The organism is Lysobacter sp. DMC104 (assembly GCF_056313665.1).
Genome location: NZ_JBQUZW010000002.1, coordinates 390520 through 445352 on the forward strand (window position 1 = coordinate 390520; position 54833 = coordinate 445352).

Genomic DNA, 54833 nt, shown 5'->3' on the forward strand with positions numbered 1-54833 from the left:
CACCACCCTCGGCCTCAGCGAGGGCGACTCGCTCGGCCTGCTCTGCGACCACAAGCCGGGGCTGGGCAGCGCGCTCAGCAGCCTGGCTACCAACTGCGTCCTGGCCTCCGTGCCCGCCCGCCGCACCGGCGCGGCCGCCGTGTTCCAGCGCAACGGCACCCAGCTCGGCATCAGCGCCGGCAGCAGCCGCACCGCCGTCCCGACGTGGATGAACCCCGGCAACGGCATCAACGGCCGCATCGACCTCAACGACATCACCATCTTCAGCCAGAAGGCGCTGCCCCGCGAAGGCTACGTCTCCATCGCCGGCACCGTCGCCAAGGCGCGCCTGCAGAGCCCGTCGGAAATCCCGGGCTTCAGCGACCGCTGGACCTCGCGCCAGCTCAACCTGGGCGGCGGCTTCGGCGCCTTCGGCGTCAACATCATCGGCGAAGTCGTCGACACCCCCGGCCGCGACCGGTTCGGCAGCCTCGGCCTCGGCCTGAGCTGGCGCACCCCCTGGAGCGGCCAGCTCACCGTCGGCGCCGACAATCTGGTGACCCGCGGCAAGAACCCGTTCGCACCGCCGGCCACCGGCACCGAGGACGAAGGCGCCGTGCCCTACGTCCGCTACGAACAGGATCTCTGACCCCCTTCGAGGGCGTCTTCCGGGCAGTCCGCCCGGCCTGTTAACGACACTTTAATTTTTCTCCGAGTGGGGCTACTATCGACCCCGGCCTGACCTGGGTGGGCGGTTCTGTTGCCGCTTCCCGACAGGTTCCCATGGGAAACCCCAAGACTCACTTGGAGAGAGAGATGACTTTGAAGACCAACAAGCTTCGCGACGCGATTTCCTTCGCGCTCGTGGGCACCACCGCTTTCGCGGCGACGGGCGTCGCCTTCGCTGAAGACAAGAAGGATTCCGATCAGCTCGACACGGTCGTCGTCACCGGTTCGCGCATCCCGCGCGCCGCCGAGGTCGAAGGCACCTCCCCGGTGCTGTCGATCGACCGCGCCGCGATCGAGGCCACCGGCCTGACCTCGGTCGGCGACGTGCTGTTCAACATCACCGCCAGTGACGGCGGCGCGCTGCGCAACGTCACCACCAGCACCAACGGCAGCGACGGCACGCAGAACGTCTCGCTCCGCGGCCTCGGCGCCACCCGCACGCTCGTGCTGGTCAATGGCCGCCGCTGGGTCACCGCCGGCATCACCGGCAGCGCCCTGGTCGACCTGAACACCATCCCGATCTCCGTCGTCGAACGCATCGAAGTGCTGAAGGACGGCGCCTCGGCGATCTACGGTTCCGACGCGATCGCGGGCGTGATCAACGTGATCACGAAGAAGAACTTCGACGGCGCGGCGATGAACGCCTACGTCGGTTCCTACACCAAGGGCGACGGTTCCGCGCAGGCTTACGACTTCACCGTCGGCGCGAACAACGACCGCTGGAACGCCGTCCTCAGCCTGAGCTACTCGCAGAACGACCCGGTCTACATGGGCGACCGCGAGCTCTCGTCGGTGCCGGTCTCCGGCGGCGGCGACATCGCCTCGGGCGGCCTGTTCGGTTCGGGCAGCACCCTGCGCGGCAACTTCACCCGTTGCGCCGGCGCGACCAGCCCGACCGCCAGCGGCTTCCAGACCTGTACGCCCGTCGCCGGCGGTCCGTACACGCTGATCGAAGGCCGTTCGGGCACCTCGGCGAGCGACTTCCGCCGCTTCATCAGCTACAGCACCGACGGCTCGGGTCATTCCGACCGCTACAACTTCGCGCCGATCAACTACCTGCTGCAGCCGATCGAGCGTTTCAACGTCTACGGCCAGGCCAGCCTGCGCCTGACCGACAACATCAACGCCAATGCGATGGCGACCTACGTCACCCGCACTTCGAACCAGCAGCTGGCCGAAGTGCCGATCACCATGGACATCCGTGGTACGCAGGGTCCGCAGTGGGCGTTCGCGCCGACCGCCGGCAACGTGTTCAACCCGTTCGGCCAGAACCTCCGCGGCGGCAACTTCCGCATGGCGGCCGTCGGCCCGCGCAAGAACTACTACAACAACGACAACACCGCCGTCACCCTGTGGCTGGACGGCCAGTTCGACCTGGGCGGCCGCGACATGTACTGGGACGCCGGCTACTCGTACCTGGACGCCCGCTTCACCCTGCGCGGCCAGAACTACATCAACCTGTTCAACCTGCAGCGCGCCCTCGGCAACTCGGGTCGCAACGCAATCACCGGTGCGCTGGAATGCTATGACAGCGCCGGCGCGGTGATCCGCGGCTGCGTGCCGTACAACATCTTCGGCGGTCCGGACCTCGGCCTGGGCGCCGGCGTCATCAGCCGCGCCGAATACGACGCCATGAACGACTACGTCGGCTACACGCTGAACGAGTCGCAGCAGCTGACCACGAAGGACTACTTCGCCAACCTGTCGGGCTCGATCGTCGACCTGCCGGCCGGTCCGCTGGGCTTCGCCGTCGGCCTGGAAACCCGTCGCACGTCGTTCGTCGATTCGCCCGACTCGCTCGTCGCCGGTGGCGGTTCGTCGAACAACTTCCGCCTGCCGACCAGCGGCCAGCAGACGTCCGACGAAATCTACGCCGAGTTGAACGTGCCGATCGTCGCCGACGTCCCGGGCTTCAAGCTGGTCGAGCTCAACCTGGCGGCCCGCAAGTCCGACTACAGCACCCACGGCGTCTTCAACGGCGCGGCCGTCAGCCCGGATCTGGGCGGCGACACCTCGAAGAAGATCGGCATCAAGTGGCAGATCTTCGACGACCTGATGCTGCGCGGCACCTACTCCGAGTCGTTCCGCGCCCCGGACGTGCTCGACCTGTACGCCGGCGGTCAGGAAGGCTTCCCGTCCGCGACCGACCCCTGCAACACGCTGAACTACAACCAGGCCACCACCGACCAGGCGGCTTGCGGCACGGCCGGCGTGCCGGTGGGCGGCATCGCCCAGCCGAACAGCCAGGTCCGCTCGCTGAACGGCGGCAACCCGGCGCTGCAGCCTGAATTCGGCAAGACCAAGAGCTTCGGCATCGTCTACAGCCCGAGCTTCGTCGAAGGCCTGAACATCACGCTCGACTGGTACCAGATCAAGCTCAACGACGTGATCTCGTTCCGCGGCGCGCAGTCCATCCTGAACGGCTGCTACCAGCTGCCGTCGGCTCCGGGCGGCGTCGCCGATCCGGCCCTCCGCGCGCTGTACTGCTCGTTCGTCGAGCGCACCACTGCCGGCGAGCTGGTCACGGTCAACACCTCGAGCTTCAACCTGGCCCAGGGCAAGGTCGAAGGCTACGACATGCAGGTGGCCTACGCCCTGCCGGAAAACAGCTGGGGCAAGTTCTCGTGGCAGTGGGACAACACCTACCAGACCGAGAACGACCTGTTCGGCACCATCGGTTACTACAACGGTGCGCCGACCTGGCGCCTGCGCTCCAACCTGACCACCTCGTGGCAGAAGGGCGACTGGGACGCGACCTGGGCGATGCGCTACTACTCGGCGCTGAAGGACCCGTGCTCGGGCTCCAACTACTTCGAGTACGGCATCACCCCGACCGAAATCTGCCCGGACAACGGCGTGAACATCATGGGTTCGCGCCTGTACCACGACGTCCAGGTCGGCTTCAAGACCCCGTGGAACGGCAAGGTCGCCGTCGGTGCCCGCAACATCTTCGGCCGCGATCCGCCGGTCACCCACAACTCGTTCGCCGGCAACTTCGACGGCTCGTACGATCTGCCGGGTGGCGGCTACTGGTACCTGCAGTACAACCAGAAGTTCTGATCCGCGTCACCGCAAGCGTCGAAATGGAACGGCCCCCGAAAGGGGGCCGTTCTTTTTGTGCGGGAGGAAACCGGATGGACGAGCGAGCCGTCCTTCATGCGGGCGCGGATCAATCGCCGCGCGAGAACCAGGCGTTGAACGCCACCGTCACCCGCTGGCCGCGACCGTGGAACGGGGTCACGTAATGGCCCAGCCAGGACGGGAAGAACACCAGCTGACCCGGCTTGAGGGTCAGCACGAAGTTGCCGTGCGTGAAAGGCCAGCGCAGGACGGCGTTGGCGGGGTCGAGGAAGGTGTTGACCGCCATCTGCGGGTGCGGGAACACCAGGCAACCGTTGTTCGAATAGCCCGGGTCCGGATCGCCGTCGGACACGCAATAGACGCCGGACCAACTGGCCATTGGATGGTTGTGGTACCCGAAGTAGCCACCGTCGCGGGTGACGTGGAACCAGGTCTGGCTGGCGATGCGCAGGCCCTGGGTGCCATTGGCGAGGTTCGGATTGATGTCGCGCAGGAATTCCCCGAGCGAGCCCCAGACGAAGCTGCGCAGCGCCTGCACGCAGGGCTCTTCGCGCGCGAAGAAGTCGAACTCGCTCTCGAACAGCCCCTTCGGCTGGTGCATGACCGGCTCCGGGTTGCGGTAGGCGGCCCCCTGCGCTTCCAGGGCCAGCACCAGCGGCATCAGTGCGGCGTTGAGCGTGGCAGGGTCGGGATGGAAGACCTCGGCCATCGGCGCGGCGAAGGCGGGGAAGACGTTCACGGGCATGGCGGGCATCCGCAGGGGCACATGGGCGGGCACCTTAGCGCAGGCGCACCGCCACGGCACCCGGCCGGATCAAATCCCGCTTCGCGGCACGCCGGGCGGCGTCAGGCCACCCCGTGCGCGGCGAGACGGTCCAGCAGCGGCGCCAGATGCGGCGCATAGTCGCGCCAGAGGCCACCGCGGTTGGTGACGATGCCCTGCCGCACCTGGTGCGAGCTGGCGGTCGCGACCGCACCGGACGACCGACCGACGTCCAGCATCGCATCGCGGAAGGCGAAGCCGCAGTGATCGGCGATCCGCCGCGCCTGCGCCTCGGGCTCGCGCACCAGTGCGTCGTAGTCGACGTCGAACACCCGCCCCGGCAACACCTCGCGCCAGTGCGCCATCAGGTCGAGGTAGGCCTTGCAGTAGTCGGCCATCTCGATCTGGTCGTACGAATACGACGCCTCGTTGGTGAACAGCGTGCGCAGGTTCGAGAAACAGGTGTCGACCGGGTCGCGACGCATGTGCAGCAGTCGCGCCTGCGGCAGCGCTTTGGCGATCGGGCCGAGCAGGACGAAGTTCGGGTTCTGCTTCTCGGTCACGAACGGCCGGCCGCCGCTGCGGCTGCGCATGGCATCGAGGAAGCCACGGCCGATGGCGCCGTAGTCGAAGCACGCGGCGCGCTCGGCGATGGTGCCGTCGGCGATGACCCGGCAGAAATGGTCGGCGGCGTAGCGCAACTGCGCCGAGAAGGCGTAGGTCTCGCCCGCGTCGGCGACCTCGGGGCTGCCGGCGAGCATGCGCTCCAGCAGCGTGGTGCCGCTGCGGTGCAGACCGACGATGAAGATCGGGGTCAACGCGCCGTTGGCCGGCGCGGTGTCGAACGGCACGCCGCGACTGAAGGCGGCATCGAAGGTCGCCCGCAACGTGTCGAACATCGCCATGGTCGCTGCGTGGTCGTACGGCTGCTCCTTGCGCCGGGCACGGCAGCCGCGCTCCAGTGCCGCCCAGGCGCCTTCGAAATCGCCCAGATCATGCAATTCGTTGTGCAGGGCGTAGGCCAGGTGCGACTCGTCGCGCGTCGCCAGCCCGGGCTGGTCCAGCAGCCGGCGCAGGGTATCGACGTGGTGATGCTCCGGCGTGATGCGGTCGACCCGCGCCAGCATCGAATACACCGCGGCGTAGCCCGGGCGAATCGCCAGCGCGCGCTCGAACGCGGCGGCGGACTCCTCGCGACGACCGGCGAACATCAGCGCCAGCCCGTGCATGTTGTGGATCTCGGCCACGCCCGGACGCAGCTTCAGCGCGTGCTCGACCCACGGCAGCGTGCGCGCGTGGTCGCCGGCGCTGGCGAAGAACGACGCCAGGTCGACCAGCTTGTCGGGCGGGATGCGCCCGGCCAGGCCGGTGCGTTCGACGTAGGTCTGGAGCCGCGGCAGGTCCTCGAACCGGCGCAGCAGGCGGGCGACCACCATGCCGGCCACCGGCGGCACGCCGTCGATGCGCTCGGCGGCGAGCACCGCATGGTAAGCGTCGCGATAGGCGCCGAGCTGCTCCTTCGCGTTCGCCAGCTCCACCCACGCCGGCAGGAAATTGTGGTCGTGTTCGACGATGGCGGCGTAGGCATCGGCCGCCTGCCGCCACCAGCCTTTCTGCGAGTACCGCTGGCCCTGTTCCCAGAGCGCCTGTTGCTTGTTCGACATGGCGGCCATTGTACCGGCCAGCCCCTGCCCTCGCCCCCGGCCGCCGACGGCGGCCGGGCGATGCGGCCGATCAGCCTTCGAGCGCGGCGCGGATGCGCGCCTGCTCGTCGCGCAGGGCCTGCGGCATGCGCGGGCCGTACTCGTCGAGGAAGGCACCGATGGAGTCGAACTCGGCCCGCCAGTCGTCGCGATCGAAGCCGAACAGCAGCGCGCGGGCCTCGTCGGTCAGGCTGACACCGTCGAGGTTCAGGTCCTCGGTCCGCGGCAGCGCACCGATCGGCGTTTCCACCGCACCGACCTCGCCGTCCGCGCGGCGCAGCATCCACTCCAGCACGCGCAGGTTGTCGCCGAAGCCCGGCCACAGGAACTTGCCGTCGGCGCCCTTGCGGAACCAGTTGACGTGGAAGATCTTCGGCAGCTTCGCACCGTCGCGGTTGAAGGTCAGCCAGTGCGCGAAATAGTCGGCGAAGTTGTAGCCGCAGAACGGCTTCATCGCCATCGGGTCGCGACGCATCACGCCGACCGCGCCGGTGGCGGCGGCGGTGGTTTCCGAGCCCATCGCGGCGCCGACCAGCACGCCGTGCGTCCAGTCGCGGGCCTCGAACACCAGCGGCACCAGCGACGCGCGGCGGCCGCCGAACACGATCGCGCTGATCGGCACGCCGCCGGCATCCTCGGCGTGCACCGAATACGACGGGCACTGCGACGCGCTCACGGTGAAGCGGGCGTTGGGGTGCGCGGCCGGGCCCAGCTCCGCGGCGCGACTGCAATCGTAGTCACGACCGCGCCAATCAAAGGCGGGCACGCCGCCGTCCAGCCCCTCCCACCACGGCTGCCCGTCCGCGGTCATGCCGACGTTGGTGAAGATCGTGTTGCTGCGGATCGTCGCCAGCGCATTCGGGTTGGACTTGCTCGACGTGCCGGGCGCGACGCCGAAGAAGCCGGCTTCCGGATTGATCGCGTACAGGCGGCCGTCGGCGCCGGGACGCATCCAGCAGATGTCGTCGCCGATGGTCCAGATCTTCCAGCCGGCCTCGCGATAGCCTTCCGGCGGGATCAGCATGGCGAGATTGGTCTTGCCGCAGGCCGACGGGAACGCGGCGGCGATGTAACGCGTCTCGCCCTGCGGGTTCTCGACGCCGAGGATCAACATGTGCTCGGCCAGCCAGCCTTCGTTGCGCGCCTGGTGCGAGGCGATGCGCAGCGCGTGGCATTTCTTGCCGAGCAGCGCGTTGCCGCCGTAGCCGGAACCGAACGACTTGATCGTCAGTTCCTCGGGGAAATGCATGATGAAACGCCGCTCGGGGTCGAGTTCGCCGATCGAGTGCAGACCTTTGACGAACGTGCCTTCGCGTTCGATCCGCGCCAGCGCCGGCGCACCCATGCGGGTCATGATGCGCATGTTCGCGACCACGTACGGCGAGTCGGTGATCTCCACGCCGCAGCGCGACAGCGGCGAATCGATCGGGCCCATGCAGTACGGGATCACGTACATCGTGCGGCCGCGCATGCAGCCGTCGAACAGCGCGTCCATCTTCGCGTGCGCCTCGGCCGGCGCCATCCAGTGGTTGTTGGGGCCGGCGTCCTCGGCCTCGGTGGTACAGACGAAGGTCAGGTGTTCGACGCGGGCGACGTCGTCCGGATGCGAGCGATGCAGCCAACTGCCCGGATTCGTCGTCTCGTTCAGACGGATCAGCGTGCCGTCGGCTTCCATCTTCGCGATCAGCGCGGCGTGTTCGGCATCGCTGCCGTCGCACCAGTGCACGGCATCGGGACGGGTCAGCCGCGCCACGTCCTCGACCCAGCGTTGCAGGGCTTCGAGCGTGGTGGGCGGGTGCAGCGGGACAGCAAAGGCATTCATGCGAACACTCGGCAGGAAGGAAACGGGATGCGGTGACGACGGACGCGGCGCTCAGCGCGTGAGGGCGCCCGGCGGGATGAGCGTGGTCATCATGTGTTCGACGTAGCCCTCGAATTCGTCGTGGGCCAAGCGCGGATGCAGTTGCAGGCTCAGCTGCAGGAAACCGACGTACGCCGCGTAGGCCAGGCGCGCGCGGTGCTGCGCGTCGGTACGCTGCAGGCCTGCCTGGCGGAACGATGCGGACAGATAGTCGAGGCGACGCTGCGACACGCGGCCGATCACGGGGCCGACCGCGGGGTGATCGAACGCCTTCAGCAGTTCGCTGTAGATCTTGTGCGCCTTCACTTCGTGCGCGACCAGCTGGAACAGCGCGCGCAGGCGCTGGCGCGGGTCGTTCACCGCTTCCAGTTGCCCGAACACCGTTTCCTGTTCGACCGCTTCCCAGCGTTCCAGCGCGGCCGACAGCAGCGCGTCGCGCGACGGGAAATGCCAGTAGAAACTGCCCTTGGTCACGCCGAGCCGGCGCGCCAGCGGTTCGACCGCCACCGCCGCGACGCCCTGTTCGGCGATCAGGTCGAGGGCGGCCTGCGCCCAGTCTTCCGCACTCAGGCGGCCGTTGCGTTCGGTCTTCAGGACGGGTTCGTTCATGACACCAGTGTAACCATACGGAAGCGTTCGCAAAAGTATCGTGTGACTACGATTGCAAACCGGATTTCCGTGGTTTCACGGCACATTGACAGCGGCGAAATCGCATGTCCATACTTTGGCGTATGGAAGCGGATCGCCGGCAACGCCGTGCCGGAGCCGCCGCCGTCCGGGCCGCGACGCTGCGTCGCACCCGCCTCCCCGTCGCGCCGATGTCCGCCGGAGTTGCCATGAGTCTCGTCCTGCCCTTCCTCGCCCTGTTGCTGACCACCGCGTTCTGCGCGTACCACCGCCTGCGCATGGCGGTCTGGGCCGCGATCGCCGCCACCCTGCTGGTCGGGTGCTGGCTGCTGGGTGCGAACCACACCGCCACGCTGGTCGCCTCCGCGCTGACTGCGCTGGTCGCCCTGCCGATGCTGATCCCGCCGGTGCGCAAGGCGCTGATCACCTCGCCGCTGCTGACCTTCTACACCAAGCTGCTGCCCCCGCTGTCCGACACCGAGCGCACCGCGCTGGAGTCGGGCACGGTCGGCTTCGAGGGCGAACTGTTCTCCGGCAAGCCGGACTGGGACAAGCTGCTGTCGCTGCCCAAGCCCGAGCTGAGCGACGAGGAACGCGCCTTCCTCGACGGCCCGTGCGCCGAGCTGTGCCGCCGGGTCAACGACTGGGAGATCACCCACGTCCGCGCCGACCTGCCGCCGGAGCTGTGGGATTACATCAAGCAGAACAAGTTCTTCGGTCTGAACATCCCGAAGGAATACGGCGGCCTCGGCTTCTCGGCGCTGATGAACCACAAGGTCATCCAGAAGCTGGCGCCGGTCTCCAGCGTGGTCAGCTCCACCGTCGGCGTGCCGAATTCGCTCGGCCCGGCCGAGCTGCTGATGCACTACGGCACCGACGAGCAGAAGCGCCATTACCTGCCGCGTCTGGCCGACGGCCGTGAAGTGCCGTGCTTCGCGCTGACCGGCCCGTTCGCCGGCTCCGACGCCACGTCCATCCCCGACTACGGCATCGTCTGCGAGGGCGAGTGGAACGGCGCGAAGGTCGTCGGCATCCGCCTGACGCTCAACAAGCGCTACATCACGCTGGCGCCGGTCGCGACGCTCATCGGTGTCGCCTTCCGCATGTACGACCCCGACGGCCTACTCGGCGACAAGAAGGACATCGGCATCTCGCTGGCGCTGGTGCCGCGTGACACCGCGGGCCTGGAGATCGGCCGCCGCCACTTCCCGCTGAACTCGCCGTTCCAGAACGGCCCGATCAAGGGCAAGGACGTGTTCGTGCCGCTGAGCCAGCTGATCGGCGGCGAGGAATACGCCGGCCAGGGCTGGCGCATGCTGATGGAATGCCTGTCGATCGGCCGCTCCATCACCCTGCCGTCCACCGCCAGCGGCGGCGCCAAGATGGGCGCGCTGGTCACCGGCGCCTACGCCCGCATCCGCAAGCAGTTCGGCCTGTCGGTCGGCCGCTTCGAGGGCGTGGAGGAAGCGCTGGCCCGCATCGGCGGCCGCGCCTACGCCTGCAGCGCGCTGTCCGAAGCCACGGCGGCCGCGGTCGCCCGCGGCGAGAACCCCGCGGTGCCCTCGACCATCGCCAAGTACCACTGCACCGAGATGGGTCGTGAAGTGGCCCGCGACGTGATGGACGTGCACGGCGGCAAGGGCATCATCCTCGGCCCGCGCAACTACGCCGGCCGCAACTGGCAGTCGGTGCCGATCGCGATCACGGTCGAAGGCGCCAACATCATGACCCGCAGCCTGATGATCTTCGGCCAGGGCGCCATCCTCTGCCATCCGTGGGTGATGAAGGAGATGAAGGCGACCCAGATCGAGAATCCGAAGGAGCGCATCGCCCAGTTCGACACCGCGCTGTTCGGCCACATCAGCTACGCCATCTCCAACGCCGTGCGCGCCTGGTGGTTCGGCTTCACCGGCACCCGCATCGGCACCGCGCCGGGCGGCGAATACACCCGCCGCTGCTACCGCAAGCTCAACCGCTACTCGGCGGCGCTGGCGGTGATGGCCGACACCTCGATGCTCCTGCTCGGCGGCAAGCTGAAGTTCAAGGAATCGCTGTCGGGCCGCCTCGGCGACGTGCTCAGCCAGCTGTACATCGCCAGCGCGATGCTGAAGCGCTACGAGGACCAGGGCCGCCCGGTCGCGGACCATCCGCTGCTGGCGTGGGCCTTCCACGACGCGATCCACAAGATCGAACTCGCCCTGTCCGGCGCGCTGCGCAACTTCCCGATCCGTCCGGTCGGCTGGCTGCTGTGGGCGGTGATCTTCCCGTGGGGCCGCCGCGCCGAAGCGCCGAGCGACCGTCTGGGCCACCGCGCCGCCAGCCTGCTGATGACGCCGTGCGAAGCGCGCGACCGCCTCGGCGCCGACCTGTTCCTCGAACCGTGCGAGAACAATCCGGCGGCGCGCGTGAACAGCTACCTGGCGAAGGTGATCCTGGCCGAGCCGGTGGAGCGCAAGTTCCTCAAGGCGCTGAAGAACAGCGACATCGAGGCGCTGGAATTCCCCGCCCAGCTCGACGAGGGCGTGCGCGAGGGCTGGATCACCGCCGACGAGCGCAAGCAGTTGGAAGAACTGCGCGAGCTGACCCTGGACACGATCATGGTCGACGACTTCGAGTCGTGGGAACTGCGTTCGGCCGGCTACGTCGACGAGACCGCGCCGAAGGCGCACCGCGCCGCCGCCTGATCGGCACCTGCGCGACGACAGCATAACCACACGAACGGCGGGGTTTCCCCGCCGTTCGCGTCTCCGGGGTTTGCGCACCCGCACGCCCTTCGCATCCGCCCTCCTTCCGCGAGGTCCGCATGTCCGCGTCCCTGCTCTCGGCTGCCGCGATCGTCTTCGCCTGCGTCGGCGTGGCGCATTCGGTGATCGGCGAGTTCCTGATCTTCCGCCACGTGCGCAGCGCCGGCTGGCTGCCCACCGACAACGCCCCGCCGCTGCGCGGCCGCCACATCCGCATCCTGTGGGCGAGCTGGCACATCGCCAGCGTGTTCGGCTGGGCGCTGGCGGCGATCCTCTGGCGCCTTGCCACCGCGCCCGGGCAACCGATCGACGCCTTCGCGATCCGCGCGTTCGAATGCGCCGCGCTCGGCAGCGCCGCGCTCGTGCTCGTCGCCACCCGCGGCCGCCATCCCGGCTGGATCGGCCTCGGCGCCGCCGGCCTCCTCGCCCTGCTCGCCTGACTCCGCCACCAACGGACACGCCATGGCCAACAAGACCCTCGCCCTCTACGACCGCATGCGCCGCTGGCCCGCCGGCCAGTGGCTGTTCTCGCGCGCCATCTGCTTCAAGGCGCCCTACTTCGCCAGCATCCGGCCGCGGATCACCGTACTCGAACCCGGCCGCTGCGAGGCGACGCTGCGCCATCGCCGCGCCGTGACCAACCACCTCGGCACCGTGCATGCCATCGCGCTGTGCAACCTCGCCGAACTGGCCGGCGGGATGATGACCGAGGCCAGCCTGCCCGCCGGCATGCGCTGGATCCCCAAGGGCATGACCGTCGAATACCGCAAGAAGGCCGTCGGCACGATGCGCGGCGTGGCGACGCCGGCGATCCCGGTGGTCGTCGCCGACGCAGGCTACGAACTGCCGGTGGTCGTCGACGTGCACGACCCGGCCGGCGACATCGTTTTCAGGGCGACGATCGCGATGTGGCTGTCGCCGAAGCCGCCGCGCGGCTGAGCGCGGACGCCCGCGTGGCCGCCGATCTCGTCCTCGTGCTCTGTGCCGCGCACAGCCTCGCGCTGGCGCTGTTCCACATGGCGTTCTGGCGCCTGTTCCGCTGGCCGGCGACGCTGCGCGAGACCACGTTCGCGAACCGCGCGATCCTGCAGATCGCCAACGTCCAGCTGATCTGGGTGTTCCTCGGCATCGCCGCGCTGTGCCTGTGGTTCCCTGCCGAATTGCGCGGCACGCCACTGGGCCACGCCGTGCTCGCCGGCATGTCGGGCTTCTGGATCGTGCGCCTGCTCCAGCAGGCCGTGTTCCTGCGCGTGCACCACCCGCTGGTGCACGCACTCAGCGTCGTGTTCGCGTTGGGTGCGGCGCTGTTCGCGTGGCCGTTGCTGGATTGATGCAAGCCATCACATCGAGATCCTCGGCGTTCACCGCGACTCGATCTTGACCTTGACTGTCGGGCCCCTGGTCGCGACGGGCTTCGCGGATCAGGCCCGAAGGGCGCGCGGCAGGAGGCCGCGCGTTTTTCGATCAGCACAGGGATGTGCTGTCGAAAAACCCCGCGAAGACCGTGCACCCGACGCACAGCGTCGGGCGCGACCGACGGGGTGTGCTTTCTTTGGGTCACCCTTTCTTTGCACAAGCAAAGAAAGGTGACTCGCTCGCGGCAGCGAGCGAAATCAGAAGCGGCGCAGCAGTTCTTTCCTGGAGACTGCGCCATCAAAGGGCAGAGCAGCGCGGTATCGAATCAACCCGCCAACATCACCGCCGCGATCGCCGCGATCGCCGGCACGCCCTGCACGTAGAAGATGCGCTTGCTCACGCTGTACGCACCGTACAGCGCCGCGACCACCACGCAGCCGAGGAAGAACAGCGCGATGTCCTGCCGGCCCGAGGCGGCGGCCCAGAACAGGCCGGCGGCGAGGAAGCCGTTGTACAGGCCCTGGTTCGCGGCCAGCACGCGGGTGGTCTCGGCCTTCTCCGGCGTGTTGCGGAAGGTCTTCAGGCCCAGCGGTTTCGTCCACAGGAACATCTCGAGGACGAGGAAGTACACGTGCAGCAGGCCGACCAGCACGATCAGCGACGGAGCGAGGAACGACATCCTGTGATTCTCCTTGGGAAGGTCAGGCCGCGGGTGCGGCCGGCAGCGCCTCGGCTTCGGCCGATTCGCGTTCGATGCGTTTGGCCAGGCGCCAGCCGACGACGCCCGAGGTGATCGACGCCAGCGCGGCGATGCCGGCGAAACCGGCGACGACGACGTGCAGCTTGCGCAGCGCGTTCATGCCCAGCGCCACGCTGAGGTCGCCGAAGCGCCACACCGCGGTGTCGACGGCGTTCTTGCCCTTGTAGCGCTGGCTGCGCGGCGCCATCGCGAACAGACTCTCGCGCGCGGGGCCGACCATGCCGTAGGCGAGGCCGCGGCTGACCACCATCGCCAGTCCGACCCATGGCATCGCGACCGCGGTCTGCATCAACCCCTGCAGGAACGACAGCACCAGGCCCTCGCCGCCGCCGAAGCGCGCCGCGGCCTCGGCCGCGGCGATGCCGGTCACGGGCGCATTCGGATCGACGGCGATGCAGACCAGCAGCAGCACCAGCACGGTCGCCGCTTCCTTCATCACGATCACCGGCGCGGCGCCGTGGCGGGCCAGCAGCCAGCGGGTCAGCGTAGCCTGCACGACGATCTGCAGGCCGTTGGTCAGCAGGTCGAGGTTGGCGAAGAACCGCGTGCGTTCCGCGGCGTCGTGGAAGGTCTGGCCGGAGAAATCGGCGACCAGCGCGTAGTTGATCGTGCCGATGGCGTCGCCAAGCAGCAGCATCAGCGCCATGCCGCGTGTGAAGGGATCGGCGAACACCTGGCGCAGGCCGTCGAACATGCCGCCACCGACCGGCGCGTCGTGACCGGGGTCCTCCGCGCGATGGCCGTGCGCGGACGACCAGCGTCCCAGCCACCAGGCGCAGAGCATCGCCACGCCCAGCAGGGCCGAGGCCACGACCAGCAGCGGCGGCACGCCGATCGCGCCGACCAGCAGCGACGCCATCGCCGGGCCGAAGATCGCCCCGAACGCGCCGCCCAGGCCAATGACCGGGAACAGCCGGCGCGCCTGCCGGTCGCTCCAGATGTCGGCCATGAAGCTCCAGAACACCGCGACCACGAACAGGTTGAACACGCTGACCCACACGAAGAACACCGTGCCCAGCGCGCGCGGCGTGAGCAGGCCCTCGTGGGTGAACAGCGGCACGAAGCCCATCAGGCAGGCGATGAAGAAGAGATACACCCCGGGGACCACGATCCGGCGCGGGTAGCGGCCGATCAGCCAGGCGAACACCGGCGTGAGGGTGAGGGTCGCGAGGAACGTCGCCGCATAGAACCACGGCAACTGGGTGGACCCGACCGCACCGGACAATTGCTCGCGCACCGGGCGCAACATGTAGTACGCGGACAGGATGCTGAAGAAGTAGAGGAACGACCAGGCGACCGCACGACGCTCGCCCGCCTGCACGCGGCGTCCGTCCGGATGGCCGATCGGATGGCCGCTCTTGTCGTCGACGGTCATGGCGTGGCCCGGGCGGTCGTGGATCCAGCGCGCACGGTAGCGGATGGACACGGGCACCGCCAGCCCGCCCCGGGGCGCGTCGCGGCGGCCTCGCAGGCGCCTTTTCCGCCGAGCATTTGCTCTAGAGGGCGGGCATAGTGTCGCCCGCATACGTTTTCAGGGGTGGCGCGTGTTCGACTACATCATCATCGGCGCCGGCTCGGCGGGCTGCGTGCTCGCCCATCGGCTCAGCGAGGACCCGAACGTCAAGGTGCTGCTGCTGGAAGCCGGACCGCGCGACTGGCACCCCTTCATCCACATGCCCGCCGGCATCGCCAAGCTGGTGAACCAGAAGGGCGTGAACTGGGATTACGACACGCTCGCCGAGCCCCATCTCAACCATCGCACGCTGTGGTGGCCGCGCGGCAAGGTGCTCGGCGGTTCCAGCTCGATCAACGCGATGTGCTACATCCGCGGCGTACCCGCCGATTACGACGACTGGGCCGCGCAGGGCGCCACCGGCTGGCACTGGGACAACGTCCTGCCCTACTTCCGCAAGTCCGAAGGCAACACCCGCGGCGCCGACGCGCTGCACGGCGGCGACGGCCCGCTGAGCGTCTCCGACCTGCGCTACACCAACCCGCTGTCGCAGGTGTTCCTCGACGCCTCGCAGCAGGCCGGCCTGCCGCTCAACCGCGACTTCAACGGCCCCGAGCAGCAGGGCGTCGGCTTCTACCAGGTCACGCAGCGCGACGGCGCGCGGTGCTCCTCGGCGGTCGCCTACCTCAACCCGGTCCGCAATCGCCCGAACCTGACCGTGCACACCGGCGCGCAGGTCAGCCGGATCACCTTCGACGGCCGCCGCGCCAACGGCGTCACCTACGCCATGGGCGGCCAGGGCCTGCACCAGCCGGCCGCACGCGAAGTGCTGGTCTGCGGCGGCGCGATCAACTCGCCGCAGTTGCTGATGCTCTCGGGCATCGGCCCGGCCGACGATCTGCGCAAGCTGGGCATCGACGTGGTGGCCGACCTCGACGGCGTCGGCGGCAACCTGCAGGACCACCTCGACATCTGCACGCTGTTCCATTCGACCCAGCGGGTGACCTACGACCGCGTGGGCGACGTGAAGATCGCCTTCGACTACTACCTGCGCGGCCACCGCGGCCCGGGCAGCAGCAACGTCGCCGAAGCCGGCGGCTTCGCGCGCTCGCCGCTGGCGCCGGACGACCGCGCCGACATCCAGTTCCATTTCGTGCCGGCGATGCTGGACGACCACGGCCGCCGCCGCCTGCCCGGCGACGGCTACACCCTGCACGCCTGCTTCCTGCGCCCGCGCAGCCGCGGCCGGATCACGCTCGGCAGCAACCGCGCCGGCGACAAGCCGCGCATCCGCGCCAACTACCTCGGCGACGAGGACGGCTTCGACCTGAGGATGATGGTCGAGTGCGCGAAGCTCTCGCGCACGATCCTCGCCCAGAAGGCGTTCGACGCCTTCCGCGGCAAGCCGATCTTCCCCGCCAGCACCGACCTCGACGACGCCGGCCTGATCGAGTTCATCCGCGCCAAGGCCGAAACCGTCTACCACCCGATCGGCACCTGCCGCATGGGCAGCGACGCCGGCGCCGTGGTCGACCCGCAGCTGCGGGTCCGCGGCGTGGACGGCCTGCGCGTGGTCGACGCCTCGGTGATGCCGACGCTGATCGGCGGCAACACCAACGCGCCGACGATCATGATCGCCGAGCGCGCCGCCGACCTGATCCTCGGCCGGGCCGCCTGACGTCCCGGGACCGGGCGTCGCGAGGTCGCGACGCCCGCCCCGAACCGCTAAAATTGCCGGTCTTCGCCCGGGGTTTTCCGTCTCCCGGGCCTCTCTTTCCGCTCCAGCCCCTTTCGATCCAAGCCTTCCCGAATTCAAGGACTCCCGCTCGATGAAGATCCTCGTCGGCTACAAGCGCGTGGTGGACTACAACGTCCGCATCCAGGTCAAACCGGACGGTTCGGGCGTCGTCACCGACGGCGTCAAGCTCTCGCCCAATCCCTTCGACGACATCGCGCTGGAAGAAGCGCTGCGCCTGCGCGACAAGGGCATCGCCACCGAGGTCGTGGTCGCCACGATCGCCCCGGCCGACGCCCAGCCGCACCTGCGCAACGGCCTGGCGATGGGCGCCAACCGCGCCATCCACGTCGTCACCGACCAGGCGATCCAGCCGCTGACCGCCGCGCGCGCGCTGCTGAAGCTGGTCGAGAAGGAACAGCCGGACCTCGTGATCCTCGGCAAGCAGGCGATCGACGACGACGCCAACCAGACCGGCCAGATGCTGGCCACGCTGTGGGGCCGCCCGCAGGCGACCTTCGCCGGCAAGCTCGACATCGCCGACGGCAAGGCCACGGTGGTGCGCGAAGTCGACGCCGGCCTCGAAACGCTGGAAGTCGACCTGCCCGCCGTCGTCACCAGCGACCTGCGCCTGAACGAGCCGCGCTTCATCAAGCTGCCGGACATCATGAAGGCCAAGAGCAAGCCGCTGGAAACGCTGCAGTTGGCCGACCTCGGCGTTGCCTCGGGCGACACCCTCAAGACCACGCACTACGCACCGCCCGCGAAGCGCAGCAAGGGCGTGATGGTGAAGGACGCGGCCGAACTGGTCGCGGCGCTGAAGGCGAAGGGTCTGCTGTGATGCAGGCGTAGGGCGGGCCCCGGCCCGCCATCGCAACGCTTCGGACGAAGGTTGCGATGATCGAGTCCTCTTCGATCCGCACGCGTCACGGCACGCTCGACGCAAACCGAATTTCCGCAACGGCGGGCCAGGGCCCGCCCTACGAGGAACAACGCAATGTCCAAGGTTCTCATCGTCGCCGAACACCTCGACGGCAAGCTCAACGGCGCCACCGCGCGCTGCGTCACCGCCGCGCAGGCCATGAACCCGGCCGCCATCGACATCGTCGTGCTGGCCGCAGATCCGGCCGCCGTCGCCGCGCAGGCCGCGCAGATCACCGGCGTCGCGAAGGTGATCACGGTCGCCAACGCCGCGAACGCCCACGCCATCGCCCAGGTGCTGGCGCCGCAGATCGCGCAGGTCGCCGCCGGCTACACCCACGTGTTCGGTCCCAGCACCACCTTCGGCAAGGACCTGATGCCCTGCGTCGCCGCGCTGCTGGGCGTGTCGCAGGTGTCGGACGTGATGGCCGTCGACGGCGCGCACGTGTTCAAGCGCCCGATCTACGCCGGCAACGCCATCGTCACCGTCGAGGCCCCGGCCGACCAGACCGTCGTCGCCACCGTGCGCACGGCGTCGTGGCCGGAAACCGCCCGCGGCGGCAGCGCCACCATCGAGGCCGCGTCGGTCGACGCCGCGCTGCCGACGCACACCCGCTTCGTCGCCCTGGCCGCCGGCAAGTCGGATCGCCCGGACCTGCAGAGCGCGTCGAAGGTGGTCTCCGGCGGCCGCGGCGTGGGCTCGGCCGAGAACTTCAGGATCGTCTACGACCTCGCCGACAAGCTCGGTGCCGCCGTGGGCGCCTCGCGCGCCGCGGTCGACGCCGGCTACGTGCCGAACGAACTGCAGGTCGGCCAGACCGGCAAGATCATCGCGCCGGAGCTGTACATCGCCGTCGGCATCAGCGGCGCGATCCAGCACCTCACCGGCATCAAGGACGCCGGCACGATCGTCGCGATCAACAAGGACGGCGACGCGCCGATCTTCGAGATCGCCGACATCGGCCTGGTCGGCGATCTGTTCCAGATCCTGCCGGAGCTGCAGGCGGCGGTCTGACCGCTCGCCAGCGTCGCGCAGACGGAAAAAGAGCCGGGGAAACCCGGCTCTTTTTCGTTGGCGATGGCGGAAGCGATCAGCGTCCGGGCACGCGTGCGCACTGCACGTAGGCAATGAAGGTTTCCGCCTGATTCGATCCATTGTGGAATGCGCAGTTGGCAGGCCCCACTTCCTGAAGGTAAGTGTTAGGCAGGAAACCAGCACCGGCACAGTACACGCCCGTCTTCGCATACCCGTTGGGGCACACGGGAACCGACACGAAGCCATCGCTGCCCGCAGCGATGCTCTTGGTCGCCTGCGCGATCGTGGTGTCCAGCACCGTCGCCACCGGCGCCGCGTAATACCCCACGATGTCGATCACGTAGTCGGACGTCGCCAGCGAATAGAGGCTGAAATCCTTGTTCTGCGGCGGACTGGGGATACGCGTCACCACGGTGTTGTTGACGATGCCACCGGCACCGTAGTTCACGCTCGCGGTGGCCGGTCGCGGGTCTCCGTAGGGATAGACCGTGGCGTAGCCGGCGATGGAAGGCCCGACCGAGGTGACGTTGAGCACGACGGCGCCGGCAAGGTTGGACGTCAGCGACCCGCAATCCCCGGCGCTGCCGCCCTGCGCGGCATAACCGCCGCCGGCAGCGGCGCTCGCGTTGAACGCGCGGCTCTGCCCGGCGGCGATCGGGCCTCCCGCCACGCGGGTATCGACGATCCGGCAGGGCGTCAGCGGCGTGTAGACCAGATCGGCACCACCCGCGCCCAGGACCTTCGCCGGTTTCGTGCCACCTGAAGGCCGCGGCAGGCCGCGATCGAGATCGGCGAGCGCTGCATCGAACGTCGATGCCACCAGCGCATGCCGGAAACGTTCCGGTTCCGCATGCACGAAGGTCGGCACCATCCGCATCGCCCAGTCGGCGACCTGCACCGCATGGACGCGTTCGACGTACGCGCCCCACTTCCGCACGAAATCACCCGCCAGCACACCGCGCTGCGCCGGCGAGAGTGCAACGTCCCCGGCCGACGCAGCCCCGGCAGCGCACGCCGACATCAGGCCTGCCAGCAACAAGCACGAACGAATCTTCTTCCTTTCCATGGCGTTCACTCGTTTCGACGTGGACACACCGTCCACGCCGCATCCTATCGCCGCGCCCCCGGCCGTAGTGCCGGATGAAAAAAAGAGCCGGGGAAACCCCGGCTCTTTTTCGTTCGCGCGAGAAGAAACACTCAGCGGCCGGGCACGCGGCAGCACTGCACCCAGGCACGGGTGGACTGCGCGGTGGAGCCGAGGTTGTAGGTGAAGACCGTGCCGCCGCTATTGTTGAGCGACGAGTCCGCCATCACGACGTTCGCCGCGGCCTCGATGCCGAGGCTGGTGGTGGTGTAGCCGGTCGGGCAGGTCGCGGACACGCCGAAGCCGTAGGTGTTGGCCGGCACGCTGACGAAACTGCCGAACTGGCGGGTGCACTCCAGCGCGGTCGCCGCCGGCGGGGCGTAGGTGCCGACGATGTCGGCGACGAAGTCCGACGAGGCGAAGGTGTAGACCGTGAAGTCCTTCGTCGTGAGCGGCGTGGGCAGCTTCACCACGATCGAATTGTTGACGATCGCGCCGGCGGTGTAGTTCACGCTGGACGCGAGCGGCCGCGTCGTGCCGAAGGGATACGCCGTCGCGAAGCCCGCGCCGTTCGGCGTGACCGCGGTCAGGTTGATCACCACCGCCGCCTGCCCCGCGGCGACCACGCCGCAGTCGGTCGCGCTGCCGCCCTGACTGCTGAAGTTGCCGCCCGACCCGACCACCGCGTTGAAGTCGCGGCTGAAGCCGGCGGCCAGCGTGCCGCCGGCGACGCGGGTGTCGAGGATGCGGCAGGGCGTGACCGGGGTGTAGACCAGATCCGACGCCGCCGAGCCCAGCACCTTCGTCAGCAGCTGCGGGCGCACGCCAGCGGGCGCGAGGCTGGCGCGGGCCATGGTGTCGATCACGTCGGCGTCGGACAGGCGGCCGCCGACACCGCTCAGCGTCGCCGATGCGCCTTCGTACGTCGTGCGCGCCAGCGCCTTGCGGAAGTTGTCCGCATCCGCATGCACGAAGGTCGGCACCATGCGCTGCGCCCAGACGCCGACCGGTACCCGGTAGACCTTCTGCACATAGCCGCCCCACTTCTGCACGTAGGCGCGGGTCAGCGCGCCGCGTTCGGCGGGTGTGAGCGGTCCCGTGCGCGTTGCGTCCACCGCGGAGACGGGCGCGGCCGCGGCTGCGGGCATGGCGGAAGAAACGGCGACGACCGCGGCGAGGATCGCGGCGCTCGCGCCGGACGGATGCTTCATGACGACCTCCGGGAAGACGGGGAAAACAGGGAAGACAAGGACTTTTACGAGATTCCGGACCCGCGACGGGCGCCGGAGGGAACCGGCGCCCGCGCTGCGCGATCAGCGACCCGGCACGCGGCAGCAGATGTTGCCGCCGAAGACCGTCTGGACACTGCTGGTCGTGTTCTGCCAGGCGCAGAAGGTGGACGTGCCGGCGAGGTTGGAGTTGTAGCCGCTGCCCTGGCTGTAGACGCCCGAGGCGGCGGTCCAGCAATACGGCGTCACCGCCTTGTAGCCCGCGGGACAGGCCGGGTTGTTGAAGAAGTTGGTGCTGTTGGGATCGATGGGATTGGACGCCGGCGTACCGGTGCTGACGCAGTCGAACGGCGTCGCCTGCGGCGGCGAGAAGTAGCCGACGATGTCGACCACGTAATCCGACTGCGCGAACGTGTAGATCGTGAAGTCGGTGATCGCCAGCGGATTGGGCACGCCGACCACCACCGAGTTGTTGACGATCGCGCCGGCGGTGTAGTTCACGCTGGCCGCCAGCGGTCGGGTGTCGCCCGACCGGTAGACAGTGGCGAAACCCGCGCCCGTCGGCGTCACCGCAGTGACGTTGATGGCAATGGCGCTGGCACCGACGGCCGCGACGTTGCAGTTGGTGGCGCTGCCGCCCTGCGAGGTGAAATTGGCACCGGCGTTGATCGCCAGCCCGAGGAAGTTGCGGCTGCTGTTGGCGCCGATGGCACCGCCGGCGACGCGGGTGTCGACGATGCGGCACGGCGTGACCGCCGTGAACACGAGGTCGCCGGAGACGGAACCGAGGGTCTTGGCGCCGACCTCGGCCGCGGCCTTCGCGGTCAGGCCGCGGGTCGACGAGGCGCGCGCGAAGCGATCGACGACGTCTGCATCGGTCAGGCGATGGCCCGCGCCGTTGAGCTGTGCGAGCGCGCCCTCGAAGGTCTCGCGCTTGAGCGCCATGCGGAAGTTCGCCGGGTCCGCCGCGACGAAGGTCGGCACCATCCGCTGCGCCCACGTGGCGACCGGGGTGCCGTAGACGCGCTGGACGTAGCCGCCCCACTTCGCGACGAAGGTGCGGGTGAGATCGCCGCGGGCGGCGGGCGTCAGCGGCGCGGCATCGTTGCTGGCTCGGGATGCGACGGCCTGCCGGGTCTGCGCGTCGGCGCCATGGGTCGCGAGCAGGCCGCAGGCGAACAGCGCGGCGACGAGGGGACGGACGAGGGTCATGCGGGTCTCCTGTGTCAGGCGGGGCGATTGCGGGCGACAACGCGAACCGGCGGCGGAGCCGGCCACAAAGGGAAGGAGCCGGATTTCTCCGGCTCCTCGGATCATGCCGACAGGTGAAGCGCGTGGCGCATCAGCGACCCGGCACGCGGCAGCAGGTCCGCGACGCGCGGAGGTCCTGCGGGATGGAATCGCCGTTGCGCGCCGAGCAGGTACCGCTGTGGCTGAACACGATCGGCATCAGCCAGCTCGACGTCTCGCAGTTCGTCGCGGTCTGGGTGTAGCCGGTCGGACAGGCCGGTGCGGTCGCGTTCGCGGTGCCGCCCGCGGCGATGCCGGCGACGGTGGTGTTCGCGGTGTCCTGGCACTGCAGCGCGGTCGCCACCGGCGGCGCGAAGTAGCCGACGATGTCCGCGACGTAGTGCGACTGGGCGAAGGTGTAGACGGTGAAGTCGAACGACGACAGCGGATTGGGGATCTGCACGATCAGCGCGTTGTTGACGATGGCGCCGGCCGTGTAGTTGACGCTGGCGGCCACCGGCTGGGCGGTGCCGAACGGATAGGCGGTGGCATAGCCGGCACCGGAGGGCGTGACCGCGGTCAGGTTGATCGCCACCGCGGTGGCGTTCAGGCCCAGCGTGCCGCAGTTGGTGGCGCTGCCGCCCTGGCTGGTGAAGCTGCTGGCATTGATGGCGACGAAGCTGCGCGTGCTGTTGTTGGCAATGGCGCCGGCGGCGGTGCTGCGGGTGTCCAGGATGCGGCAGGGCGTGACCGGGGTGTAGACCAGATCGTTCGACAGCGTGCCGAGGGTCTTCGTGCCGACCGCACCGGCGGCACCGGCCTTGGCGGCGAAGCGGTCGATCATCTGCGCATCGGTGAGCTGCCCGCCGTTGCCGCCGAGCTCGGCCATCGCGCCTTCGAAGGTGTCGCGCTTGAGCGCATTGCGGAAGTTGTCGCCGTCCACCCGGCCCAGGGTCGGTGCCATGCGCTTGGCCCAGGTGCCCACCGGCACGCCGTACACGCGCTGGACGTAAGCGCCCCACTTGTTGACGAACTGCTTGGTCAGCGCGGCGCGTTCCTGCGGGGACGCGTTGGCGCCCTGGGTGACCGCAGGTGCAGTCGAGCGCTGGACCATGCCGGGCATGCTGCCGGCGGACTGTGCGGACGCACACATCGAGGACGCGGCGAACGCGAACGCCATCAGCGGCGTGGCGACACGGGAAACAGTGGACATGGTGGACTCCGGAAGGAAGGGGTGAAGGCAGGACACGGGAAACAGGCGACATCCGTGCCACAGCCAGCACTAACGTCCAATGCGACGTCCAAGGGACAGCACGACGGCGTCATGCAGGTCGCACGACGCCATCGCATGTCGAAAGACGAGCACCGCAGCGCACGGTGCTCGTCGCCACGCGGTGGTCCGCTCCGATCAGCGCCCCGGGATACGGCAGCAGCGACCCACACCCTCGACCGTGATCGAGCCGGCAGTCTTGTTGACGCCGGCACAGGTCGCGGCGAGGGTGTTCGGACTGGGCTGGTACAGCCCGTTGATCCCCCAGTCGGCGGCGTTGTAGACCGGCGTGCGGCAACCGGCGGCGACCAGCGTGTAACCGGTCGGGCAGGCCGGGATGGGCTGGTCGAAGGTCGCGGCGGCCGCGACCGTCGTGCTGGTGAAGGTCTGCGTGCAATCCAGCGCGGTCGCGGCCGGCGGCGCGAAGTAACCGACGATGTCGATCACGTAGTGCGACTGCGCGTAGCTGTAGACCGTGAAGTCCGACGCGGCCAGCGGATTCGGGATCTGGCTGATGATCGCGTTGTTGACGATGTCGCCCGCGGCGTAGTTCACGCTGGAGGACAGCGGCTGGGTGGTGCCGAACGGGAACACCGTGGCGTAACCGGCGATCGACGGCGTGACCGCGGTAATGTTCAGCGCGACCGCGCTGGCGCTGAGGCCGAGCGTGCCGCAGTCGGTGGCACTGCCGCCCTGCGACGTGTAGCTGGAGGCGCTGATCGCGCGGAAGCTGCGGGTCGAGTTCGCGGCGATGGCGCCGCCGGCGGTGCGGGTGTCGACGATGCGGCAGGGCTGGATCGGCGTGTAGACCAGGTCGCCGGACACGCCGCCGAGGCTCTTGAGGTCGGCGGCGGTGAGCGCGCCGCTGCGCTTGGACGCGCGCGCCATGCGGTCGACGACCGCGGCATCGCTCAGGCGCTGGCCGCTGCCGCCGAGTTCGGCGATCGCGCCCTCGAAGGTGTCGCGCAGCAGCGCGCGGCGGAAGTTGGCGGCGTCGGCGGCGGCGAAGTTCGGCACCATGCGCTTGGCCCACGTGCCGACCGGCACCTCGTAGACGCGCTGGACGTAGTTGCCCCACTTCAGCACGAACTGCCGGGTCAGCGTGCCGCGTTCGGCGGGCGACAGCGGCGCGGCCGACACCGACTTCGATGCATCGGCGGCGATCAGGGCGCGGCCGGTGGCACCGGTTTCGCGCGGGGCCGCGGACGCGGACAGGACGGGCACGAGCGCGAGCGACAGCGCCGCGAGCGTGCGGGACACGGATTTGGACATGGGGTTCTCCGGAATTGCGGTGACGGACGTGGGCGTTCCGATCTTAAAGGCTGGCCATCGCGACGGGTGGCCGGCATCGCCCGGGCCGTCCCGGGCCCGGACCGGGAACGCCGGCCGGGCCGGCGTTCCACGGAGCGTGGTCGGGTGAGATCAGCGACCCGGCACGCGGCAGCACTGCGCGGTGCCCTGCACCGCGATCGTTCCGGCCGTGGTGTTCAGGCCGGAGCAGAAGCCCTGCATCTGGCCCGGGGCCGCACGGAACAGGCCGTTGATGGCCCAGTCGGCCTCGCTGGGGTTGGCGGTGCGGCAGCCGGCGCCGGTGATGCGGTAGCCGGTCGGGCAGTTCGGGATCTGGATGTCGAACGGCGTGTTGCCGGGCACGTTCTGGCTGACGTAGGTCTCGGTGCAGTCCAGCGCGACGGCCGGGGCGGCGGCGAAGTAGCCCACGATGTCGGCGACGTAGTGCGCGGTGCCGTAGCTGTAGATCGTGAAGTCGGACGTCGTCAGCGGGCTGGGGATCTGCACGATGATGCCGTTGTTGACGAACTCGCCGGCGCCGTAGTTCACGCTCGAGGCCAGCGGCTTGGTGGTGCCGTACGGATAGGCGGTGGCGTAGCCGCCACGGTCAGGCGCGACCGCGGTGAGGTTGATGGCGACCGCCGCGGCGTGCACGCCCAGCGTGCCGCAGTCGGAGGCGCTGCCGCCCTGGGCGGTGTAGTCGCTCTGGTTGATCGACACGAAGTCGCGGCTGCCGTCGGCGACGATGGCGCCGGCGGGGGTGTTGCGGGTGTCGACGATGCGGCACGGCTGGATCGGCGTGTAGACCAGATCGGTCGAGCCCGGTGCCGGCGCCGGCAGCGCCTTGGCACCGGCCGGCAGCTTCGCGAGGCGCGTGATCGCGGCCTCGTCGTCGAAGCGGTGGCCGGTGCCGTTGAGCGCGGCCATCGCGCCCTCGAACGTGTCGCGCGCGAGTGCGGCGCGGAAGTTCGCCGGGTCGGCCGACGCGAAGTCCGCCACCATGCGCTTGGCCCACGTGCCGACCGGCACGCGGTAGACGCGCTGGACGTAACCGCCCCAGCGCAGCACGAATTGCCTGGTCATCTCGCCGCGCGCCCTGGGCGTGAGCGCCAGCGAGGCGGTCGCGGGTTGCGTGACATGGGTGCCGGTCGCACCGGTCACGCGAGCGGCGGAAGCGTCAATCGCGAGCGTGCCGATCGCCAACGCGAGTCCGGCCGCCGTGAAGCGGATTGCATGAGACATCGAAGGTTCCCCGGATGAGAGCAGCAGCCTGCCCGGTGGCACTATAACGAAGTTCCCGCGCCGGTTCGGCCCGGCGGCGCATGCTGCTGCGCAACAAGCCGTGGCCCGGATGCACGGCGGGAACCCCCGTCCGGCAGGACATTCCCCGTCGAAAAAGGACTTCGCCATGTCATCCCCCGTCTTCCGTCGTCTGCTGCCCCTGGCGCTCGCCGCTCTCCCCTTCTTCGCCACCGCCGCCCCCGTCGGATCACCCGACGGATCACCCGCCGCGCTCGCCCCCGCGGCCCGCGCGGAGGCCATCCGCACCTTCGTCGGCCGCTGGGGCGGCCACGTCGAAACCGTCTACGGACTGGACGTCCGCGCCTGGGCGATGCGGCTCGTGCCGCAGTTCGCCACGGGCGACGCCGCCGATCTCCGCGAGGCGTTGCGCCGCGACACCTTCGAAGGCGCGATGGCCGCGCTCGACGGCGGCAGCCGGCGCCGCACCGCCAACCGCACCGCCGCCGCACTGGCGCAATTGCCGCCGGGCCCGATCGACGGCCGCACCGCGGCGGTCGCGAAGGCGCTCGGCGACAGCACCCAGGACCTGGTCTACACCCCGATCACGCCCTGCCGCATCGTCGACACCCGCAACACCGTCGCCGGCGCGATCGCGGCCGGCGGCACCCGCAGCTTCATCGGCGCCGGGGTGAGCACCTACGCCGGCCAGGGCGGCGCCAACGTCAACTGCGGACTGTCGCTGGAGGCCCCGGCCGCACTCGCGCTGAACATCACCGCGGTCACGCCCTCCGGTCCCGGCTATGCCACCGCCTTCGCCTACGGCACGCCACAACCGGGCACTGCCAACGTGAACTACGCCGGCGGCGACATCGTCAACAACGCGATCGTCACCCCGATCGCCGCACCGTCCGCGTCCTTCGACTTCACGCTCTTCAGCTATGCGCAGGCGCACTACGTGGTCGACGTCATCGGCTACTTCGACCGCCCGCGCGCCTCGCCCATCGAATGCGTCAACAGCTCGCTGAACACCGCGACCGTCAACGCCGGCGCCACGGCGAACGTCATCGCGACCGCCGCCTGCCCCACCGGTTACGGCGCCACGGCGGTGAATTGCGAAAGCAGCTCGTGGAGCATGCCGCTGGTGTTCATGTCCGGGAACGTCTGTTCGGCCAGGAACAACGGCACCACCCAGGCCACCCTCAAGGCCGGCCTGCGCTGCTGCCGGATCCCCGGGCGCTGAACGCCGCCGCCCCGCCCGCGCGGCGAGGGCATGCGGAACCCCGTGGCCTGCCTCTAGAATCGGGAGGCCACGGGGGCCCCTTCCATCTTTTCCGGACTGTGAACCCGGTGGCGTTCCGGATGCGGCACCGCTCTCAGGCCCGGGGACGCCGACGCGCCCCCCGAGGTGCTGTGCGACGCTGCTTCGGCGTATCCTAAGTCCCCCCTGCTCCGTCCGCCGGAGCCCACAGCCGAGAGTCCCTATGCGCCATCTCTTCTTCAGCGTGACCGCAGCCCTGGCGCTTGCCGGGTGTGCTGCCGACCGGCAGGACGCCGAAGCGACGTCCGCCGCGCAGCGGTCCACCCAGACCCCGCAGGCGCCCCGGCCGACCGCGCTGGCCGCCGCCACCCGGCAATCGTCCTTTGCTTCGCTGCCCGACCGCGGCGCACTGCTGGCGTATGCGCCGGGCCGTGAAGTCATCAAGCGTGGCGCGGAAACCTACCGCGCGGTGGAACTGAGCGAGGCGCACGCGCTGAACGCCGCCGCCCCGGGCCGTTCGATCGAACTGCCCACGCCCTCCGGCGAAACCCTGCGCATCGGCTTCCAGCGCGTCGAGGAAAGCCTCGACGGCAACTGGTCCTGGATCGGCCGCACCGCCGACGGCCAGGACGCGGTCATCACCTTCGGCGAAAAGGCGGTCTTCGGCCGCATCGCCCAGCGCGGCACCGAAGCGCTGCGCCTGACCACCTCCGGCGGCCGCAGCTGGCTGGTCGAGACCGACCCCAGCCGCGTGCTCGACGCCAACAACGCCCCCGGCGCCACCAGCGACATGCTGGTCCCGCCGAGCACCGCCAGCACGATCCTCGCCCGCAAGGCCGCGGCGCAGCTGACCACCGGCACCAAGGTCTCCGCGCAGCTGAGCGCCGTCGACACCAAGGCCGGTCCGTCGCAGATCGTCGACGTGGTCGTCGGCTACACCAACGGCCTCGCCAGCCGCCTCGGCGGCACCTCGCAGGCCACGACGCGCATCTCCAACCTGATCGCGCTGACCAACCAGGCCTACGTCAACAGCGCGATCACCCCGCGCGTGCGCCTGGTCAACACCCTGCAGGTCAACTACACCGATACCAACAGCAACGACGTGGCGCTGGAGGAACTGACCGGCATCACCTGCACCCCGACCAGCTGCAGCTCGCAGACCGTGCCGGCCGCGCTGGTGCCGCTGCGCAGCGCCCGCGACCAGTACGGCGGCGACCTGGTGTCGCTGCTGCGTCCGCTGCAGCAGCCCCAGCAGACCGGCTGCGGCATCTCCTGGCTCAACGGCGGCGGCGGCACCGCGATCGACAACGCCGACGCCGACTTCGGCTACTCGGTGGTCAGCGACGGCACCGACGTCGACGAGACCGACGGCCGCACCTACAGCTGCTCCGACACCTCGCTGGCCCACGAAATGGGCCACAACATGGGCCAGCAGCACAACATCGAGAACAGCGCCGAGTCCGGCACCCACAGCTACTCGTACGGCTACCGCGAGACGTCCACGACCGGCTTCTACACGATCATGGCGTACCGCCTGGCCAACAGCAGCCAGTTCGAGATCAACTACTTCGGCAACCCGAGCATCAACTACACCGACACCGGCCGCCCCACCGGCACGGCGACCGCCAACAACGCGGCCAGCCTGAACATCACGATGCCGCTGGTGGCCCAGTTCCGCGCCGCGGTGGTCTCGTTCGGCAAGCGTCCGCACAACGACTTCAGCGGCGACGGCAAGAGCGACATCGTGCTGTGGAATCCGTCGCTGGCGTACCTCGGCTACTGGATCATGAACGGCCCGACCTACACCGGTTCGGCCGGCTTCAGCGTCGCCGCCAACAACGAGCCGGTCGTCAGCGGCTTCATGCACGCCACCGAAGCGCACTCCTCGCTGGTCGTGCGCAACCAGACCGCGAGCACGCTGTCGTCGTACATCTGGAACACCACCTCCAGCGCCTACGCCCTGAACAACATCGGCGGCTACGCGGCCGGCTGGAATGTCATCGGCATGGGCGACATCGACGGCGACGGCAAGGACGACCTGCTGTGGCGCAACCCGACCAGCGGCCAGTTCGCGTACTGGCTGATGAACGGCACGGTGTTCGTGAGCGCGCAGACCTACTCGCCGCCGGTCACCTACGTCGTCGCCGGCGTGGGCGACTTCAACGGCGACGGCCGTTCCGACCTGCTGTGGAACGACCCGGGCACCCGCAACGCCAGCATCTGGCTGAGCACCGGTTCGGGCTTCACCGTCGGCATGATCGGCCAGTACGGCACCGACTGGAACATGGTCGGCGTGGCCGACGTGACCGGCGACGGCAAGGCCGACATCCTGCTGCGCGACAACGGCAAGACCTACCTCGCTTTCTGGAAGATGGACGGCGCCGTGTACCAGGGTTCGACCGCCTTCGGCCTGGCCGGCGACTACGATCTGCTGACCACCGGCGACTTCGACGGCGACGGCATCGAGGACGTGGTCGTCAGCCGCGCCAGCGACCGCAGCATGCGCCTGTGGCGCAGCACGGGCACGGCGTTCACCCAGTCGAACATCGGCCAGTACGGCACCGGCTGGAGCGTCGTGAAGTAAGTCGCTCCCCTGCCTCCACGCAAAAGGCCGCCGACGCAAGTCGGCGGCCTTTTCGTTTGGGGGATGCCCCGGCGGGTCGCGCGGGCTGGGGGCTGGAACGCAGGGGCGGACGAAAGCGATCCCGTCCGCCCCGCGCGACGCGGGGGATCAGCGGCCGCGGATCACAGGATCGAAACGTGGCGGCCGTTGTCGCAGGCGTACAGCTTGTCGCCCGCGCGATACGCCAGGTACACGTGGTAGCGCCCGGACGCCAGCGCGCCGGCGTCGAACGCGACCTCGAAGCCCGGGGTGCCCCCGGCCGGCGTCAGATCGTCGCGGGCGATGGCCGGCTGCACCGGGACTTCCCAGACGTGGGTCTTGTCTTCCGACTCGAAACGCAGCACCGGCGAGGTCGGCGTCGCGTCCGCGGCATCGGCACGGAGCCAACCGGTGGCCTTGCCCGCGTTGGGCATGGACAGGGTCACGTCGGCGCCGGAGAACGCCTGGCCGTCGACGGATTCGAGATTGCAGCTCGTCGCGGCGACCAGCACCTCGGCGCGCCGGGCCTCGTCGAGTTCACTCAGCGACGGCGGGCCGGCGGGTTCGGGCGCCGGCGTCTCGACGGGCACCTGCGCGGCCGGTTCGGCGGCGGGCGGCGGCGCCTTGTCGGCCTGGGCATCGGCCGCGGGCTGTTCGGGCGCGCTGCACCCGGCGAGGGCGGCCGCGAGCGCGGCGGCGATCAGGGAGGAACGGAGCGGAAAGGTCATGGGGGAACTCCTCAACGGGCATCCAGGGAAATGCTGGGCAACTGGTTCTGCTCGCCCAGCCAGCTGTACTCGAACACGTAGCCGCCGTTTTCGCGCGCCAGCCAGCCGGCCTCGGGTGCGGTCGGCTTGAGGTGCGCCTTCGGGTAGGCGTCCAGCGACGTGTAGTGGGTGACGTAGGACTTGCGGGTGAGCGCCGGATCGCGGATCGCCGTCCCCGCGTGCGACAGGTTGCCGTGCCACACCAGCACGTCGCCCTTGCGCGGGCAGTAGACCTGCGGCGCGATGCCGCTGGCCTCCATGCGCTCGGCGAGGTAATGGCTGAACTCGATCGGCGTGCGCGTGCTCTCCGGCTCCAGCAGGATCGAACCCTCGCCCCAGTCGAAGAAGCCCGACGCGCTCTCGCGGTGCGAGCCCGGGTAATACGCCAGCGGACCGGAATCCGGGTGGATGTCCTCCAGCGGGATCCAGCTCGCCGCCAGGTGCGCGACCTGCGACTGGCAGCGCACGTACGGATAGTCGATGTGGATCGGCTGCTGGCTGCCCTTGTAGAACGTCAGCGACTGCATCGCGCACGGCGGCGAGCGGAATATGTGCGACAGGAACGTCGCGACCTCGCGGGTCAGGCTCAGGTGCGCGGCCGCGCGCGAGATCGTGTGGATGCTGTTGAACTTCAGCCCGGGCGAGTTCAGCTCGACCTCGGTGAGATCGAGGATGTGCTTCTGCACGCCCGAGGTCTCGACCAGCAGGTCGAAGTCGCGGTAGTGCGCACGCAGGTGGTCGATGTCGTGCTTGAGCGCATCGATCAGCGCCGGATCGACCACGCCCTCGAACAGCACGATGCCGCTCTCGCGCCACTGACGCAGCGCGCGGCGCAGATCGAAACCCGGGTCCTCGGCCAAGCCGTCGACATAGGCGTCGATGTCGGCCTCGGGGCGATCGATCCAGGGACGGTCCCGGATCCAGTCTTGTTCGCGGTACATGGGATGGACCTCGTCGGGACTCACTTGCGCTGGAAGACGAAGCAGGCCTGGTCGTAGCGCGCCGGATCGAAGCAGCTCGCCACCAGGGTGAAGTGTTCGGCGTAGGCCGAACGGGCATAGGCCTCGGGAATCCAGGTCTCGCCGTAGAAGCTGCTGTCGCGCGGACCGCCGCCGCCCACGCCCTCGGACGAGGCATGCACGATCTCGCCGGCGCGGTAGCGGCGGCGCGCATCGTCGAGATCGGGGAACAGCGCGCCCAGCGCCTGGATGTACGGCGAGGCCGCGGCGCCCTGCTGGCGCGCCCACTCGCAGAAGCCGAAGAACGAGTCATGGCGCGTGGTCCACGCGACCACGCCGCCCGGGCGCACGAGGCGCGCGAACTCGCGCATCCAGTCGGCGCAGGCGCGCTCGGACAAATGCGAGAACACCGAATACGCGATCACCAGGTCGAAGCTGCCGTCGTCGAAGCGCGTCGGCGGGAACGCCGGGCACACGTCGAAGTGGTCGGACCCGAACAGGTCGCGCGTCATCTCCGCGAACGACGCATCGACGTCGACACCGTACAGGTTGCGGATCGACGCCTTCTCCATGAACGTGCGCGAGATGCGGCCCCAGCCGAAGCCGAAGTCGAGCACGCGCGTGTCCGCGTTGATCTCGCGCCCGATCGCACGCGTCGCGCGATCCACGTCCGAGTAGAACGCGTGCGCCTGGCGCAGCGCGGCCTCGGCGGACAGACCGGTGGTGTTCTCCTGCATCTGCGCGGACGGGAACCGGGGCAACGTCTCGCCGAGCGGGCTGGTCTGGGTCGAATCGAGGCTGCGGATCAGGGTCTGCAACCAGGGGCTGTCGCTCGAAGCGGACGTCATCAGGGCAATCCTTGGGTCTGGGGGAAAGGGGAATCGGGGCGGTCCGCGCCGGCATGCCAGCGCCAAGTGCGGGCGATGCCGTCGTCGAGCGCGACGCGCGGCGTCCAGCCGAAGCGCGTGCGGGCCGCGGTGGTGTCCAGCACCACTTCGCGCACGTCGAAGCCGCGCGCGGGCTGGTAATCGGTGGGCAGCGGGCGGCCGGTGACGCGCACCACGGTGTCGCGCACTTCGTTGAGCGTCCGGCGCTCGCCGCTGCCGGCGTTGAACGTGCCGCAGACGTCGCTGGCGGCGGCGTCGATCGCCAGGCGCACCAGATCGTCGATGTAGAGGTAGTCGCGCACGGCCCCGCCATCACCCCAGATCTGCAGGCCCTCACCCGCCCGCGCACGCGCCAGCGCGGCGGCGATGAAGCCCTGCCCGCCCGCCGCCGACTGGCGCGGGCCGTAGGGATTCGAAGGGCGCAGGATCAGCGGATCGAGCCGGCCGAGATGGCCGTGCATGCGCAGGTACTGTTCGATCGCGACCTTCACGATGCCGTAGGACGAGATCGGCCGCAGCGGATGGTCCTCCGGCACCGGCAGGCGCTCGGGATTGCCGTAGACCGTGCCGCCTGAAGAGAAGAACACGATGCGACGGATGCCCGCCGCTTCCAGCGCGTCGATCAGGCCGAGCGCGCCGATCAGGTTCGACGAGACATCGTGCACCGGATCGAGATTCGACGTCGCCGGCACCGTGGTGCTGGCGAGGTGGAACACGGTGTCGATGTCGTGCAGCGCCGCCGCCAGCGTCGCCGCGTCGGTGTACGCGCCCTGGCGATAGTCGATGCCGCGCCAGTCGGTGTCGCCGCGCGCCGGACCGGGATCGAGCACGCGCACGCCGTGCCCGCCCGCGCGCAGGCCCTCGGCCAGGTGCGAGCCGATGAAGCCGTTGCCGCCGATCACCAGCGCGCGCATGTCAGCCCGCCTCCGTCTGGGCGACATCGGACAATCCGAACTGCTTGCGCAAGCCGCGCACGTAGTCGGCGGCGTGTGCGCGCACCTCGGCGTCGAGCGCGAACACACGCGCAGCGACCGCCTGCGCGCGCGCGACTTCGTCGCAGTGGCGCGCAAGATCGGCATCGGACGTCACGCTGGTGCGATGACGGCGATGCCGGTTCAGCGCCGCCGGCACGTAATGGATGCCGCCGCGCGCCAGCAGGTAGAGGTAGGCCACCCAGTCGCCGGCGACGCGATAGCCGCAGATCTCGTCCTCGTGCTCGCGCAGCACTGCCAGCAGCGCCTCGCGCCGGAACAGCACCGCACTGACGTTCGGGATCGTGTTCTTCACCGCCAGTGCCTGCGCCGCTTCGTCGGCGCCGTTCGCGGTGTAGGCCGCGGACCACTTCGTCGCCGACAGCTCGCCGGTGTAGGCGCGGTAGTCGGGCATCAGCAGCGCGCCGTCGGCGTCGATCGCCTCGGACTCGCAGTAGGCCATCGCCACGTCCGGATGCGCGTCGAGCGCGGCCACCAGCGTCTCCAGCAGCGCCGGCTTCGCCAGATCGTCGGCCTCGGCGATCCACACGTAGTCGCCGGTCGCCTGTTCCACGCCCTTGCGCCACTGCCGGAACACCGAGCCGGAGTTGGTCGCGTTGACGACGATCCGCGGCTCCGGATGCAGGTCGCGCCGCAGCCCGTGCAGCACGGCGACGCTGTCATCGGTGGACGCGTCGTCCAGCACCAGCAGTTCGGCGACCGGCCACGTCTGCTCGGCGATGCTCGCCAGCCGCGACGGCAGGTAACGCGCGTAGTTGTAGTTCGGCACCACCACCGACACCCGCGACAGCGGGCGGCCGGCGAGTGCCGCCAGCGCCAGCGCGTAGTCGCGGAACGAGAAGTCGCGATCGATCAGTGCGATGCCGGCCTCGCCGCAGACGCTGCGCAACGCCGCATCGTCGAGCAGCGCGCCGAGCGCGTCGGCATACGCGACGACATCCAGCGCCGGCACGGTGCGGCCTGCGCCGTGCGTCTCGACGAGGCGCGCACCGCCGCCGGTGCCGGCGAACGCGACCACCGGCGTGCCGACCGCGAGGCTTTCCAGCACCACCGACGGGAACGGGTCCTCGCGCGAGGTCAGCGCATACACGTCGGCGCCGGCGTAGAAGTCGTCGGTCTCGAAATCGAGGCCGGCGAAGTGGAAGCGATCGGCGATGCCTGCCTGCACCAGCAGCGCATCGACTTCCGGTTGCAGGTCGACATCGCGGTGCCCGACCCAGATCGCATGCGTGTCGGCATGGTGCGCGCAGCAGCACGCCATCGCCTGCGCCAGCAGATCCACGCCCTTGCGGCGATCGGCATAGCCCACGGCCACCACGATGCGCGCGTCCGGCGAGAGCCCGAATTTCTCGCGCAGCCGGCGACGCGCGACGTCACGGTTCACCCCGCCGCGGTAACGGCTGCGGGTAAACAGGCCCTGCGGCCGCAGCACGAGCTTGTCCTGCGCCACGTCCACCGGCCACGACGCACGCAGGCCGTCGCGCACATCCTCGGCCGCGACCACGACGGCGATGCTGTCGCGCGCCAGCGCGGCGACCGCGGACTGCAGGCCGTACTGCGCGATCACGCCCGGCAGTTCGTGCACCAGCGCGACGATGCGCAGGCCGGCGGCCGCGAAGATCGGCGTCACCCGCCCGGACACGGCGGTGTTGGCGACCAGCGCATCGCAGCCCTGCGCGTGCAGGTCGCGCGCGAGCGCGGCGATCGCGTCGGGCGTCATCGCGTACAGCCGATGCACGCAGCAGACCGCCTCGAATTCGGATTCCAGTCGCCCTTCGCCCTGCAGCAGCAGGTCGACCTGGAAGCCGATGCGCGCCCATTCGCGCACGAGGTTCAGCGCGAGGTACTGCGCGCCGTGCGGATGCGCGTCGTGCGAGATCAGCGCGATGCGTCCGCGCCCCGGCACCGCCGCAAGCACGCGACGGGTCGCGTCGAGATGCGCATAGCCGTGGCGCGCATCGGGTTCGAGCATCGCGCCTTCCGCCCACTCGTTCCAGGCGTTGACGAAGACCACGCGCTCGCCGGCCACCGGATGCTGCTCGGCATAGCCGACCGCGGCATCGAGCCAGCGCGCGTATTCCGGCGGCGAAGCATGCGCGAAGGTGTAACCCTTGCCCGGCTTGCGCGCTTCGTTGTCCCAGCTCGGCGAGACCGCGCGGAACAGCGGATAGTCTTCCTTCGGCCAGTGCAGCGCGTTCTCGACCATCTCGCGGTAGTCGACGACGACGCCGGCGTAGTCGGGATTGACGATGTCCAGCGTCGCGTTGATCGGCGGCAGCCCGCGCGCGACCTTGTGCGGCGGGAATTCCAGCGCGGCGTCGAAGCCGTAGGTGCGTGGATCGTCGACGTCGAACTGCACCATCGCCAGGAACAGTTCGCCCAGCCCGGCCTCGCGCGCATGGCGGCGCCAGGTCTCCAGCGTGCGGCGCGCGTCGGGCAGCAGCGACGGGCGGTACATGATCACCAGCGGGCGGCCATCGATGCGGATGTAGCGCGGATCGCGCAGGTACGGTTCGAGGTCGCGGATGAAGCGCTCGTCGCTTTCGTCGCAGTAGTTCTGGCCGAGCAGGATGTCGGCGTCGTGGCCGTCCCAGCGCCGCGTCCAGTTCTCGTTCGCCCAGCAGATGCAGAACGGCAGGTCGATGTCGGGATGCGCGATCAGCTGATCCAGCGGGCGTTCCAGCAGGCGGCGACCGGCGAACCAGTAGTGGTGGAAGCAGAAGCCGTGCACGCCGTGCAGGCGCGCGAGTTCGGCCTGGCGGCGCATCACGTCGATCACGCGCAGGTCGTAGTAGCCCAGTTCGCCCGGCAGCTTCGGCTGCTCGTGGCCGACGAACTGCGGCACGGCCTTGCCGACGTTGGTCCATTCGGTGAAGCCGCGGCCCCACCACGCGTCGTTCTCGGCGATCGGATGGAACTGCGGCAGGTAGAACGCGATCGCCTTCGCGCGCACTGCCGCGGGCGGCGCCGACGCGGGCGCGGACACGTAGTGCGCGCTGCGCGGCACCCGCGCGTTCGCGAGCACGTCGCGCATCCAGCGCGCATGCGCGGGCGGCGCGGCGGCGACGGTCTCGGCGCCCGTGTGCCCGACCGGCACGGCCTGCACGGGATCGGCCGCACGCGTCGCGGCAAGCACGAGGCGGCGGCCGCGGAACGCATGCCAGCGCTTGTAGACGTTGGTGTTCGACAGCAGCGGCGCCAGCGCGATGAACACCGCGTCCTTGATCGCGAGGCGCAGTTCCCAGGACACCGGCACCGCGCGATACGCGCCCTGCACTGCCCGGCCGACGATTGCGCGCAACGAGGCCATGCTCAACGTCCCCGCAGCAGGCCGGACAACCACCGCGCCGGTGCGGTGATCTTCCAGCTGGTCGAGGCCAGCAACGCGGCGATCTGCGCACGGGCATCGGCCAGCGCGGCGTCGCGATCGGCGATCGTGGTGGCGTGCGACGCCAGGGCCGCGTCGCGCGCAGCGATCGTCGCGCGGTGTTCGGCCAGCGCGGCATCGCGCGCCGCGAGATCGGCCTCGCGTCCGGCCAGCGCGGTGCGCAGCGTGTCGATGCTCGCGGCGAAGACAACCTCACGCGCGGCGGCGGCCTGCTCGGACGCGGCGAACATCGCCCGCAGCGTTTCCTGTTCGGCAGCGCTGCGCTGCAGCGCGGCGTCGAGCGTCGCGTGCATCTCGCGCGCCGCACGCAGTTCCGCGTCGAGCGCCGTCGCCTGCGCGTGCGCGGCATCGGCGGCGTTCGTCAGTGTCGCGATCCGCGCCTCCAGCGCGGTGCGTTCCGCGGCGAACGCATGGGCCTGCGCATCGCGCTCGGCGGCGTGCCGTGCTTGCTGCGCGGCGTCGGCATCGCGGCATTCGGCCAGCGCGTCGCGCTCGCCTTCCAGCGTGCGGATGCGCCCGGCCAGGTAGTCGTGGGCCTCGCCCGCCGCCTTCATCGCGTTCTGCGCATCCTGCAGCGCCTGCGCGAGATGGCCTTCGACGGCGTCGGCCCGCGCCTCGGCGATGATCCGCGCGCCCAGCGCCTCGAACAGGCGCAGCACCGGCACTTCGGCGTCGGTGCCGGCGAGCGCGGCGAGCTCTCGGAACGCCTGCGGCGCCTCGTCACCGACGAGCAGCACACCGAGGCCGTGGCTGTGCCGGAACTCGAACGCCGGGTACTGCGCGCGCAGTTCTTCCCACAGCGTCCACACGCCGAAACCACGCTCGCGCACCATCGTGTCGTGGAACAGCACCACGCCGCGCGGCGACAGCTTCGGCCGCCAGCTCTCGAAGTCGTGCTTCACCGCTTCGTAGGTATGCAGGCCGTCGATGTGCAACAGATCGACCGAGCCGTCGGTGAAATACGCCAGCGCCTCGTCGAAGGTCATGCGCATCAGCGTCGAAAAGGCGCCGTACAGCGGATCGTGGTGCGCGGCCAGCGCCTGCAGCACCTCCTCGCCGTAGAAGCCGGCATGTTCGTCGCCCTGCCAGGTGTCGACCGCGAAGCACTTCGTCTCCAGCCCGCAGCGCGCAACCGCCTGGCAGAACGCGAGGTACGACGTGCCGTTGTGGCTGCCGAGTTCGACGAACACGCGCGGCCGTGCTTCTTCCACCGACCAGAACGCGAACGGCAGGTGGCCGGTCCACGCGCTGGGCGGCACATGGCGCGGCCGCATCGACATGCCGGCATCGAGCGCGAGCGCGCTGCGGCGTGCGTCGCTCATGCGCGCACCTGCATCGCGAGCCCGCGGCGCACGAGCGCCAGCGCGAGCCGCTCGCGCCAGCCGCGATGGCCGACACGGAACACGCCGACGGTGTCGCCCCACGGGCCGCTGCCCGGATCGGGGTGCGGTTCCCAGTCGGTGGACACGTCGACCAGCTCGCAGCGACCGAACTTCGCCAGCGCACGATAGCCGTCGGGATAGAAGCGCCAGCAGTCCTGCGGATAGCGATGCTCGGGGCCGCGCGAGGGCGCGATGAGGAAGATGCGGCCGCCCGGCTTCAGCACGCGGACCATTTCCAGCCAGGTCATCCAGAAGAACTCGACGTGCTCGAACGCCTGCCCGGAGATCACCAGGTCGACGCTGGCGTCGGCGAACGGCAACCGGTACGGCGAGGTCAGCACCACGTCGACGCCCGGGCCGGCTTCCAGGTCGATGCCGGTGTACTGCCAGCCCGGCGCGTCGAACAGCGTGCGGTACGAGCCGTTGACGTCGTACGCGCCGATGTCGATCACCCGCAGCGCCTGCGCGCGATCGAGGTGCGTCGACACCAGGCGCTGCATGTGTTGGTAGGAACTGGTGTGCAAGTCGATTCCTCGCGCGAGTCGGCCGGGGCGCTCAACGCGCGCCGCTGCGGCTTTCCAGCGTAATCGAACGGAAGGGAAGCCCGATCAGGCCGGAGACAATCGTGCTGGCGACCGACTCCAGCGCCACCGCATCGTAGACCCAGGCCGTCTGGACATGCTCGAAGTGCGAACCGTCGGCGACCGCGACATCGACCGTATAGCGCCCGCGCGGCAGGTAGGGCATGCGGAACTCGAACACCGCGCGCAGCGCGCCGCCGGCGACCGTGTCCACCGACCGGGCATGTTCCTGCCAGGTGTGCTTGCCGAACAGTTGCTGGCCGAGCCGGTCCTTCAGGAAGAAGCCCACGATCGGACTGGCCAGCGCGGCGTCGGTGCGGGCCTCGACCACCAGTCGCACGACTTCGCCGCCGCTCACCTGCGCGAGCGGCTGTCCGGACGCATCCTCGAAGCGCACCGCGTCGATACAGGTGCGGCCGTCGCCGAAGCCGGCCTGCGCGGGATCGAAGGCGAAGACGCGGGCGGTGCTCGCGTCCAGCGCCGGATCACCGCCGTCGAGCTCGTCGTGCGCGGCGAGCACCGCAGGCGACGGCGCCGCGGCCGCGACCGGCGCATGACCGTAGAAATTCGCGTGATACGCCTCGCACACGGTCTTCGCCGGGCCGTCCATCGCCACCCGGCCGCGATCCAGCCAGATCGCGCGATCACAGAGGTTCACGATCGCCGCGGCGTCGTGGCTGACGAACAGCACCGTGCCGCGCTTCTGGAAGTCGCGCAGGAAGCGCATGCACTTCTGGGCGAAGAACACGTCGCCCACCGACAGCGCCTCGTCGACCACCAGCAGGTCGGCGTCGGCGTGCGCGATCACCGCGAACGCCAGTCGCACGTACATGCCGCTGGAGTAGGTCTTCACCGGCTGGTCGATGAACTCGCCGATGTCGGCGAAGGCGACGATGGCGTCGTACTTCGCGGCGATCTCCTGCGGCGACATGCCGAGGATCGCCGCGTTCATGTGCACGTTCTCGCGCCCGGTGAACTCCGGATTGAAGCCGCTGCCCAGTTCCAGCAGCGCACCGACGCGTCCGCTCGTTTCCACGCGGCCGGCGGTGGGCGTGAGCGTGCCGCAGATCGTCTGCAGCAGCGTCGATTTGCCCGAGCCGTTGCGGCCGATGATGCCGACCGTCTCGCCGCGCGCGATCTCGAACGACACGTCGCGCAGCGCCCAGGCTTCGCGGAAGAACGTCGACGGCGTCATCCCGAGCGCGCGCTGGAGGCGCGGCACGATGGCCTGCTTCAGGCGATTCTCGGGGCGCTCGTACAGCGGATAGCACTTGGAAACGCCGGACACGGCGATCGCCGGTTCGCGCGGTGCATGTGCGGCGGTGGCGTGCGCGACGTCAGAGGACATCGGCGAACCCCCGGCGCGTGAGCTGGAACCAGGCGTAGCCCAGCGCCATGAACACGAGGCTGCCGGCGTAGAACCAGAGCATCGGCAGCGGATCCGGCGCGGTGCCGGCGAACAGCACCGCGCGGCTCTGCTCGATCGCGATGGTCAGCGGATTGAGTTCGACCCAGCCGCGGTACTGCTCGGGCAGCGCGGCGAGCGGATAGAACACCGGCGACAGGAACATCAGCACCGTCGCGAACACGCCGGTGAGCTGCGCGATGTCGCGGATGAACACGCCCAGCGCCGCGAACAGCCACGCCGCGCCCAGCGCGAGGAAGCCCAGCGGCAGCAGCACCACCGGCAGCCACCACGCGGTAAGCGGCACCCAGCCTTCCAGCACCCATTTCGCCGCGAGCAGGATCAGCAGGCTGACGCCGGCATGGAACGCCGCGGCGCCGACCAGGCTCCAGCCCAGCGTCTCCAGCGGGAACACCACCTTCTTCACGTAATTGGCGTTGCCCACCACCAGCGCCGGCGCCTTGGTGATGGCCTCCGCGACAAGCCCGTGCGCGATCACGCCGACGAACAGCAGCAGCGCGAAGCGGGTCTTGCCGCCGGCGTCCATCATCCCGGGCCACTTCGCCTGGAACACCACCGAGAACACGAAGGTGTAGACCACCAGCATCAGGATCGGCGACAGGAACGACCACGCCACGCCCATGAACGAGCCACGGTAGCGCCCCAGCACCTCGCGCCGCACCAGTTGGCCGATCAGGCGGCGTTCGCGCCAGAAGCCGGTCAGCAGGCTGACCGGGTCCGCCGGCGGTGGCGCGTGGACGTGCATCGCGGGCTCAGGCCAGCGCGTGGGCGAGGTCGTGGCGCAGGTCGTCCAGCGTTTCCACGCCCACGCTGAGGCGGACGAGGTCGTCATGGATGCCCAGCGCGGCGCGGCGTTCCACCGGGACCGACGCGTGGGTCATCACTGCGGGATGGTTCACGAGGCTTTCCACGCCGCCCAGCGATTCGGCGAGCGTGAACAGTTCGGTGCGTTCGCAGAAACGCTGCGCGCCGGCGTAACCGCCCTTGATGCGCACCGAGACGATGCCGCCGAAGCCGTCCATCTGCCGCGCGGCGAGCGCGTGGTGCGGATGCGCGGTCAAACCCGGATAGATCACCTGCTCGACCGCGGCGTGCGTCGACAGCCATTCGGCCAGGGCCTGCGCGTTCTCGCAGTGCGCCTTCATGCGCAGGTGCAGCGTCTTCAGGCCGCGCAGCGCGAGGAAGCTGTCGAACGGACCCTGCACCGCACCGACGGAGTTCTGCAGGAAGGCCAGTTGTTCGGCGAGTTCGGCGTCGTCGCCGACCACCACCATGCCGCCGACCATGTCGGAGTGGCCGTTGAGGTACTTCGTCGCCGAATGCATGACGATGTCGGCGCCGTGTTCCAGCGGGCGCTGCAGGATCGGCGAGGCGAACGTGTTGTCGACCACCATGCGCAGGCCGTGCTTCTTCGCGATCGCGCTGACGGCACGCAGGTCGACGATCTTGAGCATCGGGTTGGTCGGCGTCTCGACCCACACCATGCGCGTGTCCGGACGGATCGCGGCCTCGAACGCGGCCGGATCAGTGAGATCGACGAAGCTGAAGTCGAGGCCGGCGCTGCGACGGCGCACGCGCTCGAACAGGCGGAAGGTACCGCCGTAGACGTCGTCCATGCAGACGACGTGGCTGCCGGTATCGAGCGATTCGAGGATCGTCGACGTCGCCGCCAACCCGGAGGCGAAGGCGAAGCCGCGGGTACCGCCTTCCAGCCCGGCCACGCAGCGCTCGTAGGCGAAGCGCGTGGGATTGTGGGTGCGCGAATACTCGAAGCCCTGGTGCACGCCCGGGCTGCTCTGGGCGTAGGTCGAGGTCGCGTAGATCGGCGGCATCACCGCGCCGGTGCTGGGATCGGGCGACTGCCCCGCATGGATCGCGCGGGTGCCGGGGCCCCACTGCTGCTCTCGATCGTGGTCAACGCTCATGCCGTGGTTTCCTTGGTCGCGGCACGCGGGCCGCAGTCGTTGAGTGGATGCATCGCGGTCGCGATCGCGCGCCCGCGGCGGCGGATCACCGCCTGCGCAGATAACCCTTGGGATTCCAGGTGATCAGGAACGACTCGCGACTGCGGTCGATCTCGAACGCCGGGTTCTCGTCGACGAACGTCTCGATCGCCTCGAACGGGCCAGGCGACGGGCCGACGTCCAGGCCGTGGTGGCAGATCGAATCCTCGACGATGAAATAGCCGCCCGGGCGGACCAGATCCGAATAGGCGCGCAGCACGTCGAGGGTGTTGTCGTAGGTGTGCGAACTGTCCTCGATCACCAGCACTTCGGCACCGGGCGGGATCATCGCCTTGACCTGGTCGACGAGCGCGCAGGCATCGCCTTCGAGGAAGGTGATGCGCGGATGCGCCTTCGCGGCCGGCTGCAGGGGCGTGTGATCGATGTCGATGGCGATGATGCGGCCATGGCCGAGGCGGTCGAGCAGGTGCGCGAGCGCCAGCGCGCTGCCGCCGTACTTGTTGCCGATCTCGACGATGACGTCCGGCGGACGGGCGACGATGAGTTCCTGGTAGACCCACAGGTCCAGCGGATTCTTCTGCGTCTGCACCCCGAAGTAGGTGGTGCGGCCGTCGATGATGCGCTTCTGCATGATCTCCAGCACGTCGCCGAGGGGCGTGGCGAGGCTGGATTCGAGGTGGAGACTCATGAACTTCGCAATCCGGGTCAAAGGTGAGTCGGCCGCTGCCGGGCGCCGGGCGGAGGCTGCGCGAGCCCGGCCGCCCCGCCGCCGACCGGAGGTGCCGCAAGGCATCCGGCCCGCGAAAACGGGGCGGATTGTAGCATCGGGGTCGGACCGGCCCGGGGCGGTCACTGAACGCGGCGGCGCAGCCAGTTCAGCAAGTCGATCCGGGTGATCAGGCCCAGGAACAGGTCGCCGTCCATGACGATGGCGACGTGGCCGCGGTCGAACACCGGCAGCAGCGCCTCGACCGGCGAGCGCACGTCGAGGATGTCGAGCTTGCTCACCATCGCCGTCGACACCGGGTCGCGGAAGCGGCTTTCGTCGCCGTAGACATGCAGCAGCACGTCGCTTTCGTCGAGGATGCCGACGATGCGGTCGCCGTCCATCACCGGCAGCTGCGAGATCTCGTAGAGTTTCATGCGCTGGTAGGCGGTGACCAGCAGGTCGCGCGGCCCCACCACCACGGTGTCGCGGCGGTTGTACGGACGCAGGATCAGGTCGCGCAGGTCGCCGTGGCTTTCGCGGGCGAGGAAGCCGTTGTCCAGCATCCAGTAATCGTTGTACTGCTTCGACAGGTACTTGTTGCCGGTGTCGCACACGAACACCAGCACGTTCTTCGGCACGGTCTGTGCGCGGCAATATTTCAGCGCGGCGGCCAGCAGCGTGCCGGTGGACGAACCGCCGAGCACGCCTTCGCAGCGCAGCAGTTCTCGCGCGGCGAGGAAGCTTTCCTTGTCGGTGATCGCGAAGGCCTGCTTCACGCGGCTGAAGTCGGAGATCGACGGCAGGAAATCCTCGCCGATGCCTTCCACCATCCAGCTGCCGGACTTCTCGTTGAGCGTACCCTCGTTGATGTATTCGGCGAGGATCGAACCGACCGGGTCGGCCAGGACCATTTCGGTGTGCGGCGAATGCTGCGCGAAGCAGCGCGAGAGGCCGCTCATCGTGCCCGAGCTGCCGCAGCCGAAGACGATCGCGTCGAGGCCGCCGACGCCGGCCATCTGCGCCAGGATCTCCGGGCCGGTGCCGTGCTCGTGCGCGGCGGGGTTGTCGGGATTGCCGAACTGGTTGATGAAGTAGGCGCCGGGCGTCTCGTCGGCGATGCGCTTGGCCATGTCCTGGTAGTAGTCGGGATGGCCCTTGGCCACGTCCGACCGGGTGAGCACCACTTCGGCGCCCATCGCCTTCAGGTTGAAGATCTTCTCCCGGCTCATCTTGTCCGGGACGACGAGGATCAGCTTGTAGCCCTTCTGCTGGGCGACCAGCGCCAGGCCGATGCCGGTGTTGCCGGCGGTGCCTTCGACCAGCGTGTCGCCGGGCTTGATGTCGCCGCGCTGCTCGGCGGCCTCGATCATGCGCAGGCCGATGCGGTCCTTGATCGAGCCGCCGGGATTCTGGCTTTCGAGCTTGAGGAAGAGGTTGCACACGCCCGCGTCGAGGCGGTGCGCGCGGACGATCGGGGTGTCGGCGATCAGTTCGAGGACGGAATCACGGACCGCGGGGGGATTCGACGGGGACTTCGACATGCCGGCACCGGCTCGCTGGAGGAAAGGCCGGATTATCGCATCGCCGTCGCGGTGGACGGGTGGCCGGCGTTCCCGGCCTGCGGGCGACGACGGGCGGGCGCCTCGGCCCTGCCCCGTCGCCGCCCGCGGATCCGCCTGAGGACGGATCGGACGGACCGGACTGCCTCAGTGGTGCAGTTCGTCGTACATCCGGGTCAGACGGTCCTTCGCCGCGAGCTTCTCGCGCTTCATCTGGGCCAGCCGGGTGTCGTCCACCGGCAGCACGCCGAGCTCAGCGTCCAGCACCTGCTTGTCCAGCTCCTTGTGGCGCTGGTACAGCTGGCGGAACTCGGTGTTGGCCTTCATCAGCGCTTCGACTTCGATCTGGGGTTGCCCTTCGAACATGGAATCCTCCTCACGAGGGAATGACGGGCCCGGCCACGACGACCGGGCCACGGGTGGGGACGTGGTCAAACGAAACGGGGAAATCCGGTACAGGGGGAGAGGGAGCGAGGGCCGACCGACCGGCAGGTCGCCGGGGGCCGGACACGAAAACGCCCCGGCCGGCGAAGGCACGGGGCGCTGCATGCGGGAATCGCGGAACCACGCGGCGGATACCCCCGTCGGGGGCATCCGCGACCGCCCGGCTTGCGGCGGCAGTCTCCTGATGGACGTCGTTCGGGAACATCTGGAATCCGCGACTCCTCCGGAAGCGAACGGGCCTCCGGAGTTCCGACACTACGCCTCCCGCCCCCGCCCGGCAAGCGCCCGGATCATCTTTTCCGGCGCCGCCTGCGGGCTGCCGGGAACGCCCAGCGAAGGGCCTGGCCATCTTCAGCCAAGCCATTGATTCAATGGGTCAATTTCCCGGAAGGCCGGGGTTTCCGGTGTCACCCGGACGCGGGTTTTGGCTTCGGCCGCGAGGCCGGCTTCGGTTTCGGCTTCGGCTTGGGTTTGCCGGCGTTGGCGGGCTTCGGGGCGGCCCCCGGCTTCGGAGATGAACCCGCGTTCAACGCGGCTTCCTGGCGAGCGAGTTCGGCCTCGCGCTCCTTGGCCAGCCGCAGCTTCTCGGTCTCGTCGGCGGTCATCGTGTCGAGCAGGCCCTCCGCCTCCTGGCGGCTGCGGGACTCGGCCTCGACCTCGGCGCGCAGGCGCTCGGTTTCCTCGGCGCGGATCTGCGCCTCCACCCGCAAGCGCTCGGCCTCGGCGCGGGCGCGCTCGGCATCGCGACGGCTGGCCTCGACCAGCAGTTCGCTGCGCTCGGTCTCCAGTTGCGTCAGCGCGGTGCGCCCGGCCTCGGTGCGTGCCGCGATCTCCGCGGTCTCGACCCGCATCCGCGCGATCTGCAACATCAGCGGACGCTGCTTCCGCTTGGCGTCCTGCAGCGCTTGCACCGCTGTCCGCGCCTGCAATCGCTCGTAGGCAGCGAAGGCATTGCGCTGGGCATCGGTGTCGATCGCCTGCAATCGCTGCGCCAACGCGACGACATCCGGATCGGGTTCCGCAGCGGAAACAACCGAAGCGGACGTCGCCAGCGACAGCGCGAGCAACGCCGCGGACAGGGTGTGGCGCGCGATCACGGTGCGACCTCCATGCCCAGGCGACGGCGCAGTTCGGCGATCTCGTTGCGACGCTGCGCGAGTTCTTCCTGCTGCGCGGTCTCGCGGCTGCGGGCGTGGGCGTAGTCGGCTTCGGCCGCGGCGAGGCGTGCCTGCGCGATGGCGTCGTCGTTCTTGCGCGCGCTCAGCGCCACCTGCGCGGCCGACAATGCGGCCCGGGCGCGCTGGAGGGCGTCGCTCGCGTACTGGTCGGCATCCGCGCGCTCGGCACGCAGCACCGCGGCCTGCGCGGCATCGATGTCGACCGTCGGTGGCGGTGTCTTCGCGACACCGATGACGGGAAGCGTGAGCGCGATCACAAGCGATGCCGCAATGCGGAAATCGCGAAGCCTTCGCGGGTGCTGCGGGACGCGCGACATTTGTGCGAAGCTTGCGGGCATGGGGTGCGGGCCGGGGCTGGGTGTGAACACGGTCTCGGTTTCGACCCGGAAAGCGGTCGTCGCGACCGCCTCATTGTCATCACCCCTTCCGGCCGTTGCAACGCAGGCGCCCGGCAGCGGCGACGGCAAGTCATCCAACAGTCACGGCTCAACGGTCACGGGGGAGGTTCATCGATGGACATCGGCTATTTCCTCAAGCTGATGACGGACAAAAACGCCTCGGACATGTTCCTGACCACCGGCGCGCCGGTCCACATCAAGGTCGAAGGCAAGCTGTACCCGCTCGGCAACACCGGCCTGCCCCCGGGCATGGTCAAGAAGATCGCCTATTCGCTGATGGACGAGGGCCAGGTGCCCGACTTCGAACGCGACCTGGAACTCAACATGGCGCTGTCGCTGGCCGATGCCGGCCGCTTCCGCGTCAACGTGTTCAAGCAGCGCGGCGAAGTGGGCATGGTGATCCGCGCCATCCGCAGCGTGATCCCGAGCATCGAGGAGCTGCAGCTCCCGCAGGTGCTCAAGAACGTCATCATGGCCCCGCGCGGGCTGGTGCTGATCGTCGGTTCCACCGGCTCTGGCAAGTCGACCACGCTGGCGTCGATGATCGACTACCGCAACACCACGGCGGCCGGGCACATCCTCACCATCGAGGACCCGATCGAGTACCTGCACCGGCACAAGAAGTCGATCGTCAACCAGCGCGAGGTCGGGCTCGACACCCACGCCTTCCACAACGCGCTGAAGAACGCGATGCGCGAAGCGCCGGACGTGATCCTGATCGGCGAGATCCTGGATGCGACGACGATGGAGGCCGCGATCGCCTTCGCCGAAACCGGCCACCTGTGCCTGGCGACGCTGCACTCCAACAACGCCGACCAGACCATCGAGCGCATCCTCAACTTCTTCCCGGAAAGCGCGCACAAGAACGTGCTGATGAACGTGGCGCTGAACCTCAAGGCGGTGGTGAGCCAGCGCCTCGTGGTCGGCACCGACGGCCGCCGCCTGCCCGCGGTCGAAGTGCTGATCAACACGCCGATGATCCGTGACCTGCTGCGCCGCGGCCAGGTGCACGAGATCAAGCAGGCGATGGAGGAAACGCTGGAGGAAGGCATGGAGTCGTTCGACCAGTGCCTGTTCCGGCTGGCGAAGGAAGGCAAGATCAGCATGGAAGAAGCGCTGCGCGCGGCCGACTCGCGCGACGGTCTGGCCCTGAAGTTCCGCCTGTCCGAAGGCGCTGGCGCCGAGCATGATCCCTACGCGGTGGCGTTCGAGAGCGGCGACGGCACGTCCTCGTTCCAGCATTGACGCCGGCCCGTCCGGCGACGCGAAAACGCCCCGGGAGACCGGGGCGTTTTGCGTTGCACGGCGGCACGCGGACGAAGATCAGGCCACGTCGGGCTGCAGTTCCGGCCGCGCCGCGTCGAACGCCGGCAGCGCCAGGCAGGCGGCCTCGATGCGGCGGATGTTCGGGTACGGATCGAGGTTCACGCCGAACCGGCGCGCGTTGTAGACCTGCGGGATCAGGCAGCAGTCGGCGATGCCGGGTGATTCGCCCTCGCAGTACTCGCCGCGCGACAGGTCCTCGACCAGCAGCGCCTCGAACGCGGCGAAGCCGTCCTCGATCCAGTGCCGGATCCACGCCTCGCGCTCGGACAGCGGCGCGTTGTATTCGCGCTCCAGGTACTGCAGCACGCGCAGGTTGTTCAGCGGATGGATGTCGCAGGCGACCAGCAGCGCCAGCGCGCGGGCGCGGGCGCGTTCGCGCGGGGCGATCGGCAGCAGCGGCGGATCGGGCCACAGTTCGTCGAGGTATTCGATGATCGCCAGCGACTGCCGGATCATGCGCTGGCCATGCTGCAACACGGGAATCAGGCGCTGCGGATTGGTCGCGGCGTATTCGGGGCGATGCTGGTCGCCGCCGTCGCGGATCAGGTGCACCGGCACCTGATCGTATTCCAGGCCCTTGAGGTTGAGCGCGATGCGCACCCGGTAGGCGGCACTGGAGCGCCAGTAGCCGTACAGCTTCAACCGATCGTTCATGCCTGCCCTCCGAGCCCTGCACGCACGTCCATCAACGCGAAGCCCAGCAGATTCAGGCCCCGCCATCGGTCCGGATCATGCGCGCCGGGGTCGTCGGCGGCAAGCCCGATCCCCCACACCGCATCGACCGGACTGGCCTCGACCAGGATGCGGTCACCGGTGCCGGCGAGGAACGCCGCGAGCGCCGGATGCTGGCCGAACTTCGCGTGGTTGCCGGCGACGACGATCCCGAAGCGGCGGCGCTGCCAGATCGCCTCGTCGAAGCCGCGCACCGTGCGGCCGGCGGCCTTCGCGGCGGCGGGATCGTCCTTCGCGAACACCTTCGCCAGCGCCGCCTCGTCGCCGAACAGCCGCGCCTTCTCCGCCATCATCCAGTGCTCGGCGGTGGCGTAGCGCAGGCCGTCGACGACGAAGGGTGCCGGGAACCACTGGCTGAAGCAGGCCGCGGACGGCGCACCGTCGGCGCGGCCGCGATGACCCCAGAAGCACAGGTAGCGGAACGCCTCGCCGGCGGCGACCCGGGCGCGCAGGGCGTCGAGGTCCGCCGGCAGCGCGTTCACGCCGGGCGTTCGATCCGCTGTTCGATCGCGCCGAAGATGTCCGCACCGTCGCGGGCGCGCATCTCGATCCGCACCACGTCGCCGAACGACATGAACGGCGTGATCGGCTTCCCGGTCTCCAGCGTCTCGACCGTGCGCTTCTCGGCGAAGCAGGACGCGCCCAGCGACATGTCCTGGTTGGCGACCGTGCCCGAGCCGACGATCGTGCCCGCGGTGAGTGGACGCGTCTTCGCGGCGTGCGCGACCAGTTGGGCGAAGTCGAACTGCATGTCGACGCCGGCCTCCGGCGCACCGAACCACGTGCCGTTGATGTGCGTGACCAGCGGCAGGTGGACCTTGTTGTCCTGCCAGGCATCGCCCAGCTCGTCCGGGGTGACAAACACCGGCGACAGCGCCGAGCGCGGCTTGGACTGCAGGAAGCCGAAACCCTTCGCCAACTCGTTCGGGATCAGGTTGCGCAGCGAGACGTCGTTGACCAAGCCGACCAGCTGGATGTGCTCGGCCGCCTGCGCGGGCGTCACCGCCATCGGCACGTCGTCGGTGACGATCACGACCTCGGCTTCCAGATCGATGCCGTAGTCCTCGCTCGGCACCCGCACCGGGTCGCGCGGGCCGTAGAAGCCGGCGCTCACGGCCTGGTACATCAGCGGATCGACGTAGAAGCTCTCCGGCACCTCGGCGCCACGGGCGCGCCGCACGCGCTCGACGTGCGGCAGGTAAGCCGAGCCGTCGACGAACTCGTACGCGCGCGGCAGCGGCGCCGCCAGCGCCTGCAGGTCGAGATCGAACGCGCCCTCGGCGGTGCCGGCGTTCAGCGCCTCGGACAGCGCGTTCAGGCGCGGCGCGGCGTTCGACCAGTCCTCCAGCGCCCGTTGCAGCGTCGGCGCGATGCCGTCGGCGCGCACGGCGCGGGTCAGGTCGCGGGAGACGACGATCAGGGTGCCGTCGCGGCCGCCCTCCTTCAGGGAACCCAGCTTCATCGGGACCTCGGTCGGATGCTGTGAATTGGTTTCAATTGTAACTGATTGCCCGCGCCGGGCGTCGCGCTCCGGCCGGACAGGCACTGACCGGGCAGACGTTCAATCCCCGCCCTCGCTCTGGAAGCCGCCTGCCCGGAAGGTCAGCACCAGCGTGTCGCGATGCCCCGCGCCGTCGCTGCCGGCCGGCTGGATCGGCGTGGACTCGTGGATCACCCGGGTGTCGTCCAGCAGCAGCAGGCTCCAGGGGCGATCCAGCGTGAAGCGCTGGCCGTCGGGGCCGTGGGCGTCGAAGACGCGGGTCTCGCCGCCGCGGATCGCATGCCGCGCCACCAGGAACACCGCCACGAAATCGACGCCGTCGCGATGCGCGCCCTCGGGCGTGGGCCGACCGATGCCGTCGGTGGTGTCGATCCTGAACTGGTGCGCCTCGACGTACCACGGATCGACGGCACGAACGTCACGCAGCCGTGCGCCGAGGTTCGCGATCAGCTGCACGAACGCCGGCGCCGCGACGATCTCCGGCGTGATCGGCGCAAACCAGCGCTGCAGGCCACCATGCAGCGCGTTGTAGTCCAGCGACTGGTAGTGCGCGCGATGCGGCGCCTGCATGACGCCGTCGTGGCCCACGATGAAGGAACCATGGCGACGACGGCGATAGCGTCCGCCATCGCGCAGGTACTCGTCGGGCGGCAGGTCGTCCCACGACGACACCAGCGCATCGAGCGCCGTCGGCGTCACGTCGCACAAGGCCGCGACCGACTCCGGCGAGAAGACGGCATAGCCGTGGGCGATCAAGCGTTCGGCGAGCGCCTCGGCTGGCGCGTAGGGAGCGGAAAACAGGGCAACCATGCAGACATCCGGGACAACGGAGGAGGGATCACGCGAACGGGAACGATAGACAAAACCGATCGAGTCGCGTTTTGCGATCGCGATCACCGCGAATCATGGACGTTACATCGTTTGCAGCGCGACGTCCGGGTTCGCAGAACACGACAAGCCTGTTACTTTATCGTGAAGATCGGGCATGACCGGGGGACGGCCCGCGCTTGCGTTGCGCAGCGTCTCCGCGGCTCTTGCCTGAACACGCACCGCCGTCATGGCGAAGGTGTTACGGGACGGATCATGAGCAGGACGCCGATCGACATCGACACCATGCGTGGCTTCGCCGATGCCGCGAACACCGAAGTGCTCAGCGCCCGCATCGAGCGCGTCATCCGCCCGCTCGGCATCGACTACTGGTTCTACGCCGTCGACCTGCCGCTGGTGAACGAACACCCCGACCAGCTGCGCCTGGGCACGTACCCCGAAGAGTGGGTGACGCACTACTTCACGATGGACTACATCGGCATCGATCCGGTGATCAGCCATTGCCACGACCACGCCACGCCGGTGTCGTGGGAAGAAGCGCAGTTGCACCATCGCCGGATCCTCGACCCGCACCTGCAACGGGTGCGGCACCTGTTCGGCGAAGCGCGTGAATTCGGCCTGCGCCAGGGCGTGAGCGTCCCGCTGCACGGACCCGGCGTGTCGTGGGGGTTGATGTCGTTTTCCTCGCGCGCCCTCAGCGCGCGCGATTTCGAGGCAATGCTGCCGGACCTGCACCTGCTGTCGCATTTCGTGCACGAAGCCGCACGCCAGTTCCTGCGCACGCGCACGCCCGCGCCGTTGCCGGCGCTCACCCGACGCGAGCGCGAATGCCTGTCCTGGGCGGCGGAAGGCAAGACCAGCTGGGAAATCGGGCAACTGCTCAACATCAGCGAGCGCACTTCGATCTTCCATCTGCAGAACGCCACTCACAAGCTCGGCGTCAGCGGCCGCCAGGCGGCGATCGCACGCGCGATCTCGCTCGGGCTGATCGTCTCCCAGCGCGCCTGAAGCGCTGCACGGACGGCATCGTGCCTGCGCGTTTTCGCGCAATTCGCGCAACAACCACTTCTTGTTTTCCGTCGACATCGAATGATGGATGTCAGCGCGATGCCGGTTTGATGCCGGAATGATCCGTTTCTGGAATTTTTTCCGACGCATCCGTGTCGGGATCGTCAACGCGACCGGACCTGCGTCAACCTGTAAGGTCCTTCAGCTGCAAGAAGCGACAGGCCTTATGCCCACTGAAGTCTCCTTCCACCACACGAGGAGACACCATGACGAGCATCGTCATCGGGCGGGCCGGCGAACCCGGCCTGGGCGCACCGCTTCTGGACAGCATGTATCGCCTGCGCTGCGCCGTGTTCCACGAACGTCTGCGCTGGAGCGTCCATGTCGAACACGGCCGTGAACACGACTGGTTCGACCTGATCGGGCCGCACTACCTCATCGCCCACCAGAACGCGTCGGTCGCCTTCGGCTGCTGCCGGCTGCTGCCGACCACCGGACCGAACATGCTGCGCGACATCTTCCCGTTCCTCATCGAGAACGGGCGCGCACCGGCATCGCCCGCGATCTGGGAAGTGAGCCGGTTCGCGATCGATCCGCGCGCATCGGGGGAAGGATTCGGATTCGGTGCGATCGCCGCGGGCATGCTGGCGGAGATGTTCCGCTTTTCAGGTGCGCGGCAGGTCGAGACGCTCGTCGGCGTCACCAGCGCGCCGGTCGAACGCCTGTTGCGGCACCTGGGCCTGGTGGTCGAACGCCTCGGGCCACCGCAACGCATCGGCGAGGTGATGAGCCTCGCCTTCCGCATGCCGGTGGCGGAGAACCTGCGGGTGGTCGGTCCCGGCCAGGCGGCCGGTGTCCAGCGCGCAGCGTGAGAGCCGGTCTCCCGCTGTGCGCGTCCGGCGCACAGCGGGGAGATCGGAGCGAGCGTCAGGCGGCAGCCTGCGCCTTGCGCTTCGGCAGGCTCGCGATCTTGCCTTCGCGCAGCGCCCGCAGCTGGGTGGCGGCACCGTCCCACAGCGCACGACGCGCCTGCAGCGCATGGGTCGCGGAATCGCGCGCCTCCTGCAGACCGTCCGCGCGGCGCGCCAGCTCGGCCTCGATCAGGCGATGCGCGGCCGGACCGTGCGTGTCGCCGTCGAGCTCGATGTGCCGCTGCAGGTAGTACACGAACCCGGGCGCGTGGCCTTCGCTCAGCCCCCAGCGATCGAGCAGGCTCTGGAACATCACCGGGATGACGTTCTCGCGGCCGTAGAAGAAGCTGGCCATGGTCTCCAGGGTGCTGCCGCGCAGTGCGGTGCCGATGGTGTGACCGACGAAATCGCGAACGAAGGCGGGAACGTCCATCGCCTCGAAGGCATCTTCCAGCGTCGCCCCGCCGCGCAGCGCGTTGAGGAAACCTTCGAACTGCGCGGTCGGCGCACCGACGTCGCGCATCGCCTGGAGATAGAGATCGAGATGACTTGCCGGATTCCCCTGGGCATCGACATCGCTTTCCTCGGCGAGGACGATGTCATTGATCAGCCGCGCCGCCACGGGATCCGCCGGCGGCATCCACGGCAACTCGACGCAGGTGAGGTCGCGCTGCAGGCGCTTGGCCAGGGACATGAAGTCCCAGACCGCGAACACGTGCACCTGCATGAAAGCGCGCAAGGCCTCGATGCGGTCGATCTCCGCGAAGACCGGGTGGGTTTCCAGTTCGTGGCGCACCCGGCGCATGGCCGGGGTCAGGATGGTGTCCTGAGGTGTGGCATCCGCTTCCTTTTTCATACGTTCTCCTTGATCGGGCACTAGCGGTGAACAACATCGGGAAAAAAATGCCGGACGACGACCTTCCTGGCCCGCCCGAACCTCCCGCCGCCGGCCTCGCCGACAGCGGTCCCATCTTGCCGCCGCACACCTGCGGCGGCCCCCGGCGAGCCTTCCCTGTCTCGCCTGACCTTGTGCACGATCCGGAGTCCGCATGCCGCGGACGCCCGATCGCTATCGCGCGGAATACAGCGGGTAGAGGCTGCTCTCCTCGCGTTCGATGCGTTGCGCCAGCAGGCCGCCGACCACCTGGTAGTCGGACATGAAGGCCTCCCGGGTCTCCTGATCGAAGTTGCCGATCTGGTACTTCTTGACGAAATCCACCACGCCGCGCGCGATCGCGTTCATCTCGCGCCGGAAGCTGCGCACGAGCGCAGTGCTGTCGGCGTCGCCCTGCATGGCGTTCTCGACGTAGTTGTAGAACCGGACGTTCTCGGCGATCAGGTGCCCTTCGAGGTGCACCTTGAAGGCATTGAGCATTTGCGGGATTTGCTGGAAATCGCCCTGCTGCGCCAAGTCCCCGATGGCCCCGTAGAGCTTCACCAGGTCCGCATGGTCGCGCTTCAGCGAAGGCACCAGATCGGGGTCGTAGCCGATCGGCCCGCCCGCACGGCGTTGTTCAAACGTGGGGGCACCCTGCGGCAATGCACGCGATCTGGGCCCCTGCCCGCCCCCGAGCCACTTCTTGAGAAAATCGAACACAACATCCCCTGTCGAATGAACCGTCGGCATGCCGCCGACCCGACGAACATATCCGCGTCCATACGCCGCCGTGTACCTGTAAGAAATTACAGGTTCGCCGTCGATGCGAAAAAAGATGCGCAAAGCGTGACTGTGCGCCGGACCATGGCGGTATCCCGTCGCATTACCGAAATGAAACGCGCGGCACCTGCGTGGGCCGACGGGCACCGGATGCCGGGGATGCCGGCCGCACCCATGCGACGCAACCGGAAAGTGCGCAAAAAAAAGGTAATTCCTAAGCAAACCGGACCAAATCTGAGAGGATTTGGTCATGAAACGATGCCCTTCCTGTGAGGGAAGCCGG

Annotated in this window: 47 protein-coding genes (1 of these 47 running past the window's edge); 14 read left to right on the forward strand and 33 right to left on the reverse strand. The window is 69.1% G+C overall.

Features of this window, described 5'->3' with window-relative positions; all coding sequences use genetic code 11:
* Positions 1-628 carry the 3' portion of an XOO1806 family protein gene (locus tag ACT53R_RS04705; protein ID WP_476170677.1) on the forward strand. 206 nt of this gene lie to the left of the window's left edge, so only the last 628 of its 834 coding nucleotides appear in the window; its start codon lies beyond the left edge, outside the window; it ends in the stop codon at positions 626-628.
* A gap of 167 nt (positions 629-795) precedes the next feature.
* Positions 796-3768, forward strand: a complete 2973-nt coding sequence (locus tag ACT53R_RS04710) for a TonB-dependent receptor plug domain-containing protein (RefSeq protein ID WP_476170678.1) — start codon at positions 796-798, stop codon at positions 3766-3768.
* A 109-nt stretch (positions 3769-3877) separates the two neighbouring features.
* On the opposite strand, the gene ACT53R_RS04715 is transcribed toward ACT53R_RS04710, so the two are convergent.
* From ACT53R_RS04715 to ACT53R_RS04730, 4 genes are all read right to left on the reverse strand, one after another.
* Positions 3878-4534, reverse strand: a complete 657-nt coding sequence (locus ACT53R_RS04715; RefSeq protein ID WP_476170679.1) for a putative 2OG-Fe(II) oxygenase — start codon at positions 4532-4534, stop codon at positions 3878-3880.
* Positions 4535-4635: 101 nt separating this feature from the next.
* Positions 4636-6216 (reverse strand): tetratricopeptide repeat-containing sulfotransferase family protein, encoded by a 1581-nt coding sequence (locus ACT53R_RS04720; RefSeq protein WP_476170680.1) that lies wholly within the window; start codon positions 6214-6216, stop codon positions 4636-4638.
* 70 nt (positions 6217-6286) lie between these two features.
* Positions 6287-8077: a phosphoenolpyruvate carboxykinase (GTP) gene (locus ACT53R_RS04725; RefSeq protein ID WP_476170681.1), complete on the reverse strand. Its 1791-nt coding sequence runs from the start codon at positions 8075-8077 to the stop codon at positions 6287-6289.
* A 51-nt stretch (positions 8078-8128) separates the two neighbouring features.
* Complete coding sequence (locus ACT53R_RS04730) at positions 8129-8725, reverse strand: TetR/AcrR family transcriptional regulator (protein WP_476170682.1); 597 nt, start codon at positions 8723-8725, stop codon at positions 8129-8131.
* Between the two features lie 227 nt (positions 8726-8952).
* Between ACT53R_RS04730 and ACT53R_RS04735 the strand changes: the two genes are divergently transcribed.
* The 4 genes from ACT53R_RS04735 (at position 8953) to ACT53R_RS04750 (ending at position 12818) form a co-directional block, all read left to right on the forward strand.
* On the forward strand, positions 8953-11427 hold the full coding sequence (locus tag ACT53R_RS04735) for an acyl-CoA dehydrogenase (protein ID WP_476170683.1): 2475 nt from the start codon (positions 8953-8955) through the stop codon (positions 11425-11427).
* Positions 11428-11546: 119 nt separating this feature from the next.
* Entirely contained in the window at positions 11547-11927 is a 381-nt protein-coding gene (locus tag ACT53R_RS04740; RefSeq protein ID WP_476170684.1) for a hypothetical protein, read from the forward strand.
* Between the two features lie 22 nt (positions 11928-11949).
* Positions 11950-12426 carry a hotdog fold domain-containing protein gene (locus ACT53R_RS04745; protein WP_476170685.1) on the forward strand — a complete coding sequence of 159 codons (477 nt, stop codon included), beginning with the start codon at positions 11950-11952 and terminating at the stop codon, positions 12424-12426.
* Complete coding sequence (locus tag ACT53R_RS04750) at positions 12396-12818, forward strand: hypothetical protein (RefSeq protein WP_476170686.1); 423 nt, start codon at positions 12396-12398, stop codon at positions 12816-12818. The genes ACT53R_RS04745 and ACT53R_RS04750 overlap by 31 nt, the downstream gene beginning before the upstream one ends.
* Before the next feature lie 350 nt (positions 12819-13168).
* Here ACT53R_RS04750 and ACT53R_RS04755 read toward each other — a convergent pair whose 3' ends face one another.
* Positions 13169-13522, reverse strand: a complete 354-nt coding sequence (locus ACT53R_RS04755) for a DUF1304 domain-containing protein (RefSeq protein WP_476170687.1) — start codon at positions 13520-13522, stop codon at positions 13169-13171.
* Positions 13523-13544: 22 nt separating this feature from the next.
* Positions 13545-15029, reverse strand: a complete 1485-nt coding sequence (locus ACT53R_RS04760; protein ID WP_476170688.1) for an NTP/NDP exchange transporter — start codon at positions 15027-15029, stop codon at positions 13545-13547.
* Between the two features lie 118 nt (positions 15030-15147).
* On the opposite strand from ACT53R_RS04760, the gene ACT53R_RS04765 reads away from it, so the two are divergent.
* The 3 genes from ACT53R_RS04765 to ACT53R_RS04775 all read left to right on the forward strand — a co-directional run bounded on the left by ACT53R_RS04765 (position 15148) and on the right by ACT53R_RS04775 (position 18727).
* On the forward strand, positions 15148-16734 hold the full coding sequence (locus ACT53R_RS04765) for a GMC family oxidoreductase (protein ID WP_476170689.1): 1587 nt from the start codon (positions 15148-15150) through the stop codon (positions 16732-16734).
* Between the two features lie 151 nt (positions 16735-16885).
* A complete protein-coding gene (locus tag ACT53R_RS04770) occupies positions 16886-17632 on the forward strand; it encodes an electron transfer flavoprotein subunit beta/FixA family protein (RefSeq protein WP_476170690.1) in 747 nt (248 codons plus the stop codon).
* 156 nt (positions 17633-17788) lie between these two features.
* Entirely contained in the window at positions 17789-18727 is a 939-nt protein-coding gene (locus ACT53R_RS04775) for an electron transfer flavoprotein subunit alpha/FixB family protein (protein WP_476170691.1), read from the forward strand.
* Between the two features lie 76 nt (positions 18728-18803).
* On the opposite strand, the gene ACT53R_RS04780 is transcribed toward ACT53R_RS04775, so the two are convergent.
* From ACT53R_RS04780 to ACT53R_RS04805, 6 genes are all read right to left on the reverse strand, one after another.
* Positions 18804-19850, reverse strand: a complete 1047-nt coding sequence (locus tag ACT53R_RS04780) for a hypothetical protein (RefSeq protein ID WP_476170692.1) — start codon at positions 19848-19850, stop codon at positions 18804-18806.
* 95 nt (positions 19851-19945) lie between these two features.
* Complete coding sequence (locus ACT53R_RS04785) at positions 19946-21043, reverse strand: hypothetical protein (protein ID WP_476170693.1); 1098 nt, start codon at positions 21041-21043, stop codon at positions 19946-19948.
* A 102-nt stretch (positions 21044-21145) separates the two neighbouring features.
* Positions 21146-22273, reverse strand: coding sequence for a hypothetical protein (locus ACT53R_RS04790; RefSeq protein WP_476170694.1), 1128 nt, complete (start codon positions 22271-22273; stop codon positions 21146-21148).
* 130 nt (positions 22274-22403) lie between these two features.
* Positions 22404-23504 carry a hypothetical protein gene (locus tag ACT53R_RS04795; protein ID WP_476170695.1) on the reverse strand — a complete coding sequence of 367 codons (1101 nt, stop codon included), beginning with the start codon at positions 23502-23504 and terminating at the stop codon, positions 22404-22406.
* Positions 23505-23699: 195 nt separating this feature from the next.
* On the reverse strand, positions 23700-24833 hold the full coding sequence (locus ACT53R_RS04800; protein WP_476170696.1) for a hypothetical protein: 1134 nt from the start codon (positions 24831-24833) through the stop codon (positions 23700-23702).
* Between the two features lie 150 nt (positions 24834-24983).
* Positions 24984-26093 carry a hypothetical protein gene (locus tag ACT53R_RS04805; protein WP_476170697.1) on the reverse strand — a complete coding sequence of 370 codons (1110 nt, stop codon included), beginning with the start codon at positions 26091-26093 and terminating at the stop codon, positions 24984-24986.
* Positions 26094-26259: 166 nt separating this feature from the next.
* Between ACT53R_RS04805 and ACT53R_RS04810 the strand changes: the two genes are divergently transcribed.
* On the forward strand, positions 26260-27333 hold the full coding sequence (locus ACT53R_RS04810; protein WP_476170698.1) for a hypothetical protein: 1074 nt from the start codon (positions 26260-26262) through the stop codon (positions 27331-27333).
* Between the two features lie 241 nt (positions 27334-27574).
* Complete coding sequence (locus ACT53R_RS04815) at positions 27575-29935, forward strand: reprolysin-like metallopeptidase (protein WP_476170699.1); 2361 nt, start codon at positions 27575-27577, stop codon at positions 29933-29935.
* A 161-nt stretch (positions 29936-30096) separates the two neighbouring features.
* On the opposite strand, the gene ACT53R_RS04820 is transcribed toward ACT53R_RS04815, so the two are convergent.
* From ACT53R_RS04820 to ACT53R_RS04890, 15 genes are all read right to left on the reverse strand, one after another.
* Positions 30097-30681, reverse strand: coding sequence for a hypothetical protein (locus ACT53R_RS04820; RefSeq protein ID WP_476170700.1), 585 nt, complete (start codon positions 30679-30681; stop codon positions 30097-30099).
* Positions 30682-30692: 11 nt separating this feature from the next.
* The gene (locus ACT53R_RS04825; protein WP_476170701.1) at positions 30693-31661 is read right to left on the reverse strand and encodes a phytanoyl-CoA dioxygenase family protein; all 969 of its coding nucleotides are present in this window, start codon (positions 31659-31661) and stop codon (positions 30693-30695) included.
* Between the two features lie 20 nt (positions 31662-31681).
* The gene (locus tag ACT53R_RS04830) at positions 31682-32527 is read right to left on the reverse strand and encodes a class I SAM-dependent methyltransferase (RefSeq protein ID WP_476170702.1); all 846 of its coding nucleotides are present in this window, start codon (positions 32525-32527) and stop codon (positions 31682-31684) included.
* The gene (locus ACT53R_RS04835) at positions 32527-33480 is read right to left on the reverse strand and encodes an NAD-dependent epimerase/dehydratase family protein (protein ID WP_476170703.1); all 954 of its coding nucleotides are present in this window, start codon (positions 33478-33480) and stop codon (positions 32527-32529) included. Before ACT53R_RS04835 ends, ACT53R_RS04830 begins: the two co-directional genes overlap by 1 nt.
* Before the next feature lies 1 nt (position 33481).
* A complete protein-coding gene (locus tag ACT53R_RS04840) occupies positions 33482-36868 on the reverse strand; it encodes a glycoside hydrolase family 99-like domain-containing protein (protein ID WP_476170704.1) in 3387 nt (1128 codons plus the stop codon).
* A 2-nt stretch (positions 36869-36870) separates the two neighbouring features.
* A complete protein-coding gene (locus ACT53R_RS04845; protein ID WP_476170705.1) occupies positions 36871-38268 on the reverse strand; it encodes a class I SAM-dependent methyltransferase in 1398 nt (465 codons plus the stop codon).
* Entirely contained in the window at positions 38265-38852 is a 588-nt protein-coding gene (locus ACT53R_RS04850; protein ID WP_476170706.1) for a methyltransferase domain-containing protein, read from the reverse strand. Before ACT53R_RS04850 ends, ACT53R_RS04845 begins: the two co-directional genes overlap by 4 nt.
* 31 nt (positions 38853-38883) lie before the next feature.
* Positions 38884-40257: an ABC transporter ATP-binding protein gene (locus tag ACT53R_RS04855; protein WP_476170707.1), complete on the reverse strand. Its 1374-nt coding sequence runs from the start codon at positions 40255-40257 to the stop codon at positions 38884-38886.
* Positions 40247-41080, reverse strand: a complete 834-nt coding sequence (locus tag ACT53R_RS04860) for an ABC transporter permease (protein WP_476170708.1) — start codon at positions 41078-41080, stop codon at positions 40247-40249. Before ACT53R_RS04860 ends, ACT53R_RS04855 begins: the two co-directional genes overlap by 11 nt.
* A 7-nt stretch (positions 41081-41087) precedes the next feature.
* The gene (locus tag ACT53R_RS04865) at positions 41088-42260 is read right to left on the reverse strand and encodes a cystathionine gamma-synthase (RefSeq protein WP_476170709.1); all 1173 of its coding nucleotides are present in this window, start codon (positions 42258-42260) and stop codon (positions 41088-41090) included.
* Positions 42261-42345: 85 nt separating this feature from the next.
* A complete protein-coding gene (locus ACT53R_RS04870) occupies positions 42346-42987 on the reverse strand; it encodes a CmcI family methyltransferase (RefSeq protein WP_476170710.1) in 642 nt (213 codons plus the stop codon).
* Between the two features lie 161 nt (positions 42988-43148).
* Positions 43149-44549 carry a pyridoxal-phosphate dependent enzyme gene (locus ACT53R_RS04875; RefSeq protein ID WP_476170711.1) on the reverse strand — a complete coding sequence of 467 codons (1401 nt, stop codon included), beginning with the start codon at positions 44547-44549 and terminating at the stop codon, positions 43149-43151.
* A 165-nt stretch (positions 44550-44714) separates the two neighbouring features.
* Positions 44715-44933, reverse strand: a complete 219-nt coding sequence (locus ACT53R_RS04880) for an HP1242/YdcH family protein (protein ID WP_476170712.1) — start codon at positions 44931-44933, stop codon at positions 44715-44717.
* Positions 44934-45418: 485 nt separating this feature from the next.
* Positions 45419-46108 carry a hypothetical protein gene (locus ACT53R_RS04885; RefSeq protein ID WP_476170713.1) on the reverse strand — a complete coding sequence of 230 codons (690 nt, stop codon included), beginning with the start codon at positions 46106-46108 and terminating at the stop codon, positions 45419-45421.
* On the reverse strand, positions 46105-46656 hold the full coding sequence (locus ACT53R_RS04890; RefSeq protein ID WP_476170714.1) for a DUF4398 domain-containing protein: 552 nt from the start codon (positions 46654-46656) through the stop codon (positions 46105-46107). Before ACT53R_RS04890 ends, ACT53R_RS04885 begins: the two co-directional genes overlap by 4 nt.
* Before the next feature lie 45 nt (positions 46657-46701).
* On the opposite strand from ACT53R_RS04890, the gene ACT53R_RS04895 reads away from it, so the two are divergent.
* Entirely contained in the window at positions 46702-47832 is a 1131-nt protein-coding gene (locus ACT53R_RS04895) for a PilT/PilU family type 4a pilus ATPase (RefSeq protein ID WP_476170715.1), read from the forward strand.
* Positions 47833-47910: 78 nt separating this feature from the next.
* Here the strand turns inward: ACT53R_RS04895 and maiA are convergent, their stop codons facing one another.
* The 4 genes from maiA to ACT53R_RS04915 all read right to left on the reverse strand — a co-directional run bounded on the left by maiA (position 47911) and on the right by ACT53R_RS04915 (position 50956).
* Positions 47911-48567 carry a maleylacetoacetate isomerase gene (gene maiA / locus ACT53R_RS04900; RefSeq protein ID WP_476170716.1) on the reverse strand — a complete coding sequence of 219 codons (657 nt, stop codon included), beginning with the start codon at positions 48565-48567 and terminating at the stop codon, positions 47911-47913.
* Positions 48564-49127 carry an NADAR family protein gene (locus ACT53R_RS04905; protein WP_476170717.1) on the reverse strand — a complete coding sequence of 188 codons (564 nt, stop codon included), beginning with the start codon at positions 49125-49127 and terminating at the stop codon, positions 48564-48566. The genes maiA and ACT53R_RS04905 overlap by 4 nt, the downstream gene beginning before the upstream one ends.
* Positions 49124-50107: a fumarylacetoacetate hydrolase family protein gene (locus tag ACT53R_RS04910; RefSeq protein WP_476170718.1), complete on the reverse strand. Its 984-nt coding sequence runs from the start codon at positions 50105-50107 to the stop codon at positions 49124-49126. The genes ACT53R_RS04905 and ACT53R_RS04910 overlap by 4 nt, the downstream gene beginning before the upstream one ends.
* A 99-nt stretch (positions 50108-50206) precedes the next feature.
* Positions 50207-50956 (reverse strand): 2OG-Fe dioxygenase family protein, encoded by a 750-nt coding sequence (locus ACT53R_RS04915; protein WP_476170719.1) that lies wholly within the window; start codon positions 50954-50956, stop codon positions 50207-50209.
* A 273-nt stretch (positions 50957-51229) separates the two neighbouring features.
* Here ACT53R_RS04915 and ACT53R_RS04920 point away from each other — a divergent pair, with 273 nt between their 5' ends.
* Entirely contained in the window at positions 51230-51982 is a 753-nt protein-coding gene (locus ACT53R_RS04920; RefSeq protein WP_476170720.1) for an autoinducer binding domain-containing protein, read from the forward strand.
* A 266-nt stretch (positions 51983-52248) separates the two neighbouring features.
* The gene (locus tag ACT53R_RS04925) at positions 52249-52854 is read left to right on the forward strand and encodes an acyl-homoserine-lactone synthase (RefSeq protein WP_476170721.1); all 606 of its coding nucleotides are present in this window, start codon (positions 52249-52251) and stop codon (positions 52852-52854) included.
* Positions 52855-52909: 55 nt separating this feature from the next.
* Here ACT53R_RS04925 and ACT53R_RS04930 read toward each other — a convergent pair whose 3' ends face one another.
* Positions 52910-53749, reverse strand: a complete 840-nt coding sequence (locus ACT53R_RS04930) for a DUF3050 domain-containing protein (RefSeq protein ID WP_476170722.1) — start codon at positions 53747-53749, stop codon at positions 52910-52912.
* A gap of 213 nt (positions 53750-53962) precedes the next feature.
* Positions 53963-54833 (reverse strand): hemerythrin domain-containing protein (locus ACT53R_RS04935; RefSeq protein ID WP_476170723.1); only part of this gene is annotated, 871 nt, incomplete at its 5' end.

Bases quoted from the DNA above. Each gene is read 5' to 3' on its own strand.
- ACT53R_RS04710 (WP_476170678.1), top strand. From the start codon at position 796: ATGACTTTGAAGACCAACAAGCTTCGCGACGCGATTTCCTTCGCGCTC.
- ACT53R_RS04715 (WP_476170679.1), bottom strand. From the start codon at position 4,534: ATGCCCGTGAACGTCTTCCCCGCCTTCGCCGCGCCGATGGCCGAGGTC.
- ACT53R_RS04720 (WP_476170680.1), bottom strand. From the start codon at position 6,216: ATGTCGAACAAGCAACAGGCGCTCTGGGAACAGGGCCAGCGGTACTCG.
- ACT53R_RS04725 (WP_476170681.1), bottom strand. From the start codon at position 8,077: ATGAATGCCTTTGCTGTCCCGCTGCACCCGCCCACCACGCTCGAAGCC.
- ACT53R_RS04730 (WP_476170682.1), bottom strand. From the start codon at position 8,725: ATGAACGAACCCGTCCTGAAGACCGAACGCAACGGCCGCCTGAGTGCG.
- ACT53R_RS04735 (WP_476170683.1), top strand. From the start codon at position 8,953: ATGAGTCTCGTCCTGCCCTTCCTCGCCCTGTTGCTGACCACCGCGTTC.
- ACT53R_RS04740 (WP_476170684.1), top strand. From the start codon at position 11,547: ATGTCCGCGTCCCTGCTCTCGGCTGCCGCGATCGTCTTCGCCTGCGTC.
- ACT53R_RS04745 (WP_476170685.1), top strand. From the start codon at position 11,950: ATGGCCAACAAGACCCTCGCCCTCTACGACCGCATGCGCCGCTGGCCC.
- ACT53R_RS04755 (WP_476170687.1), bottom strand. From the start codon at position 13,522: ATGTCGTTCCTCGCTCCGTCGCTGATCGTGCTGGTCGGCCTGCTGCAC.
- ACT53R_RS04770 (WP_476170690.1), top strand. From the start codon at position 16,886: ATGAAGATCCTCGTCGGCTACAAGCGCGTGGTGGACTACAACGTCCGC.
- ACT53R_RS04775 (WP_476170691.1), top strand. From the start codon at position 17,789: ATGTCCAAGGTTCTCATCGTCGCCGAACACCTCGACGGCAAGCTCAAC.
- ACT53R_RS04785 (WP_476170693.1), bottom strand. From the start codon at position 21,043: ATGAAGCATCCGTCCGGCGCGAGCGCCGCGATCCTCGCCGCGGTCGTC.
- ACT53R_RS04790 (WP_476170694.1), bottom strand. From the start codon at position 22,273: ATGACCCTCGTCCGTCCCCTCGTCGCCGCGCTGTTCGCCTGCGGCCTG.
- ACT53R_RS04795 (WP_476170695.1), bottom strand. From the start codon at position 23,504: ATGTCCACTGTTTCCCGTGTCGCCACGCCGCTGATGGCGTTCGCGTTC.
- ACT53R_RS04800 (WP_476170696.1), bottom strand. From the start codon at position 24,833: ATGTCCAAATCCGTGTCCCGCACGCTCGCGGCGCTGTCGCTCGCGCTC.
- ACT53R_RS04805 (WP_476170697.1), bottom strand. From the start codon at position 26,093: ATGTCTCATGCAATCCGCTTCACGGCGGCCGGACTCGCGTTGGCGATC.
- ACT53R_RS04810 (WP_476170698.1), top strand. From the start codon at position 26,260: ATGTCATCCCCCGTCTTCCGTCGTCTGCTGCCCCTGGCGCTCGCCGCT.
- ACT53R_RS04815 (WP_476170699.1), top strand. From the start codon at position 27,575: ATGCGCCATCTCTTCTTCAGCGTGACCGCAGCCCTGGCGCTTGCCGGG.
- ACT53R_RS04820 (WP_476170700.1), bottom strand. From the start codon at position 30,681: ATGACCTTTCCGCTCCGTTCCTCCCTGATCGCCGCCGCGCTCGCGGCC.
- ACT53R_RS04825 (WP_476170701.1), bottom strand. From the start codon at position 31,661: ATGTACCGCGAACAAGACTGGATCCGGGACCGTCCCTGGATCGATCGC.
- ACT53R_RS04830 (WP_476170702.1), bottom strand. From the start codon at position 32,527: ATGACGTCCGCTTCGAGCGACAGCCCCTGGTTGCAGACCCTGATCCGC.
- ACT53R_RS04835 (WP_476170703.1), bottom strand. From the start codon at position 33,480: ATGCGCGCGCTGGTGATCGGCGGCAACGGCTTCATCGGCTCGCACCTG.
- ACT53R_RS04840 (WP_476170704.1), bottom strand. From the start codon at position 36,868: ATGGCCTCGTTGCGCGCAATCGTCGGCCGGGCAGTGCAGGGCGCGTAT.
- ACT53R_RS04845 (WP_476170705.1), bottom strand. From the start codon at position 38,268: ATGAGCGACGCACGCCGCAGCGCGCTCGCGCTCGATGCCGGCATGTCG.
- ACT53R_RS04855 (WP_476170707.1), bottom strand. From the start codon at position 40,257: ATGTCCTCTGACGTCGCGCACGCCACCGCCGCACATGCACCGCGCGAA.
- ACT53R_RS04860 (WP_476170708.1), bottom strand. From the start codon at position 41,080: ATGCACGTCCACGCGCCACCGCCGGCGGACCCGGTCAGCCTGCTGACC.
- ACT53R_RS04865 (WP_476170709.1), bottom strand. From the start codon at position 42,260: ATGAGCGTTGACCACGATCGAGAGCAGCAGTGGGGCCCCGGCACCCGC.
- ACT53R_RS04870 (WP_476170710.1), bottom strand. From the start codon at position 42,987: ATGAGTCTCCACCTCGAATCCAGCCTCGCCACGCCCCTCGGCGACGTG.
- ACT53R_RS04875 (WP_476170711.1), bottom strand. From the start codon at position 44,549: ATGTCGAAGTCCCCGTCGAATCCCCCCGCGGTCCGTGATTCCGTCCTC.
- ACT53R_RS04880 (WP_476170712.1), bottom strand. From the start codon at position 44,933: ATGTTCGAAGGGCAACCCCAGATCGAAGTCGAAGCGCTGATGAAGGCC.
- ACT53R_RS04895 (WP_476170715.1), top strand. From the start codon at position 46,702: ATGGACATCGGCTATTTCCTCAAGCTGATGACGGACAAAAACGCCTCG.
- maiA (WP_476170716.1), bottom strand. From the start codon at position 48,567: ATGAACGATCGGTTGAAGCTGTACGGCTACTGGCGCTCCAGTGCCGCC.
- ACT53R_RS04910 (WP_476170718.1), bottom strand. From the start codon at position 50,107: ATGAAGCTGGGTTCCCTGAAGGAGGGCGGCCGCGACGGCACCCTGATC.
- ACT53R_RS04915 (WP_476170719.1), bottom strand. From the start codon at position 50,956: ATGGTTGCCCTGTTTTCCGCTCCCTACGCGCCAGCCGAGGCGCTCGCC.
- ACT53R_RS04920 (WP_476170720.1), top strand. From the start codon at position 51,230: ATGAGCAGGACGCCGATCGACATCGACACCATGCGTGGCTTCGCCGAT.
- ACT53R_RS04925 (WP_476170721.1), top strand. From the start codon at position 52,249: ATGACGAGCATCGTCATCGGGCGGGCCGGCGAACCCGGCCTGGGCGCA.
- ACT53R_RS04930 (WP_476170722.1), bottom strand. From the start codon at position 53,749: ATGAAAAAGGAAGCGGATGCCACACCTCAGGACACCATCCTGACCCCG.